At 65.1% G+C, this 57,671-nt stretch carries 43 protein-coding genes (1 of these 43 running past the window's edge); 25 read left to right on the top strand and 18 right to left on the bottom strand.

Going from position 1 to position 57,671, the window contains the following annotated elements; translation table 11 throughout:
* Both LC060_RS20520 and LC060_RS20515 read left to right on the top strand, forming a co-directional pair.
* Positions 1 to 841, top strand: the 3' portion of a protein-coding gene (locus tag LC060_RS20520) for a DNA topoisomerase IB (RefSeq protein ID WP_226638566.1). It extends 251 nt beyond the left edge of the window; the window shows 841 of its 1,092 coding nt (coding positions 252-1,092); its start codon lies off the left edge, out of view; it ends in the stop codon at positions 839 to 841.
* A 203-nt stretch (positions 842 to 1,044) separates the two neighbouring features.
* Positions 1,045 to 2,373, top strand: a complete 1,329-nt coding sequence (locus LC060_RS20515; protein ID WP_226638565.1) for a mechanosensitive ion channel family protein — start codon at positions 1,045 to 1,047, stop codon at positions 2,371 to 2,373.
* A 24-nt stretch (positions 2,374 to 2,397) separates the two neighbouring features.
* Here LC060_RS20515 and LC060_RS20510 read toward each other — a convergent pair whose 3' ends face one another.
* A complete protein-coding gene (locus LC060_RS20510; protein WP_226638564.1) occupies positions 2,398 to 5,091 on the bottom strand; it encodes a M1 family metallopeptidase in 2,694 nt (897 codons plus the stop codon).
* Positions 5,092 to 5,314: 223 nt separating this feature from the next.
* On the opposite strand from LC060_RS20510, the gene LC060_RS20505 reads away from it, so the two are divergent.
* Positions 5,315 to 6,424 (top strand): Fic family protein, encoded by a 1,110-nt coding sequence (locus tag LC060_RS20505; RefSeq protein WP_226638563.1) that lies wholly within the window; start codon positions 5,315 to 5,317, stop codon positions 6,422 to 6,424.
* 87 nt (positions 6,425 to 6,511) lie between these two features.
* On the opposite strand, the gene rfbA is transcribed toward LC060_RS20505, so the two are convergent.
* The 7 genes from rfbA to LC060_RS20470 form a co-directional block, all read right to left on the bottom strand.
* On the bottom strand, positions 6,512 to 7,375 hold the full coding sequence (gene rfbA / locus LC060_RS20500) for a glucose-1-phosphate thymidylyltransferase RfbA (RefSeq protein ID WP_226638562.1): 864 nt from the start codon (positions 7,373 to 7,375) through the stop codon (positions 6,512 to 6,514).
* A gap of 47 nt (positions 7,376 to 7,422) precedes the next feature.
* A complete protein-coding gene (rfbD, locus tag LC060_RS20495; protein WP_226638561.1) occupies positions 7,423 to 8,313 on the bottom strand; it encodes a dTDP-4-dehydrorhamnose reductase in 891 nt (296 codons plus the stop codon).
* Positions 8,310 to 9,377 (bottom strand): dTDP-glucose 4,6-dehydratase, encoded by a 1,068-nt coding sequence (rfbB, locus tag LC060_RS20490; RefSeq protein ID WP_226638560.1) that lies wholly within the window; start codon positions 9,375 to 9,377, stop codon positions 8,310 to 8,312. Before rfbB ends, rfbD begins: the two co-directional genes overlap by 4 nt.
* Positions 9,378 to 9,381: 4 nt before the next feature.
* On the bottom strand, positions 9,382 to 9,948 hold the full coding sequence (gene rfbC / locus LC060_RS20485; protein ID WP_226638559.1) for a dTDP-4-dehydrorhamnose 3,5-epimerase: 567 nt from the start codon (positions 9,946 to 9,948) through the stop codon (positions 9,382 to 9,384).
* A gap of 91 nt (positions 9,949 to 10,039) precedes the next feature.
* The gene (locus tag LC060_RS20480; RefSeq protein ID WP_226638558.1) at positions 10,040 to 11,110 is read right to left on the bottom strand and encodes a glycoside hydrolase family 5 protein; all 1,071 of its coding nucleotides are present in this window, start codon (positions 11,108 to 11,110) and stop codon (positions 10,040 to 10,042) included.
* Positions 11,111 to 11,307: 197 nt separating this feature from the next.
* Complete coding sequence (locus LC060_RS20475; RefSeq protein ID WP_226638557.1) at positions 11,308 to 11,976, bottom strand: sulfotransferase family 2 domain-containing protein; 669 nt, start codon at positions 11,974 to 11,976, stop codon at positions 11,308 to 11,310.
* A gap of 530 nt (positions 11,977 to 12,506) precedes the next feature.
* The gene (locus LC060_RS20470) at positions 12,507 to 13,214 is read right to left on the bottom strand and encodes a hypothetical protein (protein ID WP_226638556.1); all 708 of its coding nucleotides are present in this window, start codon (positions 13,212 to 13,214) and stop codon (positions 12,507 to 12,509) included.
* Between LC060_RS20470 and LC060_RS20465 the strand changes: the two genes are divergently transcribed.
* From LC060_RS20465 to LC060_RS20450, 4 genes are all read left to right on the top strand, one after another.
* A complete protein-coding gene (locus LC060_RS20465; protein ID WP_226638555.1) occupies positions 13,191 to 17,459 on the top strand; it encodes a glycosyltransferase family 2 protein in 4,269 nt (1,422 codons plus the stop codon). The genes LC060_RS20470 and LC060_RS20465 overlap by 24 nt on opposite strands.
* A complete protein-coding gene (locus LC060_RS20460) occupies positions 17,456 to 19,396 on the top strand; it encodes an HAD-IA family hydrolase (protein ID WP_226638554.1) in 1,941 nt (646 codons plus the stop codon). The genes LC060_RS20465 and LC060_RS20460 overlap by 4 nt, the downstream gene beginning before the upstream one ends.
* Before the next feature lie 248 nt (positions 19,397 to 19,644).
* Entirely contained in the window at positions 19,645 to 21,042 is a 1,398-nt protein-coding gene (locus tag LC060_RS20455) for a hypothetical protein (RefSeq protein WP_226638553.1), read from the top strand.
* Between the two features lie 63 nt (positions 21,043 to 21,105).
* Complete coding sequence (locus tag LC060_RS20450; RefSeq protein WP_226638552.1) at positions 21,106 to 22,596, top strand: glycosyltransferase family 4 protein; 1,491 nt, start codon at positions 21,106 to 21,108, stop codon at positions 22,594 to 22,596.
* Positions 22,597 to 22,616: 20 nt separating this feature from the next.
* Here LC060_RS20450 and LC060_RS21100 read toward each other — a convergent pair whose 3' ends face one another.
* Genes LC060_RS21100 through LC060_RS20435 form a run of 3 tightly spaced genes read right to left on the bottom strand, consistent with a single transcriptional unit; the run spans position 22,617 to position 26,011 of the window.
* On the bottom strand, positions 22,617 to 23,993 hold the full coding sequence (locus LC060_RS21100; protein WP_319005463.1) for an ATP-binding cassette domain-containing protein: 1,377 nt from the start codon (positions 23,991 to 23,993) through the stop codon (positions 22,617 to 22,619).
* Positions 23,994 to 24,021: 28 nt separating this feature from the next.
* Positions 24,022 to 24,819 carry an ABC transporter permease gene (locus LC060_RS20440; protein ID WP_226638551.1) on the bottom strand — a complete coding sequence of 266 codons (798 nt, stop codon included), beginning with the start codon at positions 24,817 to 24,819 and terminating at the stop codon, positions 24,022 to 24,024.
* Positions 24,820 to 24,823: 4 nt separating this feature from the next.
* Positions 24,824 to 26,011 carry a hypothetical protein gene (locus tag LC060_RS20435; RefSeq protein ID WP_226638550.1) on the bottom strand — a complete coding sequence of 396 codons (1,188 nt, stop codon included), beginning with the start codon at positions 26,009 to 26,011 and terminating at the stop codon, positions 24,824 to 24,826.
* Between the two features lie 334 nt (positions 26,012 to 26,345).
* On the opposite strand from LC060_RS20435, the gene LC060_RS20430 reads away from it, so the two are divergent.
* The 5 genes from LC060_RS20430 (at position 26,346) to LC060_RS20410 (ending at position 32,723) form a co-directional block, all read left to right on the top strand.
* Complete coding sequence (locus LC060_RS20430) at positions 26,346 to 27,986, top strand: glycosyltransferase family 2 protein (protein ID WP_226638549.1); 1,641 nt, start codon at positions 26,346 to 26,348, stop codon at positions 27,984 to 27,986.
* Positions 27,987 to 28,053: 67 nt separating this feature from the next.
* Positions 28,054 to 28,794: a DUF5672 family protein gene (locus LC060_RS20425; protein ID WP_319005462.1), complete on the top strand. Its 741-nt coding sequence runs from the start codon at positions 28,054 to 28,056 to the stop codon at positions 28,792 to 28,794.
* Between the two features lie 179 nt (positions 28,795 to 28,973).
* Positions 28,974 to 30,185 carry a polysaccharide biosynthesis/export family protein gene (locus LC060_RS20420; RefSeq protein WP_226638547.1) on the top strand — a complete coding sequence of 404 codons (1,212 nt, stop codon included), beginning with the start codon at positions 28,974 to 28,976 and terminating at the stop codon, positions 30,183 to 30,185.
* A 263-nt stretch (positions 30,186 to 30,448) separates the two neighbouring features.
* On the top strand, positions 30,449 to 31,186 hold the full coding sequence (locus LC060_RS20415) for a class I SAM-dependent methyltransferase (protein ID WP_226638546.1): 738 nt from the start codon (positions 30,449 to 30,451) through the stop codon (positions 31,184 to 31,186).
* 103 nt (positions 31,187 to 31,289) lie between these two features.
* The gene (locus LC060_RS20410) at positions 31,290 to 32,723 is read left to right on the top strand and encodes an MFS transporter (protein WP_226638545.1); all 1,434 of its coding nucleotides are present in this window, start codon (positions 31,290 to 31,292) and stop codon (positions 32,721 to 32,723) included.
* Between the two features lie 128 nt (positions 32,724 to 32,851).
* On the opposite strand, the gene LC060_RS20405 is transcribed toward LC060_RS20410, so the two are convergent.
* From LC060_RS20405 to LC060_RS20395, 3 genes are all read right to left on the bottom strand, one after another.
* Entirely contained in the window at positions 32,852 to 33,853 is a 1,002-nt protein-coding gene (locus LC060_RS20405; protein WP_226638544.1) for a nuclease, read from the bottom strand.
* A gap of 13 nt (positions 33,854 to 33,866) precedes the next feature.
* Positions 33,867 to 34,943 carry a YdcF family protein gene (locus LC060_RS20400; RefSeq protein ID WP_226638543.1) on the bottom strand — a complete coding sequence of 359 codons (1,077 nt, stop codon included), beginning with the start codon at positions 34,941 to 34,943 and terminating at the stop codon, positions 33,867 to 33,869.
* 125 nt (positions 34,944 to 35,068) lie between these two features.
* Positions 35,069 to 37,576: a TonB-dependent receptor gene (locus LC060_RS20395; RefSeq protein ID WP_226638542.1), complete on the bottom strand. Its 2,508-nt coding sequence runs from the start codon at positions 37,574 to 37,576 to the stop codon at positions 35,069 to 35,071.
* Between the two features lie 157 nt (positions 37,577 to 37,733).
* On the opposite strand from LC060_RS20395, the gene LC060_RS20390 reads away from it, so the two are divergent.
* From LC060_RS20390 to LC060_RS20370, 5 genes are all read left to right on the top strand, one after another.
* Positions 37,734 to 38,840, top strand: a complete 1,107-nt coding sequence (locus LC060_RS20390; protein WP_226638541.1) for an ROK family transcriptional regulator — start codon at positions 37,734 to 37,736, stop codon at positions 38,838 to 38,840.
* Positions 38,841 to 38,980: 140 nt separating this feature from the next.
* Positions 38,981 to 39,589 (top strand): hypothetical protein, encoded by a 609-nt coding sequence (locus LC060_RS20385; RefSeq protein WP_226638540.1) that lies wholly within the window; start codon positions 38,981 to 38,983, stop codon positions 39,587 to 39,589.
* A 108-nt stretch (positions 39,590 to 39,697) separates the two neighbouring features.
* Entirely contained in the window at positions 39,698 to 40,612 is a 915-nt protein-coding gene (locus LC060_RS20380) for a 3-keto-5-aminohexanoate cleavage protein (RefSeq protein WP_226638539.1), read from the top strand.
* A 74-nt stretch (positions 40,613 to 40,686) separates the two neighbouring features.
* Positions 40,687 to 42,231 carry a putative bifunctional diguanylate cyclase/phosphodiesterase gene (locus LC060_RS20375; protein WP_226638538.1) on the top strand — a complete coding sequence of 515 codons (1,545 nt, stop codon included), beginning with the start codon at positions 40,687 to 40,689 and terminating at the stop codon, positions 42,229 to 42,231.
* Position 42,232: 1 nt separating this feature from the next.
* Positions 42,233 to 42,952: a hypothetical protein gene (locus LC060_RS20370; protein WP_226638537.1), complete on the top strand. Its 720-nt coding sequence runs from the start codon at positions 42,233 to 42,235 to the stop codon at positions 42,950 to 42,952.
* Positions 42,953 to 42,956: 4 nt separating this feature from the next.
* Here LC060_RS20370 and kdsA read toward each other — a convergent pair whose 3' ends face one another.
* Positions 42,957 to 43,799, bottom strand: a complete 843-nt coding sequence (gene kdsA, locus LC060_RS20365; protein ID WP_226638536.1) for a 3-deoxy-8-phosphooctulonate synthase — start codon at positions 43,797 to 43,799, stop codon at positions 42,957 to 42,959.
* 252 nt (positions 43,800 to 44,051) lie between these two features.
* Between kdsA and LC060_RS20360 the strand changes: the two genes are divergently transcribed.
* The 5 genes from LC060_RS20360 to LC060_RS20340 are packed head-to-tail and all read left to right on the top strand — an operon-like array spanning position 44,052 to position 49,508.
* Positions 44,052 to 45,002 carry a KpsF/GutQ family sugar-phosphate isomerase gene (locus LC060_RS20360; RefSeq protein WP_226638535.1) on the top strand — a complete coding sequence of 317 codons (951 nt, stop codon included), beginning with the start codon at positions 44,052 to 44,054 and terminating at the stop codon, positions 45,000 to 45,002.
* A 10-nt stretch (positions 45,003 to 45,012) separates the two neighbouring features.
* On the top strand, positions 45,013 to 45,912 hold the full coding sequence (locus tag LC060_RS20355; protein ID WP_226638534.1) for a 3-deoxy-manno-octulosonate cytidylyltransferase: 900 nt from the start codon (positions 45,013 to 45,015) through the stop codon (positions 45,910 to 45,912).
* Between the two features lie 43 nt (positions 45,913 to 45,955).
* Complete coding sequence (locus tag LC060_RS20350; RefSeq protein ID WP_226638533.1) at positions 45,956 to 46,570, top strand: histidine phosphatase family protein; 615 nt, start codon at positions 45,956 to 45,958, stop codon at positions 46,568 to 46,570.
* Positions 46,567 to 48,318 carry a beta-3-deoxy-D-manno-oct-2-ulosonic acid transferase gene (locus tag LC060_RS20345; protein ID WP_319005461.1) on the top strand — a complete coding sequence of 584 codons (1,752 nt, stop codon included), beginning with the start codon at positions 46,567 to 46,569 and terminating at the stop codon, positions 48,316 to 48,318. The genes LC060_RS20350 and LC060_RS20345 overlap by 4 nt, the downstream gene beginning before the upstream one ends.
* Positions 48,315 to 49,508 (top strand): glycosyltransferase family 4 protein, encoded by a 1,194-nt coding sequence (locus tag LC060_RS20340; protein WP_226638531.1) that lies wholly within the window; start codon positions 48,315 to 48,317, stop codon positions 49,506 to 49,508. Before LC060_RS20345 ends, LC060_RS20340 begins: the two co-directional genes overlap by 4 nt.
* Before the next feature lie 143 nt (positions 49,509 to 49,651).
* Here LC060_RS20340 and LC060_RS20335 read toward each other — a convergent pair whose 3' ends face one another.
* Positions 49,652 to 50,266, bottom strand: coding sequence for a sterol desaturase family protein (locus LC060_RS20335; protein ID WP_226638530.1), 615 nt, complete (start codon positions 50,264 to 50,266; stop codon positions 49,652 to 49,654).
* A 138-nt stretch (positions 50,267 to 50,404) separates the two neighbouring features.
* Here LC060_RS20335 and LC060_RS20330 point away from each other — a divergent pair, with 138 nt between their 5' ends.
* The gene (locus LC060_RS20330) at positions 50,405 to 51,142 is read left to right on the top strand and encodes an SDR family NAD(P)-dependent oxidoreductase (protein ID WP_226638529.1); all 738 of its coding nucleotides are present in this window, start codon (positions 50,405 to 50,407) and stop codon (positions 51,140 to 51,142) included.
* On the opposite strand, the gene LC060_RS20325 is transcribed toward LC060_RS20330, so the two are convergent.
* Positions 51,139 to 52,524: an LTA synthase family protein gene (locus LC060_RS20325; protein WP_226638528.1), complete on the bottom strand. Its 1,386-nt coding sequence runs from the start codon at positions 52,522 to 52,524 to the stop codon at positions 51,139 to 51,141. The two genes, LC060_RS20330 and LC060_RS20325, sit on opposite strands and share 4 nt — an antisense overlap.
* 442 nt (positions 52,525 to 52,966) lie before the next feature.
* Between LC060_RS20325 and LC060_RS20320 the strand changes: the two genes are divergently transcribed.
* Both LC060_RS20320 and LC060_RS20315 read left to right on the top strand, forming a co-directional pair.
* Positions 52,967 to 54,148: a capsule biosynthesis protein gene (locus tag LC060_RS20320; protein WP_226638599.1), complete on the top strand. Its 1,182-nt coding sequence runs from the start codon at positions 52,967 to 52,969 to the stop codon at positions 54,146 to 54,148.
* 204 nt (positions 54,149 to 54,352) lie between these two features.
* The gene (locus tag LC060_RS20315; protein ID WP_226638527.1) at positions 54,353 to 56,674 is read left to right on the top strand and encodes a TonB-dependent receptor; all 2,322 of its coding nucleotides are present in this window, start codon (positions 54,353 to 54,355) and stop codon (positions 56,672 to 56,674) included.
* A 159-nt stretch (positions 56,675 to 56,833) separates the two neighbouring features.
* On the opposite strand, the gene LC060_RS20310 is transcribed toward LC060_RS20315, so the two are convergent.
* A partial coding sequence (locus LC060_RS20310; RefSeq protein WP_226638526.1) for a polysaccharide pyruvyl transferase family protein occupies positions 56,834 to 57,671 on the bottom strand: 838 nt, incomplete at its 5' end.

Genomic DNA, 57,671 nt, shown 5'->3' with positions numbered 1-57,671 from the left:
CCATATCCTGGCGACGGGCAAGGACGCGGCCGGGCGGCGCCAGTACCGGTATCACCCGCGCTTTCGCGAATGGCGCGAGACGATCAAGTACGAGCGCATGCTCGACTTTGCGGCCAGCCTGCCCACGATCCGCGAGGAAGTTTCCCGGCACATGCGCCGCCAGGGCCTCCCGCGCGAGAAGGTGCTGGCAACCGTCGTGCGGCTTCTGGAAACCACGATGATCCGGGTGGGCAACTCCGACTATGCGCGGCGCAACAAGAGCTACGGCCTCACCACCTTGCGCTGCCGGCACGTCTCGGTGGAGAAATCGAAACTGCGCTTCGATTTCAAGGGCAAGAGCGGGCGGAGCTGGCGCCTCAAGGTCACCGACCGGCGCGTGGCGCGGATCGTCAAGGCCATGCAGGAACTGCCCGGCCAGCATCTCTTCCAGTACCTGGACGAGGATGGCGAACGCCGGGAGGTCAGCTCCAGCGACATCAACGCGTACCTGCGCGATATTTCCGGACGCGACATCACCGCCAAGGATTTCCGCACCTGGAGCGGCACTGTCCTCGCCGCCATCGCGCTCAGCGAATACGAACTCTTCGACAGCGACGCGGCGGCCAAGCGCAATATCCGCGAGGCCATCGAAGGTGTCGCCGCGCGGCTTGGCAATACGCCCGCCGTCTGCCGCAAGTGCTACATCCACCCCGAAGTCTTCGAGGCCTATCTCTCGCGCGAACTGACCGAGGCGGCGCTCGACAGCATCGCCGCCGAGTTGGTGGAAGACCCCGGCCATCTCGACTCCGAAGAGGCGCTGGTCCTGGCTTTCCTGCGCCGACGCCTCGGGGCGGGGGCCTGATGCGCCGCTGCGTTTCCTCGCGGAAACTTTCGAGGTCCGAGCCGTGGTTGCCGGATCGGCGGCGTGGTGCGATCCTCCCCGCGATGCTTCACCAGTTCTCCCTTGCGTTCGCCTGTACGGCTTGGCGACGTGCGCGCCTCCTGCGCGTCGCGGCGCTGTTTCTCGCGTTCGTCGCTACCGCTCCCGGGCCAGCGTTCGCGCAGTTGGACGCCGCCCTTGGCACGCAGGTCGCAGAGGCCGAGGGCGAGAACGCGCCAGGCACAGAGCAGGTCATCTCCGACGAGCAGGACGAGGGCGCCGACACCCGCATGGCCATGCGCATTCGCGGCATCTTCTCCGAATTGCCCGCCTTCCGCGATGTAAAGGTGACGGTGCGCCAGGGCGTGGTGAGCCTGACAGGAACCGTGCCCGAAACCTCCGACATCGCGCGCGCCGAAGGCATCGCCCGGCGCGTTTCGGGCGTGGTGACCGTCGACAGCGCGCTCCAGCGTGACCTTTCGCTGGCCGCCAGCGCCGATACGCTGGGATCGCTTCAGGGGCGTCTCGAACAGTTTGTGCGGGTCCTTCCCCTTGTCGGGATCGCGGTGGCCGTCGCCTTCGGGATCGGCCTTGTCGGCTATGCCCTCGCCGGACTGACCGGGATCTGGCACCGCGTCGCCCCCAACAGTTTCCTCGCTGAACTGATTGCGAGTGCCATCCGCTTCGTCTTTGTCGTTGCGGGTCTGATCGTCGGGCTCAACCTGATTGGCGCGGAGACCCTGCTGGGCGCGGTGCTCGGCGGGGCGGGCCTGCTGGGACTCGCGCTGGGATTTGCCTTGCGCGACACGATCGAGAACTACGTTGCTTCGCTCATGCTCAGCGTGCGCCAGCCTTTCCTTCCCAACGACCATGTGGTCATCGACAGCTACGAGGGCCGGGTCATCCGCCTCACCAGTCGCGCGACGATCCTGATGACGCTGGAAGGCAACCACCTGCGCATCCCCAATTCGCAGGTCTTCAAGGCGGTGATCCTCAACTACACCCGCAACCCGCAGCGGCGCTTCCAGTTCGATCTGGGCGTTGATGCCGACGACGATGCGCTCGCCGCCCGCAGGCTCGGCCGCGACACGCTCGGCAGCCTGCCCTTCGTGCTGGACGATCCGGGCCCCGAGGCCCGCGTGCTGGAGGTGGGCGATTCCAACGTCGTGCTCCGCTTCCTGGGCTGGATCGACCAGGACGAAAGCGATTGGTACAAGGCGCAGAGCTTGGCCATCGTGGCGGTGAAGACGGCGCTGGAAGATGCTGGGTTTGGTCTGCCCGAGCCGATCTACCGCCTGCGCTTCGATCCCCGCTCGGCCGCCGTGCCGCTCCCGCAAGGTCCGGCCCCCGCCGCGCCCGAGGCCGCAGCAAAGCCGCGGGCATCCTCGCAGGTGCGCGCACAGGCCGAGGACGTGCGCCCCACCGACGAGATCCGGGACATGGTCGAGGCCGAACGGGCCGCAACCCGAGGCGGGAAGGCCGACCTCCTGGACGAAGCGCGGCCCGTCGAATAAACGAACGGGCCGCGCGGATCGCTCTTAACGGGCCTGGAGCCAGGCCGCGATCTGGGCGCGCTGGCGCGGACGGTCGCGCAGGCGCACCTTGAGGCGGGCAAGCGCCTCGCTCACCGGCTTGGCCTGATCCGCCGGGATCCCGGCGATGTAGTCCTCCAGTGTGCCGACCATCTCGGGATTGGTGCTGGCGCGCACCAGACGCGCCTGGAAGCGCGCACGGCCCGAGCTGGAGACCAGCGTTTCGACCGCGTCTTCATGGCCGCGCACGAAGCTCCAGGCGAGGTCGGGGTGCAGCCCGGCCACGGCCACGATCATCTGCGCGCCGCTGGTGGCATCGGGCGTGCCCGAAATGGCAAGGTCCAGCGTCCTTTGCGCCAGGGCCTCATCCTTCGCCTCGCCAAGCGCGGCGTAGTACAGCTGCCGCTCGACGATGGAATTTGCCTTTTCGGCGAGCGACTTCATCAGGTCCCAATCCTCGGGCGAGGCGTTCGCGGCGGCCACGGCCAGCCAGGTCGACTTGAGCGGACCGTCAAGGGCATCGGGATTGGTGGCAAGCGCCTGGAAGCGGCTGCGCGCCTCTGTTACGACAGCCGGATCGCCCATGCCGCCAAGGTCGCGGATGAGTTCGGAGCGAAGCGCGGTATCGGTCAGGTCCTCGCCCTCGCGCGCCTCGAAGCCAAGCGCGGCCAGGCGCGGCCCGTAGGTCGCCGAAGCCAGGTCGCGCAGCTGCGCCTTGGCGCCGTCCTCCTCGAGGATTTCATGGAGCGCGGCATAGAGGCTGGCGACATTGCCCGCCAGCACCGGATCGCTGTCGGCCGGAACCGCCGCGATGAAGTCCATGCCCACCGCAAGGTCCTGGTAGCCCGCCATCGCAAGCGCGAGATTGTCGCGCACGAGGCCGTACTGGTCGATGGCCGACAGGCCTGCAAAGCCGTCCAGAACACCGCCCAGAGCCTGTGCGCCATAAAGCGTGCGGTAATATCCCAGCTGCCCCGAGTTGACGAGAGCCGGGCCGCAGCCTGCGATCGTCACCCGGTCGGTCTTGCCGGTCATCAGGTGCTGCACCGGCTCGCCTTCGCCCGCGCTCAGGAGCAGCGGGATCGGCCAGGTCTGCGCGCTCGTGCCGCTGGTATCCTCAAGCGAGAATTCGCCCTGGGCGAGCTCGAGCGTGGTCTTGCCCGCCGCGCATGTCGCTGAAGTCACCCGCACCAGCGGAACCCCGGGTTGCGTGGTGAAGGCCTGGGCGATGCGGTTGATGTCCGTGCCGCCGGCCTGTTCAATAGCGCTCCACAGATCCTTGCTCTGCGTGTTCGCGAAGGCATGCGCCTTCATGTAGCGGCGCAGGCCATCGCGCCAGGTGTCCGGCCCGGCGTAGTGTTCGAGCATGGTGATGACCGCCTGGCCCTTCTGGTAGGTGATCCCGTCGAAGGCCTGCTCCATTTCCGCGACGGTGCGCACGTGCTGGACGACCGGGTGCGTGGTGGCGAGCGCGTCCTGCGACATCGCGCCCTCGCGCCCGTCGATCTGGCCCAGGAGCCAGTTCCACTTCGGGTTGAAGTGGTCGGTCGCCTTGGCCGCCATCCAGCTGGCAAAGCCCTCGTTCAGCCACAGGTCGTCCCACCATCCCATGGTGACGAGATCGCCGAACCACTGGTGCGCCATCTCGTGCGCCTCGACGCTGTAGATGCCCTGCTTGAGCCCGGGGCTGGTCAGCTTGGGATCAAGCAGGAGGAGGCGCTGGAAGGTCATGATCGCGCCCCAGTTCTCCATCGCGCTGAAGAACTGCGAGGCACCCGGCGCGGCGACGTTGTCGAGCTTGGGCAGGGGGAAGCGCACGCCGAAGTAGTCGTCGAAGTAGGGGAGCAGTTCGGCCATCGAGTCGCGCGCGTAGGTCATCTGCGCGCCGGTGCCCGTGGGCCCGACAATGCCGGTCTCGACCCCGTCGGCCGCCGTGATCGCCGAGCGTTCAAAATCGCCGCTGGCAAAGAAGAGCAGGTAGCTGCTCATGCGCGGCGTGGTTTCGAAAGTCACGCGCTTGGTACCGTTGCCCAGGTCCTCGCTCCTGGCAACCGGCATGTTGCCGATGGCCATGTCGCTTGTGGGCACCACGGCGCTCAGATCGAAGGTCGCCTTGTAGCTGGGTTCATCGAAGCTGGGCACGAAGCGGCGCGCATCCGGCGCCTCGAACTGGGTGAAGAGGCCGCGCACGTCCTTGCCGGTAGCAGGATCGGGGTAGTCGAGCGCGAAAAGCCCTGCCGCCTGCGTTCCGATAGGGCCGGTATAGGCGATATCAAGGCGGTAGCGCCCGGCGGCAATCGTCTCAGGCGCAGCGAAGGTGAGGGTCTGCGCCTCGGCATCGGCGCTCGGCGTCAGCGTGATCGGCGCGCCGCCGCCTTCGGGGAGGAGGGTGGCTGCGGTGACGGTCAGCCCGTTGCCGTTGAGCGTGAGCGAGGGCGTCGCCTCGAACACCTGGAGATCGATGCCCACGCTCGCGCCGAAGGAAAGCGAGGCCGCGTCTGGTACCAGTTGGATCGTGTAATGCAGCGGGCGCGCGCTGCGCGGCAGGCTGCTCGGGATCGTCTCGGGCAGCGGCGCGAGCTTCGCGTTCTCGGCCGAGATCGAGGGCATCGCAACATCGCGGGCCGAAGCGTTCTGGCAGAGCATGAAGGCAAGAACGGCCGCCGCCGTGGTAACGCCTGCGCGAAGTTTGCGACGCATGAATGATGTCTCCTGGCATGCGGGGGAAGGGGGCGGCAGGAGGGTAAAGGGAATTTTCATTCGTTTCCAGTCCCGAAGATTGCGTGCTTGCGGAAGGACCTTACTCACGCCCTTCAAGTCACGGGCATTTCGGGGCCGGGCATCGGGCTCGATGATCGATAACCGCCAGGCTATAGATCATATTTGCTTGAATGATGATCTATAGAAGAGCATTCCTTCGATCATGCACTGGAACTGGCAACAGCCCGACTGGCCCGACTTCACGTACGATCCCGCCGCGCTGCGCGAGGCGGAGGACCGCTTCCTCAAAGGGGCCGGGGTGGTTGTGGGAGCCATGACCCATCTCGCCCCGCAGGAGCGCGAGCAACTGACCATCGCGATGATAGCGCAGGAGGCAGTCGACAGCTCGGCCATCGAAGGCGAAGTGCTCGACCGGGCGAGCGTGCAGTCCTCGGTGGCCCGGCATCTGGGCATCAAGGCCGACACCCGCCGGGCCAATGCAGCCGAGGCCGGGGCCGCCGAGCTCATGGCGGACCTCTACCGCACCTATGCCGAACCGCTGAGCGAAGCGATGCTGCTGCGCTGGCACGCCATGCTGATGAACGGACGGCGCGACCTCGACGCCATCGGCAGCTACCGTAGCCATGCCGACCCGATGCAGATCGTCTCGGGCGCGCTGCATGCCCCCAGGGTCCATTTCGAGGCGCCGCCTTCCGCGCAGGTTCCCGGCGAGATGGACCGGCTAATCGCCTGGTTCAACGAGACCGCCCCCGCAGGCCCCACGCGCAAGGGGGCATTGGTGCGCGCTGGGCTCGTCCATCTCTGGTTCGAAACGATCCACCCCTTCGAGGACGGCAATGGCCGTATCGGCCGGGCGCTTGCGGAGAAGGCGCTGGCGCAGTCGCTCGATGCCCCCGCCATTACCGCGCTTGCCGAAACCATCCAGCGCCGCCGCAAGGCCTATTACGAGGAGTTGCACCGCGCGAGCCGCTCCAACGCGGTGGATGCCTGGCTGGCCTGGTTTGCCGACACGGCGCTTGCCGCACAGGCACGAAGCCGGGAGCACGTCACCTTCCTGATCGCCAAGACGCGCCTGTTCGACCGCCTGCGCGGCGCAATCAACGAACGGCAGGAGAAGGCCTTGCTGCGCATGTTCGCGCAAGGACCCGACGGCTTCGACGGGGGGCTGAGCGCGGCGAACTACCGCACGATCACGGGCGCACTCTCGGCCACCGCGACCCGCGACCTCGCCGAACTTGTCGCACTGGGTGCGCTGCGCCGGGAAGGGGAACTGCGCTACACCCGCTATTATCTGGCACTCGGCGGCCCCTAACCTTAAGGCGATAATATTTCTTATGTTAAATAAGGGCCATGCCTTGCTCGGGCCGTTCACATTCCCTGGCCGCCCCCGCCGCGCGCGTCAGCGCAGCAGGTTCTTCAAGTAGTGGCCATAGTCCGACTTGCCGAGTTTCGCGATTGCCGCTTCCAGCTCCACCGCGCCGATGAAGCCCTTGCGGAACGCGATTTCCTCAGGTGCCGCGATCTTGAAGCCCTGCCGCTTTTCCAGCACCCGCACGAAATCGGCGGCATCCAGCAGACTGTCGGGTGTGCCGGTGTCGAGCCAGGCGTAACCGCGCCCCATGATCGCGACCGAAAGCTCGCCGCGCTCGAGGTAGGCCTTGTTGACGTCAGTGATTTCAAGTTCGCCGCGCGCCGAAGGCGTCAGGTTGGCCGCGATGTCGACGACTTGGGCATCGTAGAAGTAGAGGCCTGTCACCGCCCAGTTGCTCTTGGGCTCGGCAGGCTTTTCTTCGATTGAAAGCGCCCGCATCTCGGTATCGAAATCGACCACGCCGTAGCGTTCGGGGTCGGTCACATGATAGGCAAATACGCTGGCGCCGACCGTCTTTTCCTGTGCCTTGGTCATGATCTCGGGCAGGCCGTGGCCGTAGAAGATATTGTCGCCCAGGATCAGCGCAGAGGGCTGCCCCGCAATGAAGTCGGCCCCAATGACATAGGCCTGCGCCAGCCCGTCGGGGCTCGGCTGTTCGGCGTATTCCAGCGTCATGCCCCACTGCGAACCGTCGCCCAGCAGTTCGCGAAAGGCGGGCAGGTCGCGCGGGGTCGAGATGATCAGCACTTCGCGGATACCCGCCAGCATCAGCGTGCTCAGCGGATAGTAGATCATCGGCTTGTCATAGATCGGCATGATCTGCTTCGAGGACGCCAGTGTCATCGGGTAGAGACGCGAGCCGGAGCCTCCAGCCAGAATGATGCCTTTCATGGGGTAACCTTCCCGAACTTGGTCATTTTCTATAATCCAGAGCCCGCTCAATCAGCCTCGGCCAGAAGCCGGACGACGATGGGCCCAAGCGCATCGCGCCAGGCGGGCAAGGCCACGCCATGGGTCCGCGCGAGCTTGCCGCAGTCGAGCCGTGAATTGGCAGGACGGCGTGCAGGCGTGGGGTAGTCGGCCGTGGTGATGGCATTCACGTGTGCCGCGGGCCCACCATGGCGCGCGCTGGCAGCGAAAATAGCCTCGGCGAATTCGGCCCAACTGGCCTCGCCCGCAGCTGTCATGTGAAACACACCGCGCAAGGCCGGATCGCTGTTGCCCACGAGGTTCTCGGCCACCTGGAGGACGCCCTCGGCAATATCGAGCGCGCTCGTCGGATTGCCGCGCTGGTCGCCCACCACGCCCAGCGTATCGCGGGTTTCGGCAAGACGAAGCATCGTCTTCACGAAGTTGGCGCCGAAGGGGCTGTAGACCCAGGCCGTGCGCAGGATCGCGCTGTTGCCCGCATGTGCGGCGAGCACCGCCTGCTCGCCGGCGAGTTTCGAGGCGCCGTAAACGCCCGTCGGACCGGTCGGATCGTCCTCGGTCCAGGCACGTTCCCCCGTACCGTCGAAGACGTAATCGGTGGAGAGGTGGACCAACGGCACACCCAGCGTTTCGGCCACCGCCGCAATGGCCCCTGCCCCGCGCGCGTTGACGGTGTCGGCCAGGTCGGGCTCGCTCTCGGCCTTGTCGACCGCCGTATAGGCCGCCGCCGACACGATCACGTCGGCAGCGGCGGCTTCCAGCGCCGCTGCGATGGAGGCCGTGTCGGTGAGGTCCAGTTCCGGCCGCCCGAGCGCAAGGATCTCATGCCCGCGCACAGAGGCCCGTTCGATCAGGCTGGTCACGACCTGTCCGGTCCTGCCGGTGACTGCGATCTTCATGCTGTCTGCTTGCTTTCGTTCGGGCTCAGGCCGAGGCGCTCGCCGTCGTAGCGAGCGCGCAAGGGGGCCCACCACCACTCGTTCTCGAGGTACCAGCGCACCGTCCGGGCAATGCCGCTGTCGAAGTTTTCCTGCGCTTTCCAGCCCAGTTCGTCCTCCAGCCTGGTCGCATCGATCGCATAGCGCGCGTCGTGTCCGGGACGGTCGGCCACGAACGTGATCAAGGATTCGCGCGGAGTATCGGTGGGCACCAGTCGGTCAAGTTCGCGGCAGATCGTGCGCACGACATCGATGTTGCGCCGCTCGTTGCGCCCGCCCACGTTGTAGGTCTCACCCACCCGGCCCGTGGCGACAATGAGGTCGAGGGCGCGGGCGTGATCCTCGACGAAGAGCCAGTCGCGCACGTTTTCGCCCTTGCCGTAGACCGGCAGCGGTTTGCCCGCGAGCGCGTTCAGGATCGTGAGCGGGATCAGCTTTTCGGGAAAGTGGTAGGGGCCGTAGTTGTTCGAGCAGTTCGACACCACCACCGGCAGGCCGTAGGTACGCTTCCAGGCCTTGGCGAGGTGGTCCGAGGCCGCCTTGGACGCCGAATAGGGCGAACTGGGATCGTAGGGCGTGGTCTCGGTGAAGAGCCCTTCTTCGCCCAGCGAACCGTAGACCTCGTCGGTCGACACATGCAGAAAGCGGAAGGCCTCCTTGGCTTTGCCTTCCAGCGTGTTCCAGTAGGTTCGCGCCGCTTCCAGAAGCGTGAAGGTGCCCACCACGTTGGTGTGGATGAAGTCGGCAGCCTCGGTGATCGAGCGATCGACATGGCTCTCGGCCGCAAGGTGCATGATGCGCTGGGGCTGAAATTCGCCGATGGCCGCGTCCATCGCCGCGCGGTCGCGGATATCGGCTTTCAGGAAACGGTGCCGTGCGTTGCCTTCGACTGCCTTAAGCGAAGCCTCGCAGCCCGCGTAAGTCAGGGCATCGATGGTGAGAACCTCGTAGCCCTTGTCGAGCACGAGATGGCGCACCAGCGCCGAGCCGATGAAGCCAGCGCCGCCGGTCACGATCACACGCATGGGATCAGGCCCCTTCGTACTGGAAATAGGTGGGCAGTTGCGCCAGCGAAGGCTGCACCCGGTCCTTGCCCGAGAGCGTCTCACGGTCGGCCACGTCGGGCCAGGCAATGGCGATCTCGGGGTCATCGAAGGCGAGGCCCTTGTCGCATTCGGCGCTGTAGTAGCCGGTGACCTTGTAGCAGATGACCGTGTCGGGCTCGAGCGAACAGAAGCCGTGGGCAAAGCCGGGCGGAACCCACAGCTGCTTGCCGTTCTGCGGGCTCAGCGTCTCTCCCACCCACTGGCCATAAGTGGGCGAGCCCACCCGAATGTCCACCGCCACGTCGAAGAGCGATCCCGCCGTGCAGCGCACGAGCTTGCCCTGGACGTGCGGCGCGCTCTGGAAGTGGAGGCCGCGTATCGTACCGGCCTTTGCGCTGAGCGATTCGTTATCCTGGACGAAAACGGCATCGCCGCAGGAGGCGGCAAAGAGATCGGCCCGGAACGTTTCGGCGAAATAGCCTCGCTCATCGCCAATTTGGCGCGGGGTGATTATGGCCACGCCTTCGATGGCACATTGCTGGATTTCCATGAAAGTTTCCTAGCGGACCTGCATCCTCAGACCTAGGGCATTTTGCATTTTGGCGGCGGATCGCACACCGCCCCGGCCCCGAAATCAGATCTCAAAGACCCAAGGCGCGCAACATCGGCTTGCTCCACCGACGCGTCTTGGGATCACGGATCGGATAGGAATTATCGTAGCCCCACGCGCAGCTGTCGATCCCGACATTCTCGAACGCATCGTGCACTGCCTTGTAATACGTCACGCGCTGCTCCTGCGGGATGACGCCATAGGCCCCGAACTCACCGAGGAACAAAGGCTTGCCCGTTCGCCGCACAAAGGCCCGCGCCGCCTCGGCGCTTGCCTTCAGGTGCGCATAGTCCTCAGGCGTCCCGAAAGTTGCCCCGATCGGCACCGGCTTCTTGGTCGGGGCGCCCTGCTGCGAGAAGGCGACCGGGTCGTAGTAGTGGAACGTGTAGACAAGGTCGGGATCCTTGAAGAGGGGAATGGTCTTCAACTGGCCGACGCTGCTCCACCAGCCTCCGCCGATCACGATGACGCGATCCGGGTGTTTCTGGCGTATCAGATCGATGGCGGGGGCATAGAGTGCCGGGATGTTCCTGTTGGTCAGCTTGCCTTGCGGCTCATTGAGAAGTTCGAACCAGAGTTGCGGGGGGGCTCCTGCGAACTGATCCGAAATCTGCGTCCACGTCGCAAGGAACTGCGTCCGGCTTCCTGCCGGATCGCGCATGGCCTCATGGAAATGATGGACATCGAGAATGACACGCAGATCGGCCGCCAATGCGGCATCGACCACGTCGACTACCCTTTGCATGAACGCCGGGTCGATCATGTAGTCCGGCGCGCCGCCCTGATGGGCACTCCACATGACCGGCAGACGCACTGTCTTGAAACCAACTGCGGCGATATCGGTGAAATCCTTGTCCGTCGCAGGTGGCGCAAGGTCGCCTTCATGGCGCGCATCCAGCTTGTCGCCAATGTTGATGCATGGACCCACCTGGCGGGAAAGAACCTCCTCGGCTTGAGCCGAGGCAGCCGCTCTGCTCTCTCGTGCGCCTGCGCCTGCGGGACCACCGGAAAGGCAGACAAGACCCAGCATGCAAAGGCTTCGTGCGCCTGTTCGGGCCAGCTTGCGGTAAGACCTCATTTCACGATCCTCATGTGCACCCAACGCAGTACGGCGCCAATCCGCGCCCGAAAAAATGCTCTGCAGCCTAGCCGCATACCATCCGTGGACACGGTCCTGCCGCGCGCCTCCTGTGCCCGGTGGATCGCGCAAGGTTTGCCCAGCATATCACCTGCAAGAGGGCGCCTGCACGCAAGGCGCCCCGACCCTATCGCGCACGAAGACTTCAGTTTTCGCGCAGGTCAATAAACCTTCGGCGGCAAATAGTAGCCCCGCATCAGAGCGTAGTCACCATAGCAATATTGCAGAAGGTTCTTGCGCGCGCGCGGGAGAAGGTCGGAGAAAGCCAGCTTGGCCCCTCCAGTCTGCTCGCGTCCCATCTTGAGATCCATGCCCGTCTCACCCTGCAGGAAATCCACAAGCTCATCGAGTTCATTGATCGTGTAGATCTTGTGATAGTAACTAAGATCATAGCCGAGAAATGCCGACGTCATATCCGTATGATGCTTGATCGAAGGCGACAGAGCTCGAAATTTCTCGATATTGTTGAAAAAGTGGTCTGGAGAAGGGTTGGGATGCACCTCTAGCTTCCGAGCCATTTCCATGTCGATCCGGTCCTCGGACAACTCCTTGTGGAAGCCTACGCGATTGCTGAAAGCAGACAGCATCCGGGCGACCGGATCACGAATTACCGCAATCCGCGTCGACCCCACGAGAGCTTTCTGATCAACGACCTGGAAATATTCCGTCGGGTACATGGAGTTGTGTATATGTTGCACCTCCCCATTTACTTCCGTCATTTCAAAATCTTTGCCATTCTCAACGTAATAGAAGAGATACTTTATCGAAGTGCAGGCCGTCTTCGGAACAGGAAAATAGGAAATCTTATTGTTGAGAATATTGACTGGCATACTTTATTATTCCAAAAATAGCTTCAGCATTCGAGACGCAGCGGCATCGCATACGCTTGCGGCCGCAGGAGTACCGGCCCGTTATGCGGCCGATTGCAGCCCTTGGCAACGCCCGCCAGACTTCTGAAATCCTTACCAATCACAAGGCCAGTACGGGCTCAAGCGAAGATCGCTTTCGCATTCAGGTGTACGCCCTTTCCGACGGCCGGTTCAAAAGTGAGACAAACGCCTAAAAAGGCGCACGCGAACCGCGCCCGCCAGCTGCATCAAGGCCCCCTGCCTTTGGAACAGGCCGTGCCCCCCGGACATCCACGCCCTCTCCAGCTGATCTACCCAACTTAATGAACACAAACGATTTGTCGACGCGATGCTACAACGCTACCCCTCATCAAGGCGGTGGCGCGCCGTTCTGGTGAAACGCCGATGCAACCGGAGGAGAAAAGTGCGCAAGCCATTGCCTTGATCGACCAAAGAGTTACCTTCCCCTCCCAGAAACGACCGCCAGCCTCCGCACTGACATTGACGAAATTTCATCTCAGGGACGCAATGCCCACGCTACTTGGAATCTTCCGCTTGCCCCGCCTCACTGCCTGCCTTCGGCAACGCCTTACCAAATGAGAATTTCGATGAAAAAGATTGATACCCTGTTCGGATTTGGCGCCGCCCGCACAGCGGGAGGCAAGCGAAAGGCAGGACATCGCACCGCCGTCCAGTACAATATCGATCGCGCCGATGACAAAGTCATATCCGGATGGATCTGGGACCAAGGTCAGCCCGACGAACACCTTGAAATGGAATTGTTTCAGGATGGCAAGCTGATCGGCTCGGCCCGCGCGGACATGTTCCGCGAAGATCTCAAGCTTGTTGGCAAGGGCAAGGGTGACCACGGTTTCCATATCGCCCTGGATGGCCAGCACAATCTGCTGCCCGGTCATGACATCACCTTGAAATGCACGAACGGCTTCGAAGCCCACTTCGCCATCGAAGACGAGAGCGGCCCGAACGCCCAATCGCCAGGCCGCGGAAAGGCCAGGATCGATTACAGCATTGATGTGATCGATCTGAACGAAATTCGTGGTTGGGCCGTCTCCCGCACCGAACCAGGTCGCCGGCTCCGGATCGAACTGCTCGAAGGCGGCAAGGTTATTGCCTCGGCGCAGGCCTCCGAATTCCGGGAGGACTTGCGCGATGCGGGCAAGGGCGATGGCAACCACATGTTCGCGATTGGCGTGCCCCATGCGATCAAGGACGGCCTGCCGCACCAACTTGCGCTGAGTTGTGAAACGGATGGCGGTGTCTTTCTGGAGCTTGGTGCGCGCACTTTCGCCAAAGTCTGCGCGGACATTTGCACGTGTTCGCCGGCAGGAGTTTCGGGCACCTCGTGGATCGAGAACGGCGCAGCAGGAACCTTCGATCTTGCCATCACCCTGAACGGAAAAACGGTGCACTCGGGGACGACCGGCCCCGACGGTGAATTCGACTACCAACTGCCCCCCGAAGCGATCTGGTCTGCGGTCAGCGAAGCGATGGGCGAGGAGACCGCGTCGCTCCTCCTCGAAGTGCAGATCCAACACCAGACCGTCCTGGCCCGAGAATTCCCGTTCGAGATTTCCTCCTCCCAGCAGCTTGCGCTTTGCCTTGATCGCTTCAATTCGGATCGCATCCGCGGTTTCGTCGTGCGTGCCAAGACACCCGATGCGCCCTTCCACCTGGCCTTCGATGGCCAGGAAATTGCCACGCTGGGCAACGAGAGATGCGCCGCGTTTGACCATTTCATCGAAGACCCCGAACTGGAGGACGGCGACTATCGGGTGACGATCGGAGCGGGCCCCAACCCTGCAGACGGGATCGAGCGGACACTGGCCTTTCGCCACTACGACGTGGAACTCGACGTGAAGGACAACGTCCTGCACGGAAGCATTCGCCAGGCAGGCCCCAAGAGCGCCAGCCTCGTCGCCGAACTGCTCCTCGATGGCCGCCCCGTCCAAGGCATTGCCCTCAAGCGGGCCGAAGACAACGAAGACGCCTCCCCCTACAAGGAGGACCACGACAGTCGCCTCTGGACATTCTCGGCTGCCATCTCGAACCGATGGCTCGACGGCAAGCTTCACAAGGCCCAGATCCGGATTGCCGGAACCGATGGCCTCTTGCCGGAAAGGCCCATCTTCTTTCAGGCGGGGGACCCCCGAAGTCAGGTCCTGTCCGACTTTGAAGCCCTGCCTGGCAAGTGCCTTGCGGGCTGGGTTGTCGCCCCCTGGGCACCGGGCTCGGTCGCCAACGTGACGGTCAGGCGGGGGCGCGAAATCCTCGCCTCCGGACCCGCGGATGAATTTTCGCCGGCGCTGGCATCGAACGGAATGATGCCCCCGCACCACGGCTTCCGTTTCGAGTTGAACGCACCCGCCGGTGCCGAGCTCACCGTTCATGTCGAACTCGACGGTGACGAACTTTTCACCTACCCCATAACGCTCATCGAACAGCAGCGCCCCTTCACGCTCGGCAGCGCGGGTGTCGACCGGGAAGGCCTGTGCTTCCTTCTGCCCTCTCCCGGAGAAAGTGCGCGCGCACGCGAAGAAGCGCGCTCCTTGCTGTTTCTGGCGGTGGCCTCGGCCCAGGCATGCCAAGACCCGATCACCATCGCCCTCCCGCACATCGGAGCCTCGCCCGGCGCAAACGAGGAGAGTTGCAGCGCCATTGTCGAGGATCTGGTTGGCAAGGCCGGGCAGGTTGCCCTGGAACACGCCGAATTCGTGCGCATTCCCGCCCCCCCGCTGCCTTCGAATGCCTACGACGCCTCGCTGGCCGCCTACAATCTCGACATCTGGATAAAGGCCAATCGGTTCCGCAAGATCTTCGCGACCAGTCGGCAGGGCGTGACCGCCTATTGCGCAGATTCGCTGCGCCAGGGCCTCCTTCCCGGGGACACCGAAGTTGTGGTCCTCTGCGAGAATCTGAGCATCGCTGACATCCTCGACAACGATCAGTTGCTCGATCAGCCCGAAGCCATCTTCGAGGAAGCGCTGGAACGCCGCGCCCTCAAGGGGGCGACACGGGTCATCGCGGCCAACTCCAGCGCCGCCAGGCGCGCAACCGAGCTTCTTGGCAAGCAGGTCACGCCCCTCGTCACGGACCTGACCGCAAACGCCGAACCCACCAAGCTGGCGGCCGATACCCTCGCCCAGGGCCTCTGGCTGGTTTTCGCCGGACCCTTGCGGACACGCAACCAGCTTCGCCTCTTCTGCGACGCTCTTGATCGCGTCGCCCGCAACGCCGCGGTCGGAGCCGACGCCCTCAACATTGCTATCATCGGCCCGGACGACCTGGTGCGCGAGCGCGGCGGCGTTGAATTCCTGCGCGACCGCGCGCGCAAGTGGCCGTTCCAACTCCGCATCCATCCCAACTTGACCTGGGACGGTTATCGCCGGGTCATTGCCCGGTTCGCCAAGGCATACCATGTCGCGGTTCCGGAACTTGCGGGCACCTGCTGGGAGCAACTGTGCGTGCGCGCGGGCATGACGCCCTTTGGTGCCAGTGCGTTCGATGCCGGCAATCCCTCGGCGCTTGCGCAGGACATCGAACGGCTCGTGCGCGCAGAATACGTCCCGCAGGACCGGAGCGGCCAGCCCGCAGCGGCAAGCCTGGCAAGCCTGCTCGCCGTCCAGGAGCAGACGGAGACCAACACGCCCCCCGCGTCCCCCCCCGATGACGCGGCCTTGCCCCCGCTTGTCAGTGTCTGCATCAGCCACTTCAACCGACCCACGCTTCTGCGCCAGACGATCGCTTCGGTGGAAGCCTGCAATTACCCCAACCTGGAATTCATTGTCGTTGATGACGGCAGCAGCCTTGCCGGGATCGCGGACGAACTCGCGCAGATCGAGACGTCCTTGAAGGACAAGAACGGTCGGATCGTTCGCCAGAGCAACCGCTATCTGGGCGCCGCCCGCAATACGGCCGCGCGCGAGGCGAAGGGCGAGTTCATCATCTTCATGGATGATGACAACCTGGCGCACCCGATGATGATCCGGGAATTCCTGCGCGTGCAGCGAGAGACCGGCGCCGCCATCGTCACCTCCCGCTTCGCCCTCTTCGATGCCCTTGATGCCATCGACCCCGGCCTCGACGTGCCGCGCCGCATCGGCGCACCGCTGGGGGCCGATGTCGCCGGAGGCATGCTCACGAATTGCTTTGGCGATGCCAACATGCTGGTCACCCGTGAGGGCTTCGAGAAGATCGGTGGGTTTACTGAGGACTATGGCCGCGGCCATGAGGATTGGGAATTCTATTCCAGGGCCGCGTCACTGGGGCTCGGGCATGAACTCCTCACCCGCCCCTTGTTCTGGTATCGCGAAGCTGAAACGAGCATGCTCCGCGGGCGCGAGTCGGTAGAGTTCGATTTGCTCCGGAACATTCGGGGCTTTCGCGCGGCGATGCCCGATGGTGCCTATCGCGCGGTCCAGCTGGCCCAGGGACTGGTCGAACGCTGGGACGAACCGGCCAGGCCGATCAGCGCCCAGCCCCGGACCGGGCTGAAACCGGCCAACCGCATCGGCTTTGGCCGGGCCGCCGTGGTCATGCGGACCAAGGATCGTCCCGTCCTGCTCCAGCGAGCGATCGACAGCGTCATCAACCAGACCTTTTCGGACTGGACACTGGTCATCGTCAACGACGGCGGCGATCCCCGCCCCGTCCAGGCTCTCGTCGATGCGCGCAAGCACGCCTTGCAAGGACGCGCCCAGATCATCAGCAATCCGGCTCCTACAGGCATGGAAAATGCCTCCAACGCCGGTCTCACAAATACGGCGAGTGAATTCGTCTCGATTCACGACGACGACGATGCCTGGGCTCCCGAATTCCTGGAGCGAACCATTCGCCTTCTCGACACCGCGGATCCCAGTGTGGGCGGCGTGGTCACCCATGCGACGGTCGTCATCGAGGAAATCGACAACGACAGGACAATCGAGCGCGAGCGGTTTCCGTTCAAGAAGTTCGAAGCGATCGAATTGTCCAAGCTCGCGCTCGAAAACCAGTTCCCCCCCATCTCGTTCCTGTTCCGCAGGTCGGTCATGGACGCCATCGGCCAGTTCAATGGCGAACTTCCGGTCCTGGGCGACTGGGATTTCCACCTTCGTGTGGCCGAGAGATTCCAGATCGAGGTGATCCAGGAACCCCTTGCCTACTACCACCACCGCGCGGCGGGGACGAGCAACGGCTATGCCAACACGGTTGTCGCCCAGCGTGACATCCATCGCATATTGCGCGCGAAATTCATGAACCAGCATCTTCGCTCGTCGCTGAACTCGGGTGAGATCTCGAACGGGGATGTCCTGCTCATGGGCGATTTCCGGAAAAGTGTCGAAGACCGCATGGATGAGTTCAAACAGCATCTCCATTGGGTTGAGAAGCTCATGAACGACAATCGCGAGCATATGAAATACATGGAAAAGATGCTGCTCAGTTCGTCGCAGGAAAGCCGGTCGAAATGAGCTTGCACGCACTATCCGACCAACCGGAAATCGGATTGGACATCGACGATCCGGCCAGGCAGCTTGCTTCCGACTTCGATGTCATCTCCTTCGATGTGTTCGAGACCTTGCTGCGCCGGAAGGCCACGTTCCGTCCGGTCGACATCTTCCACGAGATCGGCCGGCGCTCCCAGGCCGAAACCGGCCTGGAGCCGTTCGATTTCGCAACCTTGCGGGTGCGCGCAGAGCGTGACGCACGCAACCGCGCAATCGGCCAGGGCGGCGATGAAGTGCGTCTCGACGAAATCTACGCGACGCTCGGCGGTCTCGCCCCCACACTGGGGTACCTGCCCTTGCCCCGGCCCCTGCTCGAGCGCTTGCGCGATCTCGAGATCGAAGTCGAACTCGAACACCTGGAACCGATCGAAAGCGTACAGCAGTTCTACAACTGGGCGGTGGCCCAAGCCAAGACCATCATTTTCGTCTCGGATTTCTATGCTCCCGCCTCCATGCTGGCCAAAGCCCTGGAAAAGGCGGGCTATTCCCTCGAACATGCGCTGTTCGTCTCCAGCGAAATTGGTCTGACCAAGCACAAGGGCACCCTTTACGGGCACGTCCTCGAGACCATCGGCAGCGATCCGACACGTGTCCTGCACGTGGGCGACAATGCCTGGTCCGATGGCTCTCGCGCCCTCCAGGCCAATATCCACCACCTGAGGATCAACAACCCTGCCGGTCCTCTCTCCTGGCACCTGCGCCTGGCCGATTCCCGACCCGCACCACGCTTGCAAAGCGCCATGATGGCCAAGGTCTGCGACGATGCGTTCGGTCATGGGCTGGTCTCGAAGAAGCCCAACCAGCTTCCCCTCATCGAGCGGGTCGGGCGTCTCGCATTGGGGCCACTGCTGCTCGGCCTGGCCAGTTGGCTTTACGAAGAGGCGGGCAAGCAGGGCTTCGACAGCCATTACTTCTGCTCGCGTGACGGCCTGGTCATGAAGCGGGCTTTCGACTCGTATCAGGCCCATTTCGGGAAGCGCGTGGACACCCGCTATCTCGAAGTTTCGCGTCAGGTGATCTATCGCGCCCAGGCGGCCCGGGATGTGGCGAGCGTCAAACCCCTTTTCGTCCAGAATTGGGACCAGCTCACACCGGCACATGCGCTTGCGCGATGGGGGCTGACACCGGAAGAATTCTCCGAGGAGATCGTCAGGGCCGGTTTTCGCAATCAGGACGAACTCGTCGCGCTGGGCGATGCCAAGGGCCAGACACAGTTCGCGCAGCTCTTCGATCTGTGCCGCGATGCTCTTGCCGCGGCGAACCGCCCCCATGCCGAGTTGATGGGCCGCTACCTCGACGAGGCGGGCCTGAACTCAGCGTCCTCCCCATGCCTTGTGGATATCGGGTGGCATGGTTCGATGCAGCGCGGTCTGACGAAGATACTGGACCGAAAGGATCTTTCGGGCCGCTACCTCGGCCTTTTCGCGCCGCGTGAAGAGATGAAGGCCATCGGCGCGGAGGGCTACCTCTTCTCGACCGACGGCACCCCCTTGTCCCGCGAACTGCGGGCCAGCCCGAGTCTGGTGGAATTGTTGCACACGGCAGGACATGGCTCGATTTGCGGCTACCAGGCCGACCCCAGCGGGCACGTTGTCGCCACGTTCGAGGAGCGGCCTGCCGAAGCCGCCCAGTACACGGCGACGATCGAAGGCATACAAACGGCCGCGCTGGACTTTGTCGACGAGATTCTCGGCCGCGCGGGTCCGATTGCAGCTATGATCGATCCTGCCACCGCCTTCGCAGGCCTTGGTCGGCTTCTCAACCGGCCCTTCGCCGATGAAGTGGCGAAGATTGGCGCGCTGCGGATTTCGGCGAACTACGGAGCGCTTGCCAAGAGTACGGCCCTGACGGACCTCTCTCCTGAAGGGTATCGTCTGTGGAACTACAACAAGCAGGGCTGACCTCAGCGCCGAGCCCTCGACCGGATCGGTCGGGGGCTCGCAGGGCGTTACGCTACCTTCCTTGCAGCCCTGAAAGCACTGGACTGAATTTGTTGCCTTTTTATGCACCCATTCCGGTTGCTGATGGCCGTGACCTTTCTGTTCGCCTCGTGTCAAACTTTCGCAGAACGCCTCTATTGACATGACTTGGTGGCCTCCGCAGATACGCAGCATATTTTCGGAGCGAAGGCGCATGATGGATAGCGCCCTTGCCAGATCCTCGCGGCCAGAGCGCGGCACGCCAGGAACTCGATCTACAGGCTGAAGGCATGTCATCCAGAGCCATATTTACAATTATTTCAAATAATTACTCTGCCTACGCCACGACACTGATGGCGTCGGTTCGCGAGGTTGAACCCGACTGCGACACATTTGTCTGCCTGGTCGATGAAGAGATCGGCGATCCCGCTCGATTTGGCGAGGGCGTCACGGTTGTGCGCGCGGTCGACCTGGGCATAGATCAGTTTCAGGACATGGCGCTTCGCTACGATGTCATGGAACTGAACACTTCGGTGAAGCCTTTCATGTTCCTGCACCTTCTCGAGAAAGAGGGATACGATCAGGCCATCTACATGGACCCGGACACCTGGCTGATCGAAAGACTGGCCGACGTTGACGATCGGATCGCAACGGGAGCTTCGGCGGTCCTTACGCCCCATTTGCTGGCCCCTCTTGAAGATGCCTTGATGCCGGACGATCACGCGATCCTGAAATCCGGCGTCTATAACCTGGGCTTTGCGGCCTTCTCCAACAAGGCCGAAGCGCGCGACTTCCTGAAGTGGTGGTCGCACAAGCTGCGCTTCCAGGGCCAGTCGGACATCCCGAACAACCTGTTCACGGACCAGCGGTGGTGCGACATGGCGCCGTGCTTCATGGAAAAGCTCGCCATTCTTCGGCATCCCGGTCACAATGTTGCCTATTGGAACCTGGCCAACCGCCAGGTCAGGGCGCTGCCGAACGGCACGTTCGAAGTCGATGGCCACCCCCTGGTCTTTTTCCATTTCAGTGGATTGGTCCGCAGCGAGCCCAAGCTGGTCTCGAAGCACCAGAACCGTCTGCAGTGGCAGGATCTGGGTTCCTTGCAGCCACTGTTTCAAAGCTACCGCGCCGCCTTGGAAAGCCATGGCTGGGCCAGTGACCAGGCGCGATCCTACGCCTATGGGACGCGCAATGGACTGAAGATCGGCGCGCCGATCCGCAGCCTATACCGCAAGCTCTATCCCGACCGGCAAGCCATGGCCGAACTGGATCGTGATTTCCTTTTGCGCCTTTGCAATCAGCCGGTGCAGCAGGACCTGTCACGCGATGGCCTCATAATGACCGAGCTCATGCTCCACGTGCATGAGAGCAGGCCCGATCTGCAAGCCGCTTTCCCATTTGGCACACTGCGCGGCATCAAGGCCTATGTGCGCTGGTTCGAGCAGACGGCAGGGCGGGAATACGGCCTCGATGAGGCCGTGACGCAGCAAGCGCAGATTGCCGGGCACCGCCACTCCCGATTGAGCGATGCGGCCGTTCCTCCGGTTCCCAATGCCGGGCGCAGCCGCCCCTACCGCCTGTGGCGCAAGTGGAGGAAGAGCTTCCTGAATTTCCAGGCCCGTTTCTAGATCTGCCCCTCCCGCCTCCCGGATCGATCCCTACATCGCACCATGCTGAATGACGCCCTCTTCATGCCTGCTGAGTTTCCTCCCACATCCGATGGGCGGCTCCTCAGCAACCTGATGCACATCATCTGGCTCAGCCGCCAGGACCTGCAGGCGCAGTACGACCTGAATGAAGAGGCCGGGCGCGAGGGGTTTCTGCGCTGGTTCGCCTTTGCCGCAGCGCAGGAATACCTGCTGCCGAACGCCGTTCCGAAGGTTGGCAAGCCCTCCCCGCGCCCCGGACCGCTCTATTACAGCCTGGTGCGCACAGGTAGCCGCCTGGCACGCCTCACCCATTGGATGCCGCACTCGGTTCGCCGTCGGGGCTGGAGCCTGTGGCTGGAACTGGCCATGAAGCTGGGCGCGCAGCCCGCCCTGCGCGAAACGACCTCCGGACCTGGCAAGGCCCCCGCCCTGCCCGGCGTGAACCTGGTCGGGTATGCCAACGGCCTGCTCAGCCTGGGTGAGCACATCCGCATGAGCGCCAAGGCGCTCGCCCAAACCTCCCATGACTTTGCCGTCGTCGATTTCCAGGTCGGGGTCACGAGCCGCCAGCAATCCAGGGACGAGCAGATACCGACCGTCCGGTCCAATCGGTTCTCGACCAATCTCTTCCATGTCAACGCCGACCAGATGCTCAATGCCTATACCCATCTCGGCCATCCCTTTTTCGCGGATCGCTACAATATCGGGTTCTGGGCCTGGGAGCTGAGCGAGTTTCCCGAGAACTGGGTCCCCATGATCTCATTCGTCGACGAGATCTGGGCACCCTCCCGCTTTGTCCAGGAGGCGATCGCCCAGGTTACGGATAAACCCGTAACCCTCATGCCGGAATGCGTCGAACTGCCCGAATTCGAAAGCCTGGGACGGGGACATTTCGGGCTGCCTGATGACGCCTACCTGTTCATCTACCTCTTCGATTTCCTCTCCTTCATGGAACGGAAAAATCCCCAGGCCGCCGTAGCCGCCTTCCACAAGGCCTTTCCCGCTGGCGACGAGCCGGCGGGCCTCGTCCTCAAGGTCATGAACGGAAACGAAGACGACCCGCAGTGGCAGTCTCTCGTGGCGCGTATCGCGGGAGACAAACGCATTGTCCTCATCAACGAGACCATGAGCCGATCCCGGTCGCTTGCGCTGCTCAACTGCTGTGATTGCTTCCTTTCGCTCCATCGCTCCGAAGGTTTCGGACGCGGCCCCGCCGAAGCCATGGCGCTCGGCAAACCGGTCATTGCCACCAATTATTCGGGAAACACCGATTTCACCAAGGCTACAAACAGCCTGCTCGTCGATTACACGCTCGTTCCGGTTGCGCCTGGCGCGTACCTTTATGGCCACGGCAAAGTCTGGGCCGAGCCCGATGTCGAGCATGCCGCACAGCATATGCGGTTCGTGAGTTCGGACCCCTGCGGCGCGGCGCACATAGCCGAGGCCGGGCGCGCGTATGTCCGCGAGCATCTTTCGGCCCGGGCCGTCGGCAGGACGATGACCGAGCGACTAGGGGACCTCGGGCTCCTGTGAGCTTGGAATGCGGCGCGTGATCAGGGTCTGATCACGGTAATATCGCTGTATCCATAAGGGTGTAGCGACATCGCGCTGACTTGGGCGCCAGCGTCGAGAACCTCTTCCATCACAGCCTTGAAACCACCCAGGGAACGCGCTTCCATCACCCCCCAGTTGGTGAAATTGTTGCAGACGATGCTGCCCCCCGACCTGACCTTGCGAAAGACGCCGTGCAGGTCCTTGCGAACAACCTCGTAGTCCTGGGCGACATTGACATAGGCGTAGTCGAGCGAACCATCCTCGAGCGTCTCGAGGGCTTCGTCCGTATCCCCGTCCAGGCTCTCGATCCGCCCGGATTGAAGTTCCGCGGAGAGAGGCCCGGCTTGGGCAGACTGCCGCTTATTGCCGAGCAGGTAGAGCTTGGCCGCCTGGGTCGTGTCGAACAGAGTGCGCGTGAAGGCTGGCGGCTGTCGCCCCACCTGCACGCCAACCCCTCCCTTGGGCAATTGCGCGACGATGTCCGCGCGCCTCGGCAGCACCGTGCACCCTGCCAGCAGGTCCGCCGCGAGTGTCGGCGCAGGCCCCGGCAGCAGGAAGTCCGGCGGGCTCCCTGCCTTGCGCTGGTATATCCGCAAGGCCGTCTGCAACTCCGCCAGCGCCCCATTCGCACGCTTCTTGAGACTTTCAATCTCCACCGCCAGTGGCGGCGGCGGCGCGTCCTGGGCACTGCCCAAAAGCGTCCCGCCCTGCGCGGCCTCCTGCTCCCTGAGCATCTGCTCGTAGAATTCGTAGCCGCTGTCGAGATCGGGGAAATCGTAGAGCCGCCCCTTGTTCAGGACGACCGCCCGGTCGCAGTGCTTGCGGACATAACCGGGGCTGTGCGACACGATGATCATGGCCCGGTCGCGCCGCTTCTCGAAGAGCTCGCGGCGGGACTTTTCCTGGAAGCGCGCATCGCCCACGGCGACGACCTCGTCGATGAGGAAGCAGTCGAACTCGATCGCCATGGAAATTGCGAACGCGAGGCGCGCGCGCATGCCTGTCGAATAGTTTTTGACCGGCTCGCGCAGATAGCGGCCAAGCTCCGCGAAGTCCTGAATCTGGTCGATCTTTTCTTCGGGCTTGATGCCGTAGATCCGGCAGATGCAGCGAACATTGTCGTAGCCCGTGAGCGCATTCTGAAAGGCGCTCGTGAACGCCAGCGGCCACGATACCGACATCGTGCGATGGACCACCCCGCGCGTCGGGCGCTCAACACCCGAGATGATCCGCACAAGCGTGGACTTACCGGCCCCGTTGACGCCGAGAATGCCGACCTTTTCACCCGGCCTGACCGTCAGGTTGATGTCGTGCAGGACACCGACTGCGCCTTTGCGCGTCTTGTATTCCTTGGCGACGTTCTCGATTCTGATCATGAACTTGCCATCCCTGGCATCACATCACTCATCCCGGCTCGATTTCACGCGACAGTTTGCGCGTCAGGGCCAAGCCAAGCAAGGTCATCAAAGTGCACACCGCAATGACGTAAAAGACATCGTAGTGGGCATGATAGCGCGAACCGAAAAAGCCTTCGCGAACCAGTTCGGTTCCACTGACCATGGGGATCCACAGGACCACGTTCTGGAACTGCGACGGCAGGGCATCAACCGTAAAGGCCGCGCCGGAAATCGGGAACATGATGTAGGCCATCGGGTGCCAGATCTTGTCGACGATCTCGGAAAAGAACGCCATGGCTCCCAGCAGGATGCCGGCACTGCACCCCAGCCAGGCCAGCAGGATCCAGCCTCCCAGGACCTTGAGAATATCCTCCGGCAGCCCGGACCATCCGATCGCGTAGAACAGCAGCGTGAGGATAAAGAATGACATGCCTGCCCCGATGACCTCGAGCAAGGCGCGCGCGAGCATGATATCGAAGGGCTTCACGTTGCGATGGTGCAGAAGCGCAAGATTGGGTTCGATCGCACCAATCGCGCGCGAGATCACGTTGCGCCAGACCAGAACGCAGGAATACCCGGTCATTGCAAAGTCCACGATCGGCAGATCGGATCCGTGAAACGAGGAAAGCAGGCTCCAGAGCGTGGCGACGCCCACCGTGAAGAGCATGGGCTCCACGAACAGCCAGAGGAACCCGATGTTGTGGCGTCCATAGCGCGTGAGGACCTCGCGCATGAGCAGGGCACTCACGACGCGGCGCTCGATGTTCAAACTGCGCAGAAGCGATGGTTTGCCACGTACATCCACAAGGTCAGTCCTGGTGCTCGCGAATACCGGCGATCAGCATCGTCAAAATGCCCCAGGTGGCAAAGCCCAGCGCAAGGGTCGACAGGATACCACGCAAGCGGCGCGGCTCCAGCGCCTCGTCCGGCACGTTGGGGGCGACAATACGCTCGACATAGGCCTGCTGGCGCAAGGTATCGCTACGCGCCTCCTCATAGGCCGACATGGTTGCGGCCAGTTGCTTTTCCGCAAACTGGTTGTCCAGCAGGAGATGCTGGTACTGGACAGCGGACCCCGCGAGCGACTCCCTGCCCTTCACCGTCTTCGAGGTTTCCTCGGCAATTTGCGAGGCAAGATCCCGCGCCGTCGCTTCGAGAACGGAGATCTTGGGGTTCTCCGGCGCAAGCTGCCGATACTGGCTCAGCTGCATTTTCGTGGAAATCAGTTCGTCCTGCAACTTCGAGATCATTTCCAGCTGCGCGCTCGCCTGCTGTTCGGGATCCAGGATGCCGCTGGAATTGCGGAACTCGGCCAAGGCCATGGCCGTTGTCCGCACTTTTTCGTTCGCTCTTTCCACTTCCTTCTCGGCGACCCGAATGACGTCGGCCTGGGCCCGCTGCGTGAGGCGATTGATCAATCCCTCCGAGCGCTTCAGCAAGAAGGCGTTGAAGCGATAGGCATCCTCCGGATCGAAGGCACGCACGCTCAGAGTCACGATCGACGACGAGGAATCGTAATCGATCGCAACCTTGTCCATGTAGTACTTGTAGAGACTTTCATTCGAGCCCTCGACGCCGAAAGGATCGAAACGGTCGAACAGAAAGATGGACTTTGCGCCGAAGGATTCTTCCAGCGCGTGCTGCTGGTTCAGATCGTTCATCGCGCTGCGCGACTGGACATAGGCCCGTGCCGCGTAGACTTCCGTGCCTTCGCCCGACCAACTACTGGACCCCAGCAAGCCGCCCAGGCCGTTCACGCTTGGTTTCTCGGGATTCTGGACGACGAACTTCGATTCGGAGACATAGATGTCCGAAGCGGCAAATCCGAAATAGAACACGGCAAGCAAGGTTGGAATGACGACGGTCAGATAGAAGAGCGGCCCCACCTTCTTGGCCTTTTCAAACGCAGCCTCGACATAGGACTTCGAGGCCCCGTCCTGCCCCTCGTCCTGGGCGAGGTCAGCACCATGGCTGGACGCATGCTGCGCCGGCGTCATTTGCGAAAAATTCATTTCAGATGCGCATCTTAGGAGTAGCAAAGCCCAAACTGTGAGTGCCCACTGCAACCGCAGCGGTTGCCTCGCAAATGCCTGCCCCCAAGCGTATTTGCAATGCAAAAGTGGCAAGTCCGATCCCCCCGCATCAGCAACCACCTGACGCCTGCGAACCCTCGCCCCGGCACTGCAATCCCCGGAACTCTGCTGCAATCCGCTGCGCCCACCGGTAAATTGCCCAAGCGCGGCACCTGCCGAATGGACGTACAAACCGGACGATGCGCGGCAGTCTGCATGGCAGTTCACTCTCCCGATGAGATCGGCTAGGGGCATCGCCATGGTCGAAACACGCAGAAATCCCGATCGAAAACCGACATGGCATCGATTGGTACGTGCTGGACTCACGCTACGGATACATTTGCAGGCGCTGCGATCGACACCGCGTCCCTATGCGCTCGCGGCATGGTGGCGCCTGAACGGCAAACGCGTCCGCGCCCACGCCCATTTCGCTCCGCTGTTGGCCAAGTCCCCCCTGGCCTACAAACTCTGGATGCTCGACAACGAAGTTTCCCCAACGGGCGCGGAGACCTCAGACACCGGGCCCGCCCAGATTGAGCCCCCCCGAATTGCGGCGATTGTATATGATCGCGAGCGAGGCGCCCCCGAGGCGCGGGAGCGCACCTTGCGCAGCCTCTGCGCCGAGCGAATCGATCTGCTCGAAGATCTTGACCCGCCGGAGATATCTGACTTTGCCGGCCCTGAAAATCGCACGCTCTGGATCCTGCCGATCGCGGCCGGGGACATCCTCGCCCCGGGCGCCGGCGCGGTGTACGGTCAGCAGCTTCAGGATCGCGCGCAGCTGATCTATGCCGACGACGATCTTCTGGACCGCGACGGGCAGCGCCATTCCCCCCATTTCAAACCGGAATGGAACAAGGAGCTGTTCCAGCATCTCGATTATCTGTCCGGGGCGTGCATCCTGCGCGTTCCACAGAAGAACCTCGCCGGGAATGCGACCAACTGGCAGAAGCAGCTCCACACCCTCGTCGATCAGGCGAGGGAGGGCGACATTCGCCATATCCCTCAGGTCCTGCACCACCGCCAGTCGCGCCCGACCGCGCGGATGCCGGGCGCCATCGCCATGGACACCGGCGCATGGCCGTCCGTCAGCGCCATCGTCCCCACGCGCAATGGCCTGCATCTGCTGCGCACCTGCATCGAAGGTCTCGAGCGAACGAACTATTCCGATCTCGAGGTCATCATCGTCGACAACGGCAGCGACGATCCGGAAACTCTGGCCTACCTGGCCGCCCTCGCCCCCGAGCGATATCGGGTACTCCGGCACCCCGGGCCGTTCAATTTCTCCGCCCTCAACAATCGGGCCGCCAGCGACGCGCGCGGAGAGCTGTTGTGCCTGCTCAACAACGACATTGAAATCATCGACCCCGACTGGCTCCGAATCCTGGTCCATCAGGCCCTCCGACCCGATGTCGGAGCGGTGGGCGCGCAACTGCTCTATCCCGATGGACGGATTCAGCACGCGGGCGTTGTTCTGGGAATCGGGGGCGGGGCGGCCCACGCACACCGACGCCTGTCGCCCGATGAGGAAGGCTATTTTCGCCGCCATGCCCTTCCGCAATTCACGTCTGCGGTCACGGCGGCCTGCCTCGTCGTCCAGCGCGCCCGCTTCGAAGCGGTTGGCGGTCTCGACGAGACCCAATTCGCCGTGGCGTTCAACGATGTAGACCTGTGCCTGCGACTCAATCGTCAGGGCTGGCAATCCTTCTACGAGCCCCGCGCAAGGCTGATCCATCACGAATCGGTATCGCGCGGGCACGACCGGGATCCCACCGGCGCTGCCCGCCTGGCCAACGAACTGGCCGCGTTGAAATCGGCCTGGTCGACAGACCGGATCACGGACCCCTTCCACCATCCGCAACTCAACCCCTTCAGCGAACACTTCGTGGTAAGGCTCTAGGACGACCGGCATGATGCCTTCAGCCCGAAACGACCGGCTTGCACTGCCGCAAGTGACCCTCTGCGCCGTGACCTCCGTCAATCTATCGGCCACCATTCGTGCGCTCGAAGTCAGCCTCGAACAGATTGCATTTGGCCAATGCCTGCTGTTCACCGATGCGCGCCCCGAGCGGCTTCATCCTTCCATCCGAATAGTGCCCGTCGATCGCCTGACCTCGTCGGCAGCCTACTCGCAATTCCTGCTCAACCGGCTTGTCGATTATGTCACGACATCGCATTGCCTCGTGGCGCAGTGGGACGGCCACGTTCTCGATGCGACGCGCTGGCAGTCCGAATTTCTCGAATACGACTACATCGGGGCAAGCTGGCCCCAGTTCGATGACGGACACGACGTCGGCAACGGCGGCTTCTCCTTGCGCAGCCGACGGCTCATGGAGCTTTGTCGCGCACCCGATTTCGAGCAGGCGCATCCCGAAGACCTGGCGATCGGACGGACCAATCGCGCCTGGCTGGAAGCGCAGGGCCTACGCTTCGCCCCGCGCGAGCTGGCCGACGCGTTCTCTGCAGAGCGCCGGGCCGACGTGCGCCGCACCTTCGGATACCACGGAGCCTTCCGCATGCCCGATGCGATCGGCCCCGAGCGCTTCTGGGACGTGTACAAGGATCTGGATGACATAGGCACCGTGCGCCACGACTTCTTCTCGATCGCACGAGACATGTGGCCCATGCGCAACGCCCTCGCACGGATCTCCAGGCTCGCGGCTGATTGCCTGCTGCTCCCCCTGCGGCGCAAGGCGCGCAAGAGCTAGCGCCTGCCTTGCCCTCCTGCCCCCTGCCGCAGGGGCCAATCCGGCCTGTCGCGAAAAAGGGAATCGCGCAGTGACATATGGGGTTTGGAGCGATACAGCGGCCCCACAACCATGCCGGACTGGAATGTCTGGCGAGGCGCTTTGCGCTTCTTGACCAGATCACAGTTCAAGAGCAACAGATGAAGATCGCTGGATTTTTTCCGATTGATTTCCGCTTCGACATGACACCGCGACACGCGCTGGCATTGTCTGCCCTGGTCCTGCTGGGCGCCTGTTCGACGTTGCCGAGATCGGGACCGTCGACGGATGAAATCAATGATCTCCCCGCGAGCAGCACGGAAACGGGCGTACCGGTTCAGGTCGTCGATGTGAACGCGCAGGTTGCCCAGCGGCTGAAGTCACACGAAATTCCGCAATCCTTCCACGCCGATCTCGGCGAAGTGCCCCCTTACGGCAGCATCGTGGGACGCGGGGATGTCCTCTCCATCTCGATCTGGGAAGCGCCCCCTGCCCTGCTCTTCGGCTTTGGGATGAGCACGGAGAGCAGCAGCGCAGCCGAACAGGCAGGGCGGGGCGTTCCCTTGCCGGAACAGATCGTGGAAGCGGACGGGACGATCAGCGTTCCCTTTGCCGGACGCATCACCGCAGCGGGAAAGACCCCTCAGGACATTGCCACCGCGATCAAGTCCAAGCTTGCAGGCAAGGCCCATGACCCGCAGGTCATCGTGCGCATCGCCCAGAACTCCACGGCCGACGTGACGGTCATCGGCGACGTCACGAACAGCTTGCGCATGCCCCTGAGCCCCAAGGGCGAGCGCTTGCTCGATGCCCTGGCCAGCGCCGGTGGCGTGCGCCAGCCCATCGGCAAGATGACGGTCCAGATAACGCGAGGCGACAAGGTCGTCGCAATGCCGCTTTCCCAAGTCATCAACCGGCCTACGGAGAACGTCAGGCTCGAGCCCAATGACGTCGTCACGGCCCTGTACCAACCATTCAGCTTCACCGTTCTGGGCGCCGCCGGGCGCAACGACGAGGTATCGTTCGAAAGCACGGGTCTCACCTTGTCGCAGGCGCTGGGCCGGATCGGTGGACTGGATGATCAAAAGGCGAATGCGCGCGGCGTCTTCATCTTCCGCTTTGAAGACCCCGAAGTTCTCGGTGTCAGGAGCGATCCTTTGCAGACACAGGCGTCGGACAACCGGATTCCCATCATCTACAAGATCGACATGCGCAATCCCTCGACGCTCTTTGCCGCGCAGTCCTTCCCCATTCGCGATGACGATCTGATCTATGTCTCGAATGCGCCGCTGACCGACTTTTCGAAGTTCCTCCGCGCGGTTTCACAGATCGTCTACCCGATCGTCGCGATTCAGAACGCCAACATGTTCTGATCGAGCTGCGTAGCCTCTGCCAAGTCGCGGGCGGGGGGAGAATGGAGAAACCCAGGTGGCGGCAAGGGGCCGCCGCGCCCACTTTCGCGCCACCTGGACAAGAGCCTTTGGCAGCCCGCTCCTGCGGCAGGACAGGTCCTCCTGGCAAAGCGTGTGCAGGGACGGCTCGAAACCACCGGCACATGGACAGTTTTTCCTCGATCCGGTCCTGTCCCCCTGCCTATACTCCCAGAATTGTTCTGCGATTTCTGTTCGGGAGACACATGGGCCTCATTCAAAAACTGCTCATCCGCGCAAACCGATGGCATTTTGTTCATTCCTACAACACGATCATTGCACGTGAACGTAAGAAATATCCAGGCGACCTGGAGCGCGCCCTGATCGGCGCCATTGGTTCCTCGGGACCTGAAGATTTCGCGCGGCAGGGGGATCTGCAGGTCGATGTCCTGCGCCACCATGGCCTTGCGGATGGCATGGCGATCTATGACCTGGGCTGTGGCTGCGGCCGCACCGCGATGGCGCTGCAACGCGCAGGCTGGCAGGGCCGCTACACCGGCGCGGACATCGTCGCCCCGCTGGTTGCACACCTGAAATCCCGCTGCCCGGACTACCGCGCCCTCGTCCACCGCAATCTCACCATCGCCGCGCCAGACGGCTCGCAGGACATCGTGTTCCTGTGGTCGGTCTTCACCCACCTCTATCCCGAGGAATGCTACCTCTACCTGCGCGACATGCACCGGGCCCTGAAACCGGGCGGCAAGGTGATCTTCTCCTTCCTCGAGTTCGAGGACCCGGGCCATCACCGGGTCTTCCACACCCGCACCGCCAACTTCGCCGCGAAGGGCTGGTCGAGCGTTCTCGACAGCTTCCTCCACCGCGACTGGATCCGCCTCTGGGCGCGCGAGCTGGGCTTTGCCGAGCCGGCCTTCACCGACGGCACCGATGCCCGCGACCACGGCGCTTTCTGGCAAAGCCTCGTCGTGCTGGGAAAGCCCCGTTGAGCCGGGAAAGCTGAAGGCATGAACCCGGGGCCGCTGGCCCTCAGGTTCACCGGGTCGGGCGCGTTTCGCACAACCGTAAGAGACATGCGCTAAGGGCTGCGCCATGTCGCCCGCCCACGCCCTCACCCGGTCGCGCCTTCCCTGGTTCGCGGACCATCGAACGAGGCGGACCGCCACGGGGGAAGCCCGCCTCCTGGCCTATGCGGCGGGCAATTTCGGCAAGAACATCACCTTCTCGGGCGCCGAGATCACGTTCCTGTTCCTGCTCACCGAACTGCTCGGCCTGCGCGCGGCCACGGCGGGCGGGCTCATGCTGCTGGTGCTGGCGGGCGACCTCGTCTTCGACCTCCTCGCCGCGCGCATCGTCATTGCCATGCAGGTGCGCGGGCGCAGCTACCGCTGGCTGATCGTGGCTGGAGCCGCACCGTGCGGCCTTGCCTTCGCAGGCGTCTACGCCCTGCCCTTCCTCTCAAGCCGGATCTTTGCCGGTGCCCTTCCCATGGCCGCGATGGCGCTGGTGCTCGTGCTCTTTCGCGGAGCCTATGCGGTGATCGACGTGCCGCACAACGCCCTGATGACCCGGGTCAGCGCCGACAGCAGGGTGCGCGCCCGCGTTTCGGGATATCGCCGCCTGTTCTCCTCCTGCTCCTCGCTCACCATTGCCCTTGTCCTCACTCCCATCGTGCAGGCGGCAGGCACGACCGGCGACCATACCCGGCTTGCACTGGCAGGCGGGCTCGTCGGGCTCATCTTCACCGCAACCATGATCGCGAGCGCGCGCTGCGCGCCGGGCACGGCGGATAGCCGCGCTGCCCCCAGCGCAGCGCCGTGCCGCGACGGCCTGCGCGTGCCGCTGCGCGCGCCACTGGTGCTGGCCATGCTCGCCCTTGCCGCGCTGACCGGCTTCGCCCCGCCCGCCTTCGAGCGCATGCTGCTCTACATGGGCGAGCACGTGCTCGCCGCGCCCAGGCTGGTCGGAGCTATCCTCACCGCAATCACGATCGGCCAGTTCGCAGGGGTCGCTGCCTGGACCGCGCTTACCGCGCGTATCGACGGTACCCGCCTCCTGATGCTGGGCCACGCGACCTGCCTTGCCGGCCTTGCCCTCTTTGCGCTGATCGGGATCGCCTTTCCGATGGGCACTTCGGCGCCCCTCCTCGCCAGCGCGCTGGTGATGGGTTTCGGGCAGACCGCGATCTACATGCTCCCCTGGAGCCTGCTCGCCGATGTCGTCGACGCGCTCGAATGGCAGTACCGGCGCCGCTTCGAGGCCGGGCTCTTCGCGATCTTCCTCGTCGCCATCAAGGCCAGCGGCGCGGCCTCGACGGCCAGCCTGGGCCTGCTTCTCGACCTAGCCGGATACAGCCCCGGAGAGGCCGCGAGCCCCGCCGTGCGCGGCGCGATCCTGGCACTCGGACTTGCCCTGCCCGCCGCGGGAAGTCTCGCCGTCATTGCGGTGCTGGCACGGGTGAGGCTGGGCCATGCCCGCCACGCCCGGATCCGGCGTGCGCTGATCTGGCGGGAAGGAAAGACATAAGAAACAGGCAAGGGGTCATCACCCCTTGACCCCAGAACCGGGCGACCCCGCCTTTCATTCGCCACGTCGGCTGAGAACGGTGAGGTGGCCCAGTTTGGGGAGCCCGAGGGCGATCGCCCTCGGAACCTTCAAAGCCCCGCAGGCGCACTTCCCGTTTCCGGATTGAAGGCCGGATTGGCAAAGTCGATGGGCGAGGGATCGACTGTGGCCGGGTCCTGCGCGCTCTCTTCCCAGGCGCGGCACAGCATGTCGCGCAACATCGCGGCGGCTGAACCTGTCTGGGTGAGGATCAGGTCGCGCACGTCCGCATCGGAAAAGTCGCCGAACTGGTCGCGCTTCTCCAGCTCGTAGACATAGCCGACCTTGTCGCCTGCCGCATCGAGGTAGGCGAGGACTGCGTCGAACATGTCGCCCTCGCCATGTGCCCTGGCGGGCATCTGCGCGGTGACATCCCCCGCGCTCAGGTCCATCGCATCGACGAAGCGGCTCTCGAAGCGGCCATGCACCGACCTGCTGGTGGTATAGCCCTTCGGGTTATCCCCCAGCCAGCCATCGGCATGGACGGAATCGTGCATCGGGTTGCCGCCATCGCCGATGTAGTGGCCCAAGCGGATCGCGTGGAACGCGCAGTGCCGTTCGGGAACCGAGGCATCCCCGCCCGAAGCTCTGGCCGCGCGAACCTGGCGCATGCACACGATCAGCCGCTCATAGGTTTCCATAGCGGCATAGGGCAGAGTGCCGGTCCAGCGCACATTGGTGCGCGCAGCCGCAGCGGGATCGCTGTCCTTGATCGCCTCGCGGTGCTTGAACAGCGCCAGCACGAATTCGTAGCGCGAACGCGGGATCGGATCGAGGAAGGTGAACTGCTCGCGAAACCAGCCATGATTGGGGTCTTCGGCGATCTTGGAAAAGCCCTCATCGTTCCCACGCCAGGCGTCGGGATAACCCGCAGAGGCGGCGATGTAGTCCTCATAGTCTTGCAGGAACACCGGACCATCGGCGGGGATCGCCTCCAGCGCGGCGCGGTCGATCATCTCGTGCCCACGCTTGCCCCAGGCGTGGGCGGTGGGGGCATGGAGAACGAGCGCGGACGAAACCGCCAGCGCGGCAAGGGTGAGTTTGCGCATCATCGGAAAAGTCTCCTCAAGGGTCGAGCGGGTCGCGCGGATCGACCCGCAGCGAACGGCGCGAGGGCGTGAATTCGAGCGCCGTGGGCGAGAGGCGCTGGCCCACCGTACCGGGCTGGAAGCCAAGCTCGTCGGTGTTGCGCTGCGTGAAATCGGCGCTTTCGATGTAGGCGCTCTGGCCCTCGTTGCTGACGATCAGCATGGGCCGATCGAGAGGGGCACCCAGCATGGCAAGACGGCGCGCCGCGTTACGCAGGTTGGTCGTCGTGTGGCGCGCATAAGGCTCGATCACGATGGCCTCGGGCGCGATGGCGTAGCGTTCGATAAGCGCGCGGCGCATTTCCTCGGCCTCGGCGAAGCGGGTCTCACGCGGGTGCGCGCGGCCGCCGGAAATGACGATGAAGCCGATGTCGCCGTGCGCGAAACGGGTGGCTGCAACGCGCAGGTGGTATTTGCCCAAGGGGCTGAGGGACTGGCCTTCCACTTCCGGGCCGATCCCGGTCAGGATCATCGCCGGATAGGCATGGGCCGACCAGTCAAAGCCCTTCGCCCGCGCCATGGCCTTTGCGTTGAGCCCTTCGGCGATGGGTTCGTAGCCGATGGCATCGGTGCGATCGCTTGTGTCCAGGAGAGCGATGGCGAATTCCAGGCTCGGGTCGAAGTCCTGCACCGAGCCCTCACGCACCACGCGCGACAGGCCTGATGCGCCTTGCAGGCGGGCCTCACGCTCGCGCGCGTCGATAACGCCCGCGCCGTCGATCTCGGAGTAGACGGGACGCGCCCCCAGACCATAGGTCCGGATGATCGTGTTCACGCCTTCCAGTTCGCGGCGCACCTGCGCGGCCACTCCGTCATCGAAGACGCCCGGTGCCTTTGCGTCGAGCCTTGCGGCCAGAACCTGCGCGCTCGTCGCGATCTCCGCCTCGCTCCAGATCTGCGAATAGGCGAGGCAGACAAGATCGCGCGCGCACTCGTTCCGGCGCGCGGCGCGGGCGGACAGGACCTGCGCCAGCGCGGGCTCGGCCTGGGCCGAACGTACGTTGCCGGGATGTCCCAACAGCGGGAAGAGACGCTGCGAAAGCCGCTCGCTCACGCGGTCGCGCACCGCTCCTTCGCGAACCGCCCCGGCATGTGCCGGGAGGGTTGCGAGGGGGAGGGTTCCGACAAGGGCCGTAACGCCCGCCAGCGCCAGGGCCAAAGGGGCCGTCCGAACCACCCTTACCACTCCACGCCGACAATGAGGCGCACGTTGCGCCCGAAGATCGGGCGGCCGTAGATGGCCTCGGAGCTGCCCTGCCCGCTGATCGAGTCGGTGCGGGTGTTGCCCTCGGTCAGCCCCTTCTCGTTGAACAGGTTGTCGCCCACGACCTGCGCCGACCAGCGCCCGTGGCGCACCGTCACGCCCGCACCCACGGTGCCGAAGGACGGGAGCGCGGTGTTGTTGTAGATGTCGACGTAGCGCTTGGACTGGTAGGTATAGCGCCCATAGACCGAGATGTCGGTCTCGCCCGCGGTGAAGTCGAAGCTGGGACGGATGTTGCCGTAGACCTTGGGCTGGCGGGTGATCTGCTTGCCTTCAGCCAGTTCGGGATCGGCGCCGTTGGTGTTCTGGAAGTTCTTGTACTGCGGGTCGCTGACGGTCAGCGCGGCGTTGAGCGTGAACCAAGGGACAGGCTTGAAGGCGCCGTCGAACTCGATGCCCTTGACCTGCGCCTCGCCCACGAAGGGCACGTTCACGTCGTTGCGGCCCGTGGTCGGGTCGAAGGCGAGGAACGAGGCGTTGTAGGGATCGTAATTGGTGTAGAAGCCCGTGACATAAAGATAGGACTGCCCGAAGGCGAGCTTGAGCCCGGCCTCGAACTGGTCGATCTTGGTGGTCGCGATGGTCGGGTTGATCGACATCGCCACCTGCACGTTGTTGGGCGTCTCCATGTGCGAGGCGCGCCCATAGATGCCCACCTGCGAAGAGAAGTCGTAGTTCGCGCCCACCGTCCAGTTGGTCGCGTTGGGTGACAGGCCGCCATTGACGATGGTGCCGTCAAAGGCGCGGGTCATGTCGTCGGCCAGCGTCGTATCGTCGCCCAGGTTGACCTGGACGGTGTTCGCGGCCCAGCCATCGAAGCTGTAACGCTCGTGGCGGATGCCCGCATCGATGCGCAGGCCCGGCGCCAATTCCCAGGTGTCGTTGGCGTAGAAGGCGATGACGGTGCCATCGCTATCGCCTGCGTTGAGCGTGGCCGCGACATTGAGCGCGCCGTTGTCGGTCACCCGGCCCATCACGCCGCCTTGCGCGTCATAGGCCACAAGGTCGAGCGTCGCGGGCTGACCAGCCACCTGGATCAGGTAGTTCTGGTAGAGCTGGAACTTGTCCTCGCCATAGGCGCTGGCGTAGACGCCCACCTTCAGGTCATGGCTGCCGATGCCGGTGTCGAAGCGCTTGGCGACCGAGAGGTCACCCTGCGCAGAATAGAACTTGGACGCGACGTTGCGGTACTGGCCCTGCATGACGAGGCCGGAATCGCCGTAGGGGTCATAGGCCGTGTTCGTGCCCGCCAGCACATAGCCGAGCGAGGCCGGAGCGCCCCAGGCCGCGCTCGCGCGGTCCGCGTAACCGGCCGCAAACTCGTCCGCATCGGCCGGGTTGGTGGTCGAATAGAACGCATCGAAATCCAGCTTGCCCTGCGTGTACCCGGCCTTGGCCGAGACGAGCCAGCCATCGAAGTCGCCTTCGTACTGCACCCCGAAGTTGAACAGGCGCATGTGACGGCCATCGGCGAGGTCGCCGGTGCGGCTCTGCAGGTTCCCATTCCCGTCCTGGTAGCGCAGGTTCACGTTGCGGAACGCGGGCGAGTTCATCGTGCCCTTGAAGTAGTCGATATAGGGATCGAGCGAGACCGAGGGATCGCGCGGGTCCGAAATCGGGATCGGCAGGTAGAAGACATTGTGATCGTTGACGTAGTTCGCCGTGACCTTGACCGAACCGTTGTCGAAATCGTGCTTGATGTTGGCGCGCACCTGACCGCCCCGGTCGTTGGGGAAGCCGTTGTCGCGGTAGCCGTCATGATGGCGCAGGAAACCGCCGATGGCGTAGTAGGTGTCTTCGCCCAGCGGGCCGGACTGCATGGCGTCAAGCCGGTAGAGGCCGGTGTCGCCCAGCGTCACCTGCGCCTTGCCGCGCGAGACGTCGCTGCCGGTCACCGTGATCTGGTTGACGATCGCGCCCGAACGGCTCGCGTAGATCGGCGCCGGACCGCCACGCACGACTTCGACGCGCTCGGTCATCAGGTCGTACTTGATCGCCGCATCGCCGCGCCAGAAGTAGCCGTCGTTCTCGTGAAAGACGGTCAGGCCGTCCTGCTGGAAGCTGGTGACACCGTCGCTGGGCAGACCGCGCACACGGTAGATGTTCTGGACCTCGCCGCCGGTGATCTCCGTCTGGAAGCCGGGAACCTGGCCCACCAGGTCAGCCAGGTTGACCGGCGCGATCTTGGCGATTTCCTCATCATCCAGCGTGTTGACCGCGTAGGACACATCGAAGCGGCGTTCCGCGCGCGTCGAACCGGTGACGATGATCGTGTCCGAGCCGCTCTGTACAGCGCCGGTGGCCGCCGCATCGGCCGTGGCGACAGGCGCGGTCTGGGCCAGCGCCGGCGCGCACATTCCGGCCATCAGGCCCACACTCAAGGCAGCAAGCGCGCTGGAGCGCACGAGATCGGTTTTCAGCATATACCCCTCACGTTTCGACAGTCCGCAGCGCAGGCGGCGCGCGGTGACGAGGGGCCCTGTGACGGCGCTTTGTGACCCATTTAAATATTTTTTGAAAAATAAAAAAATATGACTATTCCGCGACTCTCCACGTGGGCAACGGCAGGGAGACGCGGCGATGAACGGACATGGCCTCGACAAGGATCAACGCCAGCTGATTGACCAGCTGCGGCGCACCGGGCCCGCCTCGCGCACCCAGCTGGCCCAGGCGCTCGACTTCAGCGCGGCCTACCTCACCAAGCTCTCGCGCGAGCTTCTCGCGCTCGGCCTGCTCCACGAACGCCCCGAGGGCACGGCGGCGGGACGCGGCCGCCCCGCCGTCCCGCTCGCCATCGCGGCCGAAGGCGGCTTCGCGGTGGGGGCGAGCGCGCACAAGGGCATTCTCGACCTGGCGCTGGTCGACTTCGCCGGAAGCCCGATCGCCCGCCACCACGAGACGGTCGCGCCGATGACGCCCCGCGACTTTGCCCAGAGGGTGCGCAAGCTGGTGCACGAACTGGTCGAGGAGCATGGCCTCCTGGGGCGGCGCATGCTGGGCATTGGCGTGGCCGTTCCCGGCCCGCCGATGACGCGCGAGGGGACACACTGGCACGCGGTCGATGCGCTGCCGGGCTGGCGCGACGTGCCACTGAGGGACCTGCTGGCGGCCGAATTCAACTGGCCGATCTGGCTGGAGAACGACGCCAACTGCGCCGCACTCGCCGAATTCTACGCGGCCGGGCGCGTGCGCGACATGTCGCATCTGGCCGTGCTGCTGCTGGGGTTCGGGATCGGTGCGGGGCTGATCGTGGACGGCGTCCCCTTGCGCGGCCAGCATGGCGCTGCGGGCGAGATCGGCTGCCTCTATCCCCTCGACGCGCCGCGCCCGAGCCCACTCGACCTTCTGGGCCTCTTGCGCGCCGAGGGCCTCGCGCTGGCGTCTCTGGACGACATCGACCCCGCCTCGCCCCGCCAGGCGCCGGTCATTGCGCGCTGGATGGACCGCGCGGCTACGCAGCTCAAAATCCTCGTCAGCACCGCCTTTGCCTGGTTCGATCCGGGCGCCATCGTGCTCGCCGGAACCCTGCCGCGCGCGCTGCTCGAAGGCCTCCACGCGCGCCTCTGCAATGCGCCGCTTGCCACCATGATCGACGCCCGCCGCCCACCGCTGGAGGTTTCGCGCCTCGAGGGATCGCCCGTCACGCTGGGCGCGGCCATGCTCCCCCTGCACGCCATCGCCAGCTGAGCCCCATCCCACACGCACAGACAAATCCTGCCAGATATGGCGGGTTTTGCCGATTGCATCGGGAGTCCCAAGCGCGAAGTCTGGACCGGGCCAAGCGCCCAGGGCGTGCCGCCCGCAAGGTGCAAAGGAGAGGAACCCCCATGCCATTTCGAAGCATGTCCACGCAGGTCGCACTGACCACTCTTGCCGCGACCACCCTTGCCGCGTGCTCCCCCTCGGGCGAGGCGCCGGAAGAGGCCACGGTAACCGACAGCGCCCTCGACCCGATCCCGGCCCCCTCCCCGGCCTCCAGCGCAGACGACACAGCCGCCGGGATCGCAACGCCGCCACCGCTCAACGCGACACCGGCCAGCGCCCCGCCCACACCGCCTCCCGCCGCCTCGCCGCCAAGTGGCACCTCCGCGCGCGAGGAGGGCATGACGACCAAGCGCATCCGCTTTGCGCCGGGCACCTCCAGCGCCATCGAGGAAGGATCGATCACCGGCTACGACAGCGTCGACTACCTCCTTGGCGTCAAGGCCGGGCAAGCCCTCAATATCTCGCTCGCCACGAAGCACACCGCGACCTACTTCAACCTGCTCGAACCGGGCGAGAGCGTCGTCGCGATCTTCGCGGGCGCCTCGGCCGGGGACCAGTACGAGGGCGTCGCGCAGAAATCGGGCGACTACCGCATCCGGGTCTTCATGATGCGCAGCGCCGCCCGGCGCGAGGAAACGGCCAGCTACCGCCTCGAGACCATCGTCAACTAGCGGGCCAGAAATCCGCCTCGGCCTGCCGATTGGTCCGGGCCTTGTCCTCCACGATCGTGTAAGGTGCTGCGCGAAGACCTGAAAACAGGACGCAAGAGGAGAGGCCCGATGCCCCACGGCAGCCGAGATTCATCGCTCAACCGCAAGCTCATCATCACCGTCGCGCCAACCGGCGGCATGGCTGCGAAGAGCCAGAGCCCGCACCTGCCCACCCAGCCCGCCGAGATCGCCGCCTCGGTCGCGGCGAGCCACCGCGAAGGCGCGGCCATCGCCGCGCTCCACGCCCGCCGCCCCGACGACGGCGCGACCTGCAACGATGCCATCTACCGCGACATCAACCAGCGCATCCGCGCCGAGTGCGACATCATCATCAACAACTCGACCGGCGGCGGATCGAGCGGCGACATGCTGATTGATCGGGGCGATGGCCTCTACGAAAGCGACTTTGCAGAGCGTCTCAAGGGCTGCGAGGCGGGCGCCGAAATGGCGACCTTCGACGGCATGACCTTCTGCGACGTCCACGGCGGCAAGGAAATCGTCGTCGTCACCCCGCCAAGCCGCTGCGAAACGCTGGTCAAGCGCATGGTCGAAAGGGGCATCAAGCCCGAGTGGGAGGTGTTCAGCCCCACCCATATCCTGCAGGACGTGACCCGCCTCATCGAGAAGGGCTACGACAAACCGCCCTATTACATCAACATGGTGCTGGGCGCGGACAAAGGCTTTCAGGGCGCCATGCCCTACAGCCACGATGTCCTCGCCGCGATGATCGCCGCGCTGCCGCCGCAATCGATCTTCTGCGTTTCGGCGATCGGCCCTGCGCAGCTTCCCGCCACCACCCAGGCCATGCTGCTGGGCGGCCATGTGCGCGTGGGTCTGGAGGACAACCTCTATTACCGGCGCGGCGAGCTGGCCACCAACGAGCAGCTTGTCGCGCGCACCCGGCGCATCGCCACCGAGCTGGGGCTGGAGATCGCCACCCCGGGCGAAGCGCGCGACATGCTTGGCCTCGCCCCGCCTACGTAGTCCTGCGCGGGGGTCCTCCCACCAGGCCTTAAACACGCAAGGGCTATCCGCAGCGGTCTCACCACGAGGCCGCGATGCACCTGCCCTTCTCCTCCACCCCCAGCGCGCGCGACGCCGCCATCATCTTCGGGCTGGCGCTCGTTCTGCTGGCAGTGTTCATCGGGGCGGAGGCCTTCGAGTACATCGTCGACTTCTCCGACCGGCACGAGAACCTGGAGATCGACGAGGGCCTGACCGTGCTCATGGTCATGCCGATTGCCATGGGGATCTTTGCCTGGCGACGCCTTGCCGAAGCGCGCACCGAACTGGCCCGGCGGATCGAGGCGGAGGAAAAGGCCCATGCCCTTGCCCGCCACGATCCACTGACGGGCCTGCCCAACCGTCGCCACGCCGAGCATGAGATCGGCCGCGCGCTGGAGAAGGCCACTCCCGACGCGCCGGTCGCGGTGCTGCTGGTCGACGTCAACCGCTTCAAGTCGATCAACGATCTCTACGGCCACGCGGCGGGCGACCGGCTGCTGCTCGACACCGGCGCCCGCCTGCGCGAGACGGGCGGCCCGGACGCCCTCGTCGCGCGCCTGGGCGGCGATGAATTCGTGGTCCTGCTCCAGGGCCCCACGCGGCAGGACGAACTGATCCACCGTGTTGAGACGATCTCGGAGAGCTTTGCCCGCCCCTTCGTCTTCGACCACGGTTCTTCGCTCGTCGGCGCCTCGATCGGGGTCACGCTGGTCGACCGGCCCGGGCTCACCCCCGACCAGGTCCTCGCCCGCGCCGATGCGGCGATGTACCGCTGCAAGGGCAAGGGGCTCAATGGCTTTGCCTTCTTCGAGGAGGGCATGGAATTTGCCGCCTTCCGCCGCGCCCAGATCGAGCGCGATCTGCGCCAAGCCCTGGCCGAGGAGCGGATCGAACCCTTCTTCCAGCCCCTCGTCTCGCTGACCGAGGGCTGTATCAACGGCTACGAGGTCCTCGCCCGCTGGCGCCTCCAGGACGGCACCCTGCGCCTGCCCGACGAGTTCATCCCGATTGCCGAGGACTGCGGCCTCATCGGCGAGATCTACTTTGCCATGCTGCGCCGTGCCGCCGCCCGGCCCTGGCCGCCCGCCACACGCCTTGCCATCAATCTCTCGCCCATCCAGTTCGAAGACGACACGCTGGTCGAACGCACCCGCCAGGTGCTGGAGGAAACGGGCTTTCCGCCCGGCCAGCTCGACATCGAGATCACCGAGAGCGCCTTTGTCTCCAATCTCGAACGCGCGCGCATCGTCATCGCGCAGTTCAAGGAACTGGGCATCCAGATGGCGCTCGACGACTTCGGCACGGGCTATTCCTCGCTGCGCCACCTCAGCGAATTCCATTTCGACAAGCTCAAGATCGACCGTTCGTTCATCACCGATCTTGCCGACAACCCGGCCTCGCAGACGATCGTGCGCACGATCACCGCGATGGCCCACAACCTGGGTCTGCGCGTCACGGTCGAAGGGGTGGAATCGATCGAGAACGAGGCCGACCTCCTCGGCTTTGGCTGCGATGTCGGGCAAGGCTATCTCTATGGCCGTCCGGCCCCCCAGCCCGAGACCCGGCTTCTCCCGCGCTCCACCGGCCAGGCCGCCTGAGATGGCCTCCCGGTGCGCGGGGGCCGCGTGGGCCCTGCTGGCGCTGGCGCTTGCCACCCTTCCCGCACGGCCCGCCCACGCCGAGAACGGCCAGGTCGACCAGGTCGAGCGGCTCGACGCCGAGCCGGGCGAGACCGAGGTGGAGACACAGCTCATCCTCGTGCGCCGCGCCGACCCGCACGGCGACCTGTTCAAGACCACCTTCGAACACGCCGTTTCCGAGCGCATGCAACTGGGTATCGAGTTCGGCTCGCAGCGTGTTCATGGCACCGGGCTGGAACTCACCACGATCGGCCTGCAGGCCACCTGGACCCTGCTTGACCCCGAAGAAGTCCCGGTAGGCCTCGGCATTCAGCCCTCGCTCGAGATCGACAGTACGAGCGGCGCCCTGGGCTCCGAGACCTTCTTCATCGCCGAGGTGCGCGAGGGACCCTTCGACATCGCCGCCAACGCCATCCTCTCGACCGAGCCGGGCGCGTGGGACGATGTCGGGCTGTTCTGGGCCCTGCGCGCCGACCGTGACCTTGGCGGGCGCGTCCTGCTCGGCCTGGAAGCGGGCGGCAGCTTCATCGGCGAAGGCGCGGGCAGCCATTTTGCCGGCCCCGTCTTGGTGGTGGGCCTGGGCAAGGATGGCCCGGCCCTCGAACTAGGCCTCTTCGCGCCCCTGACGGACCGGGCTCCGGGCTTTCAGCTGCGCTTCGAGACCGACTGGGAATTCTAGCCTGTCAGGCCGCGCCCGCATCCGCCTTGACGAGCGCATCAATCGCCTGAAGCTTGGCCACCAAAGGCTTGAAACGGTCGAGCGGCAGGGCATTGGGCCCGTCCGACAGCGCGTTGGCAGGATCGGGATGCGTCTCCATGAACACCCCCGAGACCCCGGCCGCCACCGCTGCGCGCGCGAGGAGCGGCACGTACTGGCTCTGCCCGCCCGAACGCGTGCCAAGGCCGCCCGGCTGCTGCACCGAATGGGTCGCGTCGAACACCACCGGACAGCCGGTCTCGGCCATGATCGAGAGACCGCGCATGTCCGAGACGAGCGTGTTGTAGCCAAACGAGGTGCCGCGTTCGCACAGCATCACGTTCTCGCCGTCATGGCCGGCGGCCTGCGCCGCATTGCGGGCCTTGGTCACCACGTGCTGCATGTCGGCCGGCGCCATGAACTGGGCCTTCTTGATGTTGACCGGCTTGCCCGTGGCCGCAACGGCCGCGATGAAATCGGTCTGGCGAGCGAGAAACGCGGGCGTCTGCAGCACGTCGACGACCTCCGCCACGGGCGCGGCCTGGGCTGGCTCGTGGACGTCGGTCAGCACCGGCAGGCCGGTCTCGCTGCGCACTTTTTCGAGGATACGCAGGCCGTCCTCAAGCCCCGGCCCCCGGTACGAGGCGTCGGAACTGCGATTTGCCTTGTCGAAGGAACTCTTGAAAATAAGAAGAATATCAAGGTGTTGCGCAACATTGGCGAGCGTTTCGGCCACCGCCAGCGTATGGGCCTCGCTCTCGATGACGCAGGGCCCTGCAATGACGAAGAGCGGGCTTCCTGCCGTAATTTTATGTCCACAAAGGATCATGACTAACCTGTTCGCACGGCGCGAAAAATTTGCACCAGATTAACGATTGTAAACTTGCACTTCGGGCGTTCAAGGTCGAAGAGCATCGTTTCCGTCTCTCCCTTTGAAGAAGAATTCCGATCGAGGCAATTGCTCCCATGTCGACGCAAATTTCCAACAGTTTGCAGACAAGTCGTGGCAAATTGCACAAATGAAGAGTTGCTGCGACGTATGAAGAACGAAGTCGTGCCGTCCCGGCACACCCTTTCTGCGATGAAAACTCTCGATATCGAGATGGAAGGCCTCGTCGCGCTCAAGAGCGCCCTCGCCAACCCGGATCTGGGTGCGGCTCTCGAGAAGGCGATCCATGCCTTCTCGACCACGACGGGACGCGTCGTGATCACCGGCATGGGCAAGAGCGGACATGTCGCACGCAAGATCGCGGCCACCATGCGTTCGACCGGCACCTCCGCGCTTTACCTGCATCCCGGCGAAGCGAGCCACGGAGACCTCGGCGTGATCTCGCCCAAGGACGTGGTCCTCGCGATCACCTGGTCGGGGGAAACGCGCGAGCTGGACGACATCTTCCACTTCTGCCGCATCTACGGGGTGACACTCGTCGTGGCGACGGCCTTCCCGGACAGCACCGCGGGACGCGCGGCGGACATCTGTCTCGCACTGCCGCGTGTGCGCGAAGCCTGTCCGAACGAGTTGGCGCCCACCTCCTCGACCACGCTGCAGCTCGTGCTGGGCGATGCCCTCGCCGTTGCCCTGATCGAGGCGCGCGGATTTTCGTCCAACGATTTCCGCATGTTCCATCCCGGTGGACGGCTCGGCGCGCAGCTGGCCACGGTCGGGGACGTCATGGGCATCGGCGATTCGGTCCCCAAGGTCACCACCTCCGCGACGATCATGGGCGCCACGATCGAGATGAATCGCAAGCGCTACGGCTGCACCGCCGTGGTCGATGCCGAAGAGCGCCTGGTCGGGGCCTTTACCGATGGAGACCTGCGCCGCTGCATCGCCGTCCACGACCTCCACGAGGAAATCGCCGCCCACATGACGCACAGCCCGGTGACGATCGACGCCGCCCGCCTGTGCAGCGACGCCCTGGCGCTGATGAACGAAAGCGCGGTCTCGGTGCTCTTCGTCACCCAGCTGGAGAAGCTCGTGGGCATCATCCACATGCACGACATCGTCAAACTCGGCGTCGAGCGGGCCTGACACCATGGGCGTGAACGGGCCCCGCGCGTTCTTTCCCGTCTCCGCGCAAGGGGGCGATCTCATCGTCGTGCCCGCGCGCTTCGGCTCGACGCGCCTGCCCGGAAAGCCCCTGCTCGAAATTGCCGGACGCACGCTGCTCGAACGTGTGCTGGCGAACGCCACGGCCGCTGCCGGCCTCGCCGGGGACTGCCGCGTGGTTGTCGCGACCGACGATGCCCGCATCGCCGCCCATGCCCGCGACCTCGGCGCGCAGGTAGCCATGACCGCGCCCGAGCTCAACTCCGGCTCCGCGCGCGCGGCCGCCGCCGCACGGCTTCAGGACGCCCCGCCCGCACGCGTGATCAACCTGCAGGGCGATGCCCCCTTCATTCCGCCCGCCACCATCGCCGGTCTGATCGCGACCTTGCGCGAAGGCACGGCAGACGTGGCAACGCCTGTCTACCGCCTCGACTGGGAGCGCCTCGACCGGCTGCGCGCGCACAAGGAAACCGCGCCCTTCAGCGGCACCACCTGCGTGCGCGATGCAAAGGGACAGGCCCTGTGGTTCTCCAAGTCGATCCTTCCGGCCCTGCGTGACGAAGACGCCTTGCGCGCCGCGTCTCCCCTGTCGCCGGTCTGGCAGCACCTGGGGCTCTACGCCTATACCCAGAGGGCTCTCGACTGGTTCGCACAGGCCCCGCAAGGCACCTACGAAAAGCTGGAAGGTCTCGAACAGCTGCGTTTTCTCGAGAACGGGTGGACAATCGCCACCTGTGAGGTCGATCCCCCGCGCCATGCCCTTTCCGGCGTCGACACGCCGCAGGACATGGCCCTCGCCGAGGACGCCATTGCGCGCCTGGGTGATCCCTTCCCGGCCCAGCCTCAGTCGGGGCCCCAGTCCGGGCCCGTGTCCGAGCCTGCCCGAAGCTGAACCACCTTGCGCCGCGCGCACAAGACGTTAGGCGCAAAGGGACATGTTCATTATCGTCCGTCATGGCAACACCTTCGAAGCCGGGGAAACCCCGCGCCGCATCGGCGCCCGCACCGACCTGCCGCTGACCGCGAAAGGCGCCTCGCAGGCTGAGGCGCTGGGCGCCCACTTTGCCGCACTCGGGTTGCATTTCCGCCGCGCCTTCGTCTCCCCGCTCGCCCGCACCCGCCAGACCGCAGCGGCCATTCTCAGCTGTCAGGACGGCGCGCCAGCCCTGCCACGAAGCGCCGAGTTCCTGCGCGAGATCGACCACGGGCCCGACGAAGACACCACCGACGAGGCCATCCGTGCGCGCATCGGCGGCGATGCCCTCGCCGCCTGGGACCGCGATGCAATTGCCCCTCCCGACTGGCAGGTCGAGGCCGAAACGCGCAAGGCCGCCTGGCGCGTGCTCTTTGCCCAATCCCGCCACGAGGACGGCCCGACACTGCTCGTCACCAGCAACGGCGCGGCGCGCTTTGCCCTCCTCGCCGATCCCGCCCTGGCCGAGGCCGCGCGCGCCCTGCCCTCGATGAAGCTGCCGACCGGCGGCTACGGTGTCATTTCCTGCAGCGAGCGCGGCACACTGGAACTGCGCGAATGGGGCACGCGTCCGTGAGCGCGCCGCACGGTTCCTCGCCCGCGCTCCTGCGCGTTCCCCCCTTCCCCGGCTTCGCGCCGGAGACAGGCACGCGCCCCGCCGTGCCCCCATTGTCGCAGGTCGCCACAGGAGAGGCGCGCAGCCAGCTTTTCGCAACGGTCTGCGCGGCCCGGGTCGGCGGCGCCTTCTGGCTGCCTCCGGCGGGGCTCGAACGTGCCCCCGGCGTGATCCTTCGCCCGCGCACGATGGCCGACCTGCCGCTGCTGGCTCCCGAAGCGCGCACCGAAGCGGCACGAACTCAGGGCGCGCTGTGGATCGCCCCCGACACGGCCCTGCATCCCGCGCTCGAAGCCCTTGCCAAGGGCGCACGCGCCCAGTGGCGCGACGAGGTTGATCCCTGGTCGGTCCTGCTCGGGGCCGGGCACCTGCACGCCCACGGTGACGACGAATGGATCGCACTCGCCCGCGTTGCCACTGTCCCCGTCACGGTGCTGTCCGCCGGTGTCTTCGGCGTGCCGGGCGACAGCGACGAGGCGCTCGATGCCCGCGCCGCGCAGCTCCTCTCGATCCCCTTGCACGATCCCTTCGGCGAGGGCGAACTCACCACCGAGGCCGCGCTCGCCGTGTTGGCCAACTGGCGCCAGGTCATCGACGCCAACCGGGGCGACAAGGGCCAGGGGCTGGTCGCCGCCTGCGGCATGGCCTGGTGGAAGCGCGCCGAGATCCGGCGCTTCCTGTGGACGCCCGAGCATCGCCTGCGCATCCTCTCCGATCCGCGCAAGGCGCTCGCCGCCGCGCACCGGGCAGGCGGCGCGCTTGCCATCTGGCCCTCGCGCGTGTCGGACGCCCTGCTCGCCGAAGCGCGTGCCAAGGGCGTTCCCCTCGTACGCGTGGAGGACGGTTTCGTGCGCTCGGTAGGCCTTGGCAGCAACCTTGTCCCCCCGTCCTCGATCGTCGTCGACCGACGCGGCATCCATTTCGACCCGAGCGAACCGAGCGACCTCGAGGACATTCTCGCCACCCATGCCTTCCCGCCCGAGCTTCTGGAACGGGCCCGCAAGCTGTCTGACACGATCCTCGCCGCCGGGATCAGCAAGTACGGCGCGGGCAAGGACGGCGCCGCCCTCCCTGAGCGCCAGGCCGGTCGCCGCGTGGTGCTCGTCCCGGGCCAGGTCGAGGATGACATGTCGGTGCGTGCAGGCGGCCATGGCCTGGCCTCGAACCTCGAACTGCTGCGCCGCGTGCGGGCGGCCGAGCCCGACGCCGAGATCTGGTGGCGTCCCCATCCCGACGTCGATGCCGGGCACCGCGTGGGCGCGATCGACGACGACAGGGCGCGCCAGTACGCCAACCACATCGTGCGCGGTGGCAGCATGGCGGCCCTCCTCGATGCGGTGGATGCGGTTCATGTGCTCACCTCGCTTACCGGCTTCGAAGCGCTGATGCGCGGGCGCGAGGTCACCTGCCACGGCACGCCGTTCTACGCCGGATGGGGTCTCACCTGTGACCTCGCGCCCACCCCACAGCGACGCGGGCGCACGCTGACCCGCGAGGAGCTGGTGGCCGGCGTCCTCATCCTCTATCCGCGCTATCTGGACCCCATAACCGGCCTGCCCTGCCCGCCCGAAACGCTCGTCGCGCGCATGGCGGGCAACCGCGCGGTCAACCGCCAGGGCTGGATCGCCCCGGTGCGCCGCGCACAGGGGCGCGCCATGGCCGCGCTGCGCCGCCGCTTTGGAGGCCACGGCAGGAGCCCCCGGCCATGACCGATCTCATTCTCGACATCTCGCGTCTCATCTCGCGCGTGCGCCACGTGACGCCCTCGGGAGTGGATCGGGTGGAAATGGCCTATGCCCGCGGGCTTCTCGCCCACTACGACGAGGCACTGAGCTTCGCTGCCGTCCATCCCACCGGGGTCTATGGCCGCTTGCAGCGCCCGGCCGCGCTCGCCTACCTCGACGAACTTGAACGGCGCTGGGCTGAGGACCATGAGAGCGTGCGCCAGCGTTCGTTCATCTCGGTTCTGCCCTGGCTGAGGGCGCTGCGTCCCACCCGGCGCGGGATCGGTGCTGGCGGTGTCTATGTCCAGGTTTCCCCCCACCACCTGACCCGGACCGAACAGGTGCGGCGCATCCTGTCGCGCGAACGCGCCCGGATGCTCGCGCTGGTCCATGACCTCATCCCCATCGAGTTTCCCGAGTATGCCCGGCCCGGCGGCGCCGCGCTCCATGCCCGGCGCATGACGACGCTGGCCCGCCACGCCGAGGCCGTCATCGTCAACTCGGCCGCGACCGGAGCCTCCTTTGCGCGCTGGACCGAGCAGCAGGGCAAGGCCGTGCCCCCGATCCACGTCGCGTTGCTGGGCACCGAGCCCGTCGCGCAGGCCCCGGCCCACACCTTTGCGGACGCGCGGCCCTACTTCCTGTGCCTGGGCACGATCGAGCCGCGCAAGAACCACCTGCTGCTGCTCCACCTCTGGCGCCAGATGGCTGAAACCCTTCCCGCTGAGCAGATACCGCGCCTCGTCGTGGTTGGCCGCAGGGGCTGGGAGAACGAGCAGATCCTCGACCTGCTGGAGCGCTGCGACGCGCTCAAACCCCACGTCACCGAGATCAACGGCTGCCCCGACGCCGAACTGGCGGCCCTGCTGCGCGGTGCGCGCGCGCTCCTCATGCCCTCCTTTGCCGAGGGCTACGGCATGCCCATCGCCGAGGCGCTGAGCGTGGGCACCCCGGTCCTTGCCAGCGACATCGCCGCGCACCGTGAAGTGGGCGGCCACGTGCCGGACTACCGCGATCCGCTCGACGGGCCGGGCTGGCGCGCGGCGATCCTGGACCATGCGGAACGCGGCGATCTTCACCGGGCGCAGATGCAGCGTCTGCCCGACTGGCACGCGCCCGACTGGAGCGCCCACATGAAGGTCGCGCGCCGGGCCATCGAGAGTTTGCGCAGTTGAAGTAGGAGATACGGTTTGCGAGGGCCAATGCCCTCGGGCTCCCCGAACGGTCTGGCACACCGTTCGCGCGCCGCCTTGGCTGAGAAAGGCGAGGTCGCCCATTTGGGAGCCAAGGGGCGATAGCCCCTTGAATCACTTCACCTCTAGCGCTTCAACGAGCGCACGTCGCTGCCGAAGACGCGGTCCCAGAAGATCGCGGTGATGGCGTAGTTCGCGTGCTTGTCGATATGGTGGTGGCGCATGTGGTGGCGCTTCAGCGCCTGGCCCAGGCGCCCGCGCATCGGCCACTGGTGGCAGGCGTAGTGCACGAGGTCATAGGCCACGTAGCCCATCATGAAGCCCAGGAACGGCCAGGCGCTCGCCCTGCCCATGACGAGCGCGAAAACACCCCAGACGCACAGCGCAATGGGAATGCTCAGGATCGGAGGCATAAGATTGCGCAGCCGATCGTCGGGCTGTTCATGATGATTCCCGTGGATCAGAAAAACCACCCAGCGGATCGGAGCGATCTGCGTCTGCCAATGGAACAGGTAGCGGTGCATCGCGTACTCGAACAGGCTCCACACGGCGAGGCCGAGCGCCACGAGGCCCAGCCCCGTCAGCGGTCCGACCGCCCCCCACCCGGCAAGTCCGATCAGCGGCAACAGCACCGCCCAGGTCAGGCCGAACCAGAATGCGGACACCACCGTAAGCCTCTCCAGCCAGGCATTCTGGAAGAGACGCAGGCGTGTATCGTTCGAGACGGGTCCTTTGTTCATTGCCCCAAGTCTGGACAGAAGGGCAGTGTCCCTGTCAAGCGATATCCGTACGTGTTCGGGTAGATTGTTATTGGACATACGGATAAGTTCAGAAGTGATACCAACTTGATTTATACATCTGATCTGAAACGGATTTTTGTGACCGGCGCGTCCGGGCACCTCGGGGGGGCCCTGGCCCGCTTGCACGCCGCGCCCGGCGTCGAACTCACCTTGTGGGGACGCGATACCGCCAAACTCGAGAAAATCGCCCGAACCTGCCGCGAAGCCGGGGCCAAGGTGGGCGTCCTCGCGCAAGATCTGGAGGACACCTCGAACGCCGTGGCCGCGCTGTGCGCCGAAGATGCGCGGGCCCCCATCGCCGTGGCCTACCTCGTCGCCGGGCTCGGCGACACCTGCGCGCCGGGGCAATGGGTCGAGCCGCCCGAGCAGGTCCTGCGCCTCGCCCAGGTCAACTTCGCCGCGCCCGCCGCCCTGGCAAGCGCGCTCGCCGCGCGCATGGCCGAGCGCGGCACTGGGCGCATCGTCCTGATCGGTTCGGCGGCAGGCCACCATGCGCTGCCCTTCGCCGCGTCCTATGCGGCCAGCAAGGCCGGGCTTGCCCGCTTCGCGCAAGCGCTGCGCATCGCCGTGGCGCCGCGCGGCGTCCAGGTCACGCTCGCGGTCCCGGGCTTCCTCGCGACACCCGGCCGGCGCGAGGCGCCAGGTGCCCCCCCAATGCTGCTGGAGGTGGACGAAGCCGCGCGGCGCATTGCCCAGGCTGCCCGTGCGGGAAAGGGTTCCTACGTAACCCCGTGGATCTTCCGCGTTCTCCACCTCGTCGACCGCGTGCTGCCGGGCCCCGTGCGTGCGCGTCTGCTGCGCGCCATGGCGCCCTAGGTTCGGGCCCCGTCCCGTTCGCGCCCAAGTGCGCCTTCGAGGATCGCGTGATGCAGCGCCGCCGGGGTCAGGTCACGGCGTCGGTTCGCTCCGGGCACGACCTGCCCCGAGCCATCGAAGCGCAGCACGACATAGGGCGTGTGGCGCGGCCCGCCCGGCTCGCTCGCGCCCGGAATGCTGGGCCGGTGGTCGCCGAAGAAGACCAGCATCGCGGGCCGCTCCAAGGCGGCCAGCCCGGCGGTCAGTTCGGTCAGCATCGCATCCCCCTTGCCCACCAGTTCGCGATACCCCTCCACAAGATGCTCGGCCCGGTTGCCCTTGGCCGACGACCAGGGCCCGTGGTTCTCGATCGTCACCGCATAGAGCAAGGTCGGTCCGTGCGCGCGGCGGGCCTGTTCCAGCAGTTCGCGCGTGATCGCCGCATCGTGGACATAGCGTCCCTCACCAGGCCCCGGCGGATCGAAGCGCTCCTCGCCCACCAGTTCGGCAAAGCCGCCCGCTGGCAGTATCCGGTCGCGGCCATAGAAACGCATGTCGTGCGGATGCACGAAAAGGCTGCGCCAGCTGTGCGTTCCCAGGCGATGGGGAAGCGCGTACGAGGTCTCGCGCAGCGCGGTCAGGAACGGGTCGAAGCGGCGAAAGCCCAGCGCCGCCTCCTCGCGCCCGAAAAGGACGGCGTATTCGGTGCGCATGGTATAAGCCCCAAATCCGCTGACCTGCAGATCGCCCCACTGCCAGGCCTGCGCGCGCGCTGTGGCCAGGCCCGGAAGGGCCATGGCCGGATCGGCGAACAGTTCGGCCGGATCGGCAAAGGATTCGCACTGCACCGCCACGATCAGCTCAGGCCCGGCAAGGTCCGGCGCCGGATGGTCCGGATCGGCATGGGCCGGGAGGCGCGCCGGCGCGAGGCACGGGACCGGGTCCGCGCTCGCCCGCCAGCGCAGCCAGTGCAGGAGCAAGGTCGGCACGAGGCCATGGCACGCCACATCCGCCGCCGCGTCGGGCTCCTGCGCGAGGGCCCGGTACGGCGCGCTGCGCAGCGCCATCACCAGCACGGCCCAACTCGCCAGCGCCAGCCCGGCCCCCCACACGTGGGCGGCCGGATCGGGCACGAAGAGCCAGGCCAGCGCCACCACCAGCGCCCCGGCGACAAGCGCAATCGCCAGCTTCTGCCAGCCCCGAAGCGCGGAAAGATAGAATTGGGGATGGCGAAAGATGGCGCCGATCAGGGCAAGGTCGGAGAACAGCAGCGGCTCGCCCAGCATGGCCCGCTTCGCGTTCGACGCCAGCGCCAGGAGCGCCTGCAGCGCAAGGGTCAGCACCGCGGACACGAGGACATTCCCGCAGAGCGCCAGAAACAGTCCGCAAACCATCAAGCTCATTAAAAGAAGCAGCGCGCTGCCCCGCCCCGAACGCCAGGGACGCAGCCCATCCACGCGCCGGGGACGTACCAGGGCATCGAGCAGGAAAGTCCCGGCAAGAAGGGCCAACCCGGCTAGAATCAGGGGCAAGGAACTCATCTGCAGGCAGGGGAGCAAGTGTCGATCATCGTGGCAAGGCTGGTGCGTCCTGTTTGACGCCTGGTCAAGGCTGCAGCGCACTGTCCCCGTCTAATTCGATGAACCGTTTATGACGGTTCTTGGTTTCGCGAAACGAGAGGCGTAACGGGGGGCAGACATGTTTATCTCGACCCAGAAACAGGCTGCGCAGTCCGTCGTGGCAGGGCAGGCATCCCGGGAGCAGGCCCGGGAGCAGGCCCCAAAGCAGGAAGATACGCAGGCGGCAGAGGCGCCCCCCCGCAGCGTGCTGCTCCTGCAAGGGCTCATGGGCCCGCTCTTCCGCCGCCTCGGCCAGGAATTGCTGCGCCAGGGACATAGCGTCCACAAGGTCAACTTCAACGGCGGGGACCGCCTGTTCTGGCGCCTGCCCGGCGGCATCGAATACCGTGGCTCGCTGGAAGACTGGCCCGCACAGCTGCGCACGATCCTCCAGGAGAAGGCGGTGACCGACGTCGTCCTGTTCGGCGACTGCCGCGTCCACCACCTTGCCGCAACCGCGGTCTGCCGCGAGCTCGACATTCCCGTTCATGTCTTCGAGGAAGGCTACATCCGGCCCGACTGGGTCACGCTCGAACTGGGCGGGGTCAACGGCCACTCGCTGCTGCCCCGCGATCCCGATTGGTACCGCACGACCGCCGCCGCGCTGCCGCCGGTTCCCGAGCACAGGCAGGTGCCCTCCTCGTTCCGGCGCCGCGCGCTGGAGGGGCTGCTCTACAACTGCGCGGATGTCTTCACCCGTCGCGCCTACCCGCACTGGACCAACCACCGCCCCTGGCACCCCCTGGTCGAGGGCATGGGCTGGCTGCGCAAGCTTCTGCGCGGCAAGGGCAAGCGCGCGCGCGCAACCGCGCTGATCGAACGCCTCCAGGTCGATCCGACGCCCTACTTCCTGTTCCCGCTCCAGCTCGACAGCGACGCGCAGATCCGCCTGCATTCCCCCTTCGCCGGGGTCGCCGACGCGCTGCGCCTGGTGCTGGAATCCTTCGCCCGCAACGCGCCCGCCGAGGCCCGTCTCGTCGTCAAGGAGCATCCTCTCGACAACGGCGTGCGCAACTGGCGCGAGGAAACCGCCAGTCTTGCCGCGCTGTTCGGAGTTGCCGACCGGGTCGACTACATGGGCTGGGGCGACATCGTGCCGGTCGCGGCCCGCGCGCGCGGTACGGTCACGATCAACAGCACCAGCGGCACGCTCGCGCTGGCGCTCGGCACCCCCGTGGTGGTGCTTGGCCATGCCGTCTACGACATTCCCGACATTACCTGCCAGGACGGGCTCGACGCGTTCTGGACCAATCCGGTCGCGCCCGATCCCGAAACCTTCGCGGCCTTTCGCCGGGTCCTGATCGAGCGCTGCCTGATCCCGGGCGGGTTCTTTTCGCAAGAGGCGCTTGACAAGGTGGTGCGCCACGCCGTCGCCCGCTTCGAAGGCAAGGCGCTGCTACCCGAGTAGAAGCGCCCTCGCCACATGAGAGCAACATCTTGTTCTGCTTAGATACTTGCTTCTGAACGATTAATTAGCCTGCTAATCTTCTCGGTCATTGCTATTACTCATTATAATCTTGTTGATTACCCCCCTCGAATCGCCTAAATGACAGGCAGCGCCAAGTAGAGCGCAAAGGACACGCAAAGTGTCCGGTTCAAGGAGGGGTTCCTGATGACTATTGCTCGTGCATCCGCACGCCTGATGGCGCGCGCCAGCGTGATTTCCTGTTCCACGGCTCTGGCCCTCGCGGCGCAGCCGGTCCTCGCACAAGACGAGGCGCAGACCGCCCAGGTGCCGGAAACCGTCAGTTCGACCGAGATCATCGTGACCGCGCAAAAACGCGCGCAGGCGCTCTCGGATGTGTCGCTCTCGGTCGCAGCCGTCAACACCGAGCAGCTTGCCGCCAACAACACCGTGTCGCTTGAAGGCCTGCAGACGCTGGTCCCCTCGATCAGCTTCGGCAACGACTTCAACTTCGCCAAGCTCTTCATCCGCGGCATCGGCCTGTCGAGCTCGCTGCCGGGCGTCGATCCGTCCGTCGCGCTGCACGTCGACAGCGTCGTCGTCTCGCTGCCCCAGGCCCAGCTCGGCTCGATGTTCGACCTGGAGCGCGTCGAGGTCCTGCGCGGTCCCCAGGGCACGCTCTACGGCCGCAACGCGACCGGCGGCGCGGTCAACCTGATCACCGCCAAGCCGACCGAGTACCTCTCGGGCTACGTGCGCCAGACCATCGGCGGCGATGCCTTCCTGCTGCAGACCGACGCGGCGATCAGTGGCCCGATCACCGATGGCATCCTCGCCCGTCTCGCCGTCCAGCGCATCGACCGCGAGGGCTATGGCTACAACGAGTACACCGGCAACGACATCGACAACGCCAATCAATGGTCGGTGCGCGGCCACCTCATGCTGCAGCCCACCGAGAAGCTCTCGCTGCTCCTGACCGGCGAGCTGCACACCGAGGACGACCACGCGCTTGCCATCAAGTTCCGGGAGCTATCGTTCCCCGGCACCACCGTGCCCAGCCTCACCGCGCTCGGCCAGCGCACCAACGCCGACGGCAGCCAGGCGAGCTTTGCCAGCAAGGTGCGCAACCTCAACACCAACTTCGATCCCATCAATGATCGCAAGCAGTACGCCTTCACCGGCATCCTGAACTACGATGCGAGCGACGCGATCTCGGTCAAGTCGCTGACCTCATACCGCAATTTCCGCGCGTACTTCTTCCATGACTTCGACATGTCGAGCTACCTGGGCTTCCCGCTCGCCGAAACCGGCGCGGTCCAGACCAGCGCCAACCACTGGCAGCCGGTCTGGCAGAACCAGTTCAGCGAGGAAATCCAGGCCAGCATCGAGACCGGCCGCCTGCACGCCATCGTCGCGGCCTTCTACCTGAAGGAGAACATCCGGGTCGAGAACCACATCGGTTTCGACGTGCTCACCAACACCGACCCCTTCCGCGTCCAGTTCGACGGCAAGCTCGGGGTCGAGACCTGGGCGGTCTTTGCCAACGCGACCTATGACCTCACCGACGAATTCTCGGTCAAGGTCGGGGGCCGTTACTCGTGGGAGAAGCGCCACCTTGCCAACAACACCGGCATCGGCACGGCAGCGACCGGCTTCAACCTCGATGCGCTGCAGTGGGACACCAGCAAGTCGTGGACCGACTTCTCGCCGTCCGCCGGCTTTGAATACCGCCCCGGCGACGACGTGATGGTCTATTTCAACTGGTCGCGCGGCTTCAAGTCGGGCACCGCCGAAATCGGCTCGCGCCGCGTGCCGGGAGCCGAAACACCCTTCGTGAACCCGGAAAAGGTCGAGGCCTTCGAAGGCGGCATCAAGTATTCGGCCGGAACGCTGCAGAGCAACCTGGCGGTCTTCTACCAGAAGCTCAAGAACGGGCAGTTCCAGCGCTCCTTCCCGATCCCCAACCCGCCCTTCTTCGCCAGCACGCTCGACAACGCGGCGGCCTCGCGCGCCTATGGCGCGGAAGTCGAGTTCCGCTGGCAGGCGACGCCCGAGCTCATGCTCGATCTCTCGGGTGCCTACCTCAATTCCAAGTTCACCGACTTCTTCTCGACCGACCCGCTCGACCCGAACCTGTTCGGCCCCGGCGGCAGCCAGGTCGCGCCTTCGGACCTCTCGGGCAACTACACCCGCATGAGCCCGAAGTGGGTGTTCAACTTCAACCCGACCTACCGCATCCCGCTCGACAGCGGCGCAAACGTGCAACTGGGCACCAACATCGCCTACCGCGCCAAGCAGTACCACACCGAGTTCAACGACGACCGCCTCGCGCAGGATGGATACACCATGGTCGATGCCAACGTGCGCTACCGCCACTCGGACGGGAAGCTCTCGGTCAACGCCTGGGTCAAGAACGTCTTCGACAAGCTGGTCTGGGGCGGCAGCTATGCCGTCGCGACGAGCCGCACCATCGGCGGCACGCTCATGCCGCCGCGCACCTACGGCGTGACGGTCGGCTACGAGTTCTGATCCCACGCGAACGCACAGCAAGGGCGCGGCCGGGATATCTCCGGCCGCGCCCTTCCCATTTCCGGACCCCCTCCCCCGAACCATTCCGGGGAACCGGGGCAGGGCCTTCCTGGAGCGGTTCTTGCCCCATCAGGTAAATCCACCTGACCCGCAGACGATCTAGACACCGTCCGTTCGCTGTGGCCTGGCCGCTCCCGCACCCAGGACCTGGGCGATCGCATCAAGTTGCTGTTCGGCCACCGCGCGAACGCCTGGCAGTGCTTCGCGCAGTCTTGCCGCCATGGCTTCGCGGTTCTGCCACAAGGATGTGAAGCGCGAACGCAGGCACTCCTGGGAATAGTCCCCATGCGCGATGGCAAAGTCCTCGGCCCCGAACATTTCCAGGACCTCGACATACTTGTGACTCCATCCCAGCACCAAGGTCGGAGTGCCGGTCGCGAGGCCCGAGACCATCGCGTGAAAACGACTGGTCACGAAGACATCGCATCCCGCGATGACCGTGCGCAGTTCGCGCGCCGACAGTTCCATGTTGGAGAAGCGGGTCGCGGTGCGCACGTGCGGAGCAAGAGCTGCGTGAATGCTGCGGCACAGCGGCAGGTCGTTGTTGTGGCTCGCGCTGGTGTGGGCGCGTGCCGAGTGCGGCAACAGCACCACCTGCCTGCCGCTTTCGACAAGGTAGGTGATGAACTGGGCCATCTCGGCCACGTAATCGCCGCCAGCGGCATCGATCTTCTTGTGCATCACCACCGAGGGTGCGCAGCCCACGAGACCCTCGTTCGGTGTCGCCTCGGCGCGGTGCGGCGCATGCTCGAGCGTGAAGGCAAGATCCGCTCCGCGCTGCAGCGGGCGGATACCCAAGGCCTCGACGTGCCCATGCGTAATCCGCCCGCGCGAGACAATGAGCCGCATGCGCGGCAGGATCGCCCTTGCGGCAAGCCGGTTCACCCGGCTGCGGAACGGTCCCATGGCTTGCGCGCACTTGACCACCGGGACCCGC

Source organism: Novosphingobium profundi (assembly GCF_020524485.1).
Lineage (GTDB): Bacteria > Pseudomonadota > Alphaproteobacteria > Sphingomonadales > Sphingomonadaceae > Novosphingobium > Novosphingobium profundi_A.
This window is presented reverse-complemented; position numbering and strand designations above follow the sequence as displayed.

Coding starts and splice junctions, on each gene's coding strand:
- LC060_RS20340 (WP_226638531.1), top strand. CDS start 48,315: ATGACCGATCTCATTCTCGACATCTCGCGTCTCATCTCGCGCGTGCGC.
- LC060_RS20460 (WP_226638554.1), top strand. CDS start 17,456: ATGAGCTTGCACGCACTATCCGACCAACCGGAAATCGGATTGGACATC.
- LC060_RS20475 (WP_226638557.1), bottom strand. CDS start 11,976: ATGCCAGTCAATATTCTCAACAATAAGATTTCCTATTTTCCTGTTCCG.
- LC060_RS20390 (WP_226638541.1), top strand. CDS start 37,734: ATGAACGGACATGGCCTCGACAAGGATCAACGCCAGCTGATTGACCAG.
- rfbD (WP_226638561.1), bottom strand. CDS start 8,313: ATGAAGATCGCAGTCACCGGCAGGACCGGACAGGTCGTGACCAGCCTG.
- LC060_RS21100 (WP_319005463.1), bottom strand. CDS start 23,993: ATGATCAGAATCGAGAACGTCGCCAAGGAATACAAGACGCGCAAAGGC.
- LC060_RS20320 (WP_226638599.1), top strand. CDS start 52,967: ATGGGCCCGCTCTTCCGCCGCCTCGGCCAGGAATTGCTGCGCCAGGGA.
- LC060_RS20510 (WP_226638564.1), bottom strand. CDS start 5,091: ATGCGTCGCAAACTTCGCGCAGGCGTTACCACGGCGGCGGCCGTTCTT.
- LC060_RS20380 (WP_226638539.1), top strand. CDS start 39,698: ATGCCCCACGGCAGCCGAGATTCATCGCTCAACCGCAAGCTCATCATC.
- LC060_RS20395 (WP_226638542.1), bottom strand. CDS start 37,576: ATGCTGAAAACCGATCTCGTGCGCTCCAGCGCGCTTGCTGCCTTGAGT.
- LC060_RS20415 (WP_226638546.1), top strand. CDS start 30,449: ATGGGCCTCATTCAAAAACTGCTCATCCGCGCAAACCGATGGCATTTT.
- LC060_RS20315 (WP_226638527.1), top strand. CDS start 54,353: ATGACTATTGCTCGTGCATCCGCACGCCTGATGGCGCGCGCCAGCGTG.
- LC060_RS20375 (WP_226638538.1), top strand. CDS start 40,687: ATGCACCTGCCCTTCTCCTCCACCCCCAGCGCGCGCGACGCCGCCATC.
- LC060_RS20335 (WP_226638530.1), bottom strand. CDS start 50,266: ATGAACAAAGGACCCGTCTCGAACGATACACGCCTGCGTCTCTTCCAG.
- rfbB (WP_226638560.1), bottom strand. CDS start 9,377: ATGCGTGTGATCGTGACCGGCGGCGCTGGCTTCATCGGCTCGGCGCTG.
- LC060_RS20505 (WP_226638563.1), top strand. CDS start 5,315: ATGCACTGGAACTGGCAACAGCCCGACTGGCCCGACTTCACGTACGAT.
- LC060_RS20435 (WP_226638550.1), bottom strand. CDS start 26,011: ATGACGCCGGCGCAGCATGCGTCCAGCCATGGTGCTGACCTCGCCCAG.
- LC060_RS20350 (WP_226638533.1), top strand. CDS start 45,956: ATGTTCATTATCGTCCGTCATGGCAACACCTTCGAAGCCGGGGAAACC.
- rfbC (WP_226638559.1), bottom strand. CDS start 9,948: ATGGAAATCCAGCAATGTGCCATCGAAGGCGTGGCCATAATCACCCCG.
- LC060_RS20450 (WP_226638552.1), top strand. CDS start 21,106: ATGCCTGCTGAGTTTCCTCCCACATCCGATGGGCGGCTCCTCAGCAAC.
- LC060_RS20470 (WP_226638556.1), bottom strand. CDS start 13,214: ATGGGGCACGCCAATCGCGAACATGTGGTTGCCATCGCCCTTGCCCGC.
- rfbA (WP_226638562.1), bottom strand. CDS start 7,375: ATGAAAGGCATCATTCTGGCTGGAGGCTCCGGCTCGCGTCTCTACCCG.
- LC060_RS20360 (WP_226638535.1), top strand. CDS start 44,052: ATGAAAACTCTCGATATCGAGATGGAAGGCCTCGTCGCGCTCAAGAGC.
- LC060_RS20370 (WP_226638537.1), top strand. CDS start 42,233: ATGGCCTCCCGGTGCGCGGGGGCCGCGTGGGCCCTGCTGGCGCTGGCG.
- LC060_RS20465 (WP_226638555.1), top strand. CDS start 13,191: ATGTTCGCGATTGGCGTGCCCCATGCGATCAAGGACGGCCTGCCGCAC.
- LC060_RS20385 (WP_226638540.1), top strand. CDS start 38,981: ATGCCATTTCGAAGCATGTCCACGCAGGTCGCACTGACCACTCTTGCC.
- LC060_RS20410 (WP_226638545.1), top strand. CDS start 31,290: ATGTCGCCCGCCCACGCCCTCACCCGGTCGCGCCTTCCCTGGTTCGCG.
- LC060_RS20420 (WP_226638547.1), top strand. CDS start 28,974: ATGAAGATCGCTGGATTTTTTCCGATTGATTTCCGCTTCGACATGACA.
- LC060_RS20405 (WP_226638544.1), bottom strand. CDS start 33,853: ATGATGCGCAAACTCACCCTTGCCGCGCTGGCGGTTTCGTCCGCGCTC.
- kdsA (WP_226638536.1), bottom strand. CDS start 43,799: ATGATCCTTTGTGGACATAAAATTACGGCAGGAAGCCCGCTCTTCGTC.
- LC060_RS20325 (WP_226638528.1), bottom strand. CDS start 52,524: ATGAGCTTGATGGTTTGCGGACTGTTTCTGGCGCTCTGCGGGAATGTC.
- LC060_RS20430 (WP_226638549.1), top strand. CDS start 26,346: ATGGTCGAAACACGCAGAAATCCCGATCGAAAACCGACATGGCATCGA.